This window comes from Serratia silvae, from assembly GCF_023282985.1.
Lineage (GTDB): Bacteria > Pseudomonadota > Gammaproteobacteria > Enterobacterales > Enterobacteriaceae > Chania > Chania silvae.
This window is the reverse complement of sequence record NZ_JAGQDC010000005.1, coordinates 172186-229856: the sequence shown is the minus strand read 5'-3', so window position 1 is coordinate 229856 and position 57671 is coordinate 172186. Positions and strand designations below refer to the sequence as shown.

42 protein-coding genes and 1 pseudogene (1 of these 43 running past the window's edge) are annotated in these 57671 nt (G+C 52.0%); 8 read left to right on the top strand and 35 right to left on the bottom strand.

The features are described from left to right. From tssH to KAJ71_RS08935, 26 genes are all read right to left on the bottom strand, one after another. Nucleotides 1-1483: the 5' portion of a type VI secretion system ATPase TssH gene (gene tssH / locus KAJ71_RS09060; protein ID WP_248945414.1), read on the bottom strand. The gene continues 1184 nt to the left of window position 1, outside the view; the window shows 1483 of its 2667 coding nt (coding positions 1-1483); it begins with the start codon at nucleotides 1481-1483; its stop codon lies beyond the left edge, outside the window. Between the two features lie 54 nt (nucleotides 1484-1537). Further along, the gene (gene tssG / locus KAJ71_RS09055; protein ID WP_248945413.1) at nucleotides 1538-2614 is read right to left on the bottom strand and encodes a type VI secretion system baseplate subunit TssG; all 1077 of its coding nucleotides are present in this window, start codon (nucleotides 2612-2614) and stop codon (nucleotides 1538-1540) included. Beyond that, the gene (tssF, locus tag KAJ71_RS09050; protein WP_248945412.1) at nucleotides 2611-4497 is read right to left on the bottom strand and encodes a type VI secretion system baseplate subunit TssF; all 1887 of its coding nucleotides are present in this window, start codon (nucleotides 4495-4497) and stop codon (nucleotides 2611-2613) included. The genes tssG and tssF overlap by 4 nt, the downstream gene beginning before the upstream one ends. Before the next feature lie 3 nt (nucleotides 4498-4500). Next, entirely contained in the window at nucleotides 4501-5070 is a 570-nt protein-coding gene (locus KAJ71_RS09045; protein WP_248945411.1) for a type VI secretion system baseplate subunit TssE, read from the bottom strand. After that, complete coding sequence (locus KAJ71_RS09040) at nucleotides 5070-5894, bottom strand: type VI secretion system accessory protein TagJ (protein WP_248945410.1); 825 nt, start codon at nucleotides 5892-5894, stop codon at nucleotides 5070-5072. The genes KAJ71_RS09045 and KAJ71_RS09040 overlap by 1 nt, the downstream gene beginning before the upstream one ends. 17 nt (nucleotides 5895-5911) lie before the next feature. Further along, nucleotides 5912-6847 (bottom strand): type VI secretion system-associated protein, encoded by a 936-nt coding sequence (locus tag KAJ71_RS09035; protein WP_311294785.1) that lies wholly within the window; start codon nucleotides 6845-6847, stop codon nucleotides 5912-5914. Nucleotides 6848-6904: 57 nt separating this feature from the next. Further along, nucleotides 6905-7687 carry a PP2C family protein-serine/threonine phosphatase gene (locus tag KAJ71_RS09030; protein ID WP_248945408.1) on the bottom strand — a complete coding sequence of 261 codons (783 nt, stop codon included), beginning with the start codon at nucleotides 7685-7687 and terminating at the stop codon, nucleotides 6905-6907. Next, nucleotides 7684-9474 (bottom strand): type VI secretion system-associated FHA domain protein TagH, encoded by a 1791-nt coding sequence (gene tagH / locus KAJ71_RS09025; protein WP_248945407.1) that lies wholly within the window; start codon nucleotides 9472-9474, stop codon nucleotides 7684-7686. Before tagH ends, KAJ71_RS09030 begins: the two co-directional genes overlap by 4 nt. 151 nt (nucleotides 9475-9625) lie before the next feature. Further along, on the bottom strand, nucleotides 9626-10108 hold the full coding sequence (locus KAJ71_RS09020; protein WP_248945406.1) for an Hcp family type VI secretion system effector: 483 nt from the start codon (nucleotides 10106-10108) through the stop codon (nucleotides 9626-9628). Nucleotides 10109-10212: 104 nt separating this feature from the next. Further along, nucleotides 10213-10611 carry a hypothetical protein gene (locus KAJ71_RS09015; RefSeq protein ID WP_248945405.1) on the bottom strand — a complete coding sequence of 133 codons (399 nt, stop codon included), beginning with the start codon at nucleotides 10609-10611 and terminating at the stop codon, nucleotides 10213-10215. After that, a complete protein-coding gene (locus KAJ71_RS09010) occupies nucleotides 10608-11087 on the bottom strand; it encodes a hypothetical protein (protein ID WP_248945404.1) in 480 nt (159 codons plus the stop codon). Before KAJ71_RS09010 ends, KAJ71_RS09015 begins: the two co-directional genes overlap by 4 nt. 202 nt (nucleotides 11088-11289) lie before the next feature. Beyond that, complete coding sequence (tssC, locus tag KAJ71_RS09005) at nucleotides 11290-12792, bottom strand: type VI secretion system contractile sheath large subunit (protein ID WP_248945403.1); 1503 nt, start codon at nucleotides 12790-12792, stop codon at nucleotides 11290-11292. A gap of 3 nt (nucleotides 12793-12795) precedes the next feature. Further along, a complete protein-coding gene (gene tssB, locus KAJ71_RS09000; protein WP_248945402.1) occupies nucleotides 12796-13332 on the bottom strand; it encodes a type VI secretion system contractile sheath small subunit in 537 nt (178 codons plus the stop codon). 116 nt (nucleotides 13333-13448) lie between these two features. Beyond that, the gene (gene tssA / locus KAJ71_RS08995) at nucleotides 13449-14471 is read right to left on the bottom strand and encodes a type VI secretion system protein TssA (RefSeq protein ID WP_248945401.1); all 1023 of its coding nucleotides are present in this window, start codon (nucleotides 14469-14471) and stop codon (nucleotides 13449-13451) included. 24 nt (nucleotides 14472-14495) lie between these two features. Next, nucleotides 14496-15227, bottom strand: a complete 732-nt coding sequence (gene tagF / locus KAJ71_RS08990; protein ID WP_375540729.1) for a type VI secretion system-associated protein TagF — start codon at nucleotides 15225-15227, stop codon at nucleotides 14496-14498. Nucleotides 15228-15238: 11 nt separating this feature from the next. Next, nucleotides 15239-18877 carry a type VI secretion system membrane subunit TssM gene (gene tssM, locus KAJ71_RS08985; RefSeq protein ID WP_248945400.1) on the bottom strand — a complete coding sequence of 1213 codons (3639 nt, stop codon included), beginning with the start codon at nucleotides 18875-18877 and terminating at the stop codon, nucleotides 15239-15241. Continuing rightward, nucleotides 18877-20088, bottom strand: a complete 1212-nt coding sequence (locus KAJ71_RS08980) for a DotU family type VI secretion system protein (protein ID WP_248945399.1) — start codon at nucleotides 20086-20088, stop codon at nucleotides 18877-18879. The genes tssM and KAJ71_RS08980 overlap by 1 nt, the downstream gene beginning before the upstream one ends. 3 nt (nucleotides 20089-20091) lie before the next feature. After that, the gene (gene tssK / locus KAJ71_RS08975) at nucleotides 20092-21438 is read right to left on the bottom strand and encodes a type VI secretion system baseplate subunit TssK (RefSeq protein WP_248945398.1); all 1347 of its coding nucleotides are present in this window, start codon (nucleotides 21436-21438) and stop codon (nucleotides 20092-20094) included. A gap of 38 nt (nucleotides 21439-21476) precedes the next feature. Then, nucleotides 21477-22010, bottom strand: coding sequence for a type VI secretion system lipoprotein TssJ (gene tssJ / locus KAJ71_RS08970; RefSeq protein WP_375540728.1), 534 nt, complete (start codon nucleotides 22008-22010; stop codon nucleotides 21477-21479). Nucleotides 22011-22036: 26 nt separating this feature from the next. Then, on the bottom strand, nucleotides 22037-22543 hold the full coding sequence (locus KAJ71_RS08965) for a hypothetical protein (RefSeq protein ID WP_248945397.1): 507 nt from the start codon (nucleotides 22541-22543) through the stop codon (nucleotides 22037-22039). Nucleotides 22544-22586: 43 nt separating this feature from the next. Next, entirely contained in the window at nucleotides 22587-22979 is a 393-nt protein-coding gene (locus KAJ71_RS08960; RefSeq protein WP_248945396.1) for a DUF4150 domain-containing protein, read from the bottom strand. Between the two features lie 4 nt (nucleotides 22980-22983). After that, the gene (locus KAJ71_RS08955) at nucleotides 22984-23592 is read right to left on the bottom strand and encodes a DUF3540 domain-containing protein (RefSeq protein ID WP_248945395.1); all 609 of its coding nucleotides are present in this window, start codon (nucleotides 23590-23592) and stop codon (nucleotides 22984-22986) included. Nucleotides 23593-23603: 11 nt separating this feature from the next. Then, entirely contained in the window at nucleotides 23604-24674 is a 1071-nt protein-coding gene (locus KAJ71_RS08950; RefSeq protein WP_248945394.1) for a pentapeptide repeat-containing protein, read from the bottom strand. Next, entirely contained in the window at nucleotides 24671-27211 is a 2541-nt protein-coding gene (locus KAJ71_RS08945; RefSeq protein WP_248945393.1) for a DUF2169 family type VI secretion system accessory protein, read from the bottom strand. Before KAJ71_RS08945 ends, KAJ71_RS08950 begins: the two co-directional genes overlap by 4 nt. Before the next feature lie 82 nt (nucleotides 27212-27293). After that, nucleotides 27294-27668, bottom strand: a complete 375-nt coding sequence (locus KAJ71_RS08940; RefSeq protein WP_248945392.1) for a hypothetical protein — start codon at nucleotides 27666-27668, stop codon at nucleotides 27294-27296. Nucleotides 27669-27677: 9 nt separating this feature from the next. Then, the gene (locus KAJ71_RS08935; protein WP_248945391.1) at nucleotides 27678-30026 is read right to left on the bottom strand and encodes a type VI secretion system Vgr family protein; all 2349 of its coding nucleotides are present in this window, start codon (nucleotides 30024-30026) and stop codon (nucleotides 27678-27680) included. Between the two features lie 1085 nt (nucleotides 30027-31111). Between KAJ71_RS08935 and KAJ71_RS08930 the strand changes: the two genes are divergently transcribed. The 3 genes from KAJ71_RS08930 (at nucleotide 31112) to KAJ71_RS08920 (ending at nucleotide 35495) form a co-directional block, all read left to right on the top strand. Then, nucleotides 31112-34324 (top strand): molybdopterin cofactor-binding domain-containing protein, encoded by a 3213-nt coding sequence (locus tag KAJ71_RS08930; RefSeq protein ID WP_248945390.1) that lies wholly within the window; start codon nucleotides 31112-31114, stop codon nucleotides 34322-34324. Between the two features lie 12 nt (nucleotides 34325-34336). Beyond that, nucleotides 34337-34795 (top strand): (2Fe-2S)-binding protein, encoded by a 459-nt coding sequence (locus KAJ71_RS08925; RefSeq protein ID WP_248945389.1) that lies wholly within the window; start codon nucleotides 34337-34339, stop codon nucleotides 34793-34795. Nucleotides 34796-34862: 67 nt separating this feature from the next. After that, nucleotides 34863-35495, top strand: a complete 633-nt coding sequence (locus KAJ71_RS08920) for a nucleotidyltransferase family protein (protein WP_248945388.1) — start codon at nucleotides 34863-34865, stop codon at nucleotides 35493-35495. A gap of 49 nt (nucleotides 35496-35544) precedes the next feature. On the opposite strand, the gene fdhF is transcribed toward KAJ71_RS08920, so the two are convergent. Beyond that, nucleotides 35545-37692, bottom strand: a complete 2148-nt coding sequence (fdhF, locus tag KAJ71_RS08915; protein WP_248945387.1) for a formate dehydrogenase subunit alpha — start codon at nucleotides 37690-37692, stop codon at nucleotides 35545-35547. 138 nt (nucleotides 37693-37830) lie between these two features. Continuing rightward, the gene (locus tag KAJ71_RS08910) at nucleotides 37831-39303 is read right to left on the bottom strand and encodes a nucleobase:cation symporter-2 family protein (protein ID WP_248945386.1); all 1473 of its coding nucleotides are present in this window, start codon (nucleotides 39301-39303) and stop codon (nucleotides 37831-37833) included. Nucleotides 39304-39813: 510 nt separating this feature from the next. Here KAJ71_RS08910 and ygfT point away from each other — a divergent pair. Next, nucleotides 39814-41754: a formate-dependent uric acid utilization protein YgfT gene (gene ygfT, locus KAJ71_RS08905; RefSeq protein ID WP_248945385.1), complete on the top strand. Its 1941-nt coding sequence runs from the start codon at nucleotides 39814-39816 to the stop codon at nucleotides 41752-41754. Further along, nucleotides 41751-42227, top strand: coding sequence for a 4Fe-4S dicluster domain-containing protein (locus KAJ71_RS08900; protein ID WP_248945384.1), 477 nt, complete (start codon nucleotides 41751-41753; stop codon nucleotides 42225-42227). The genes ygfT and KAJ71_RS08900 overlap by 4 nt, the downstream gene beginning before the upstream one ends. Nucleotides 42228-42358: 131 nt before the next feature. Here the strand turns inward: KAJ71_RS08900 and ssnA are convergent, their stop codons facing one another. Further along, complete coding sequence (gene ssnA / locus KAJ71_RS08895) at nucleotides 42359-43687, bottom strand: putative aminohydrolase SsnA (RefSeq protein ID WP_248945465.1); 1329 nt, start codon at nucleotides 43685-43687, stop codon at nucleotides 42359-42361. A gap of 2 nt (nucleotides 43688-43689) precedes the next feature. Next, entirely contained in the window at nucleotides 43690-46794 is a 3105-nt protein-coding gene (gene ygfK / locus KAJ71_RS08890) for a putative selenate reductase subunit YgfK (RefSeq protein ID WP_248945383.1), read from the bottom strand. Nucleotides 46795-47356: 562 nt separating this feature from the next. Between ygfK and KAJ71_RS08885 the strand changes: the two are divergent. Then, nucleotides 47357-48133, top strand: a pseudogene (locus KAJ71_RS08885) (XdhC family protein); the annotation flags it as partial. A gap of 150 nt (nucleotides 48134-48283) precedes the next feature. Here the strand turns inward: KAJ71_RS08885 and arcC are convergent. The 5 genes from arcC to ygeW form a co-directional block, all read right to left on the bottom strand. Next, entirely contained in the window at nucleotides 48284-49216 is a 933-nt protein-coding gene (gene arcC, locus KAJ71_RS08880) for a carbamate kinase (protein ID WP_248945382.1), read from the bottom strand. Nucleotides 49217-49228: 12 nt separating this feature from the next. Next, nucleotides 49229-50635, bottom strand: a complete 1407-nt coding sequence (gene hydA / locus KAJ71_RS08875) for a dihydropyrimidinase (RefSeq protein ID WP_248945381.1) — start codon at nucleotides 50633-50635, stop codon at nucleotides 49229-49231. 49 nt (nucleotides 50636-50684) lie between these two features. Next, nucleotides 50685-51896, bottom strand: a complete 1212-nt coding sequence (locus KAJ71_RS08870; RefSeq protein ID WP_248945380.1) for a YgeY family selenium metabolism-linked hydrolase — start codon at nucleotides 51894-51896, stop codon at nucleotides 50685-50687. Between the two features lie 57 nt (nucleotides 51897-51953). Then, nucleotides 51954-53153, bottom strand: coding sequence for a diaminopropionate ammonia-lyase (dpaL, locus tag KAJ71_RS08865; RefSeq protein WP_248945379.1), 1200 nt, complete (start codon nucleotides 53151-53153; stop codon nucleotides 51954-51956). A 63-nt stretch (nucleotides 53154-53216) separates the two neighbouring features. After that, entirely contained in the window at nucleotides 53217-54404 is a 1188-nt protein-coding gene (gene ygeW / locus KAJ71_RS08860; protein ID WP_248945378.1) for a knotted carbamoyltransferase YgeW, read from the bottom strand. 487 nt (nucleotides 54405-54891) lie between these two features. Between ygeW and KAJ71_RS08855 the strand changes: the two genes are divergently transcribed. Both KAJ71_RS08855 and KAJ71_RS08850 read left to right on the top strand, forming a co-directional pair. Further along, a complete protein-coding gene (locus KAJ71_RS08855; RefSeq protein WP_248945377.1) occupies nucleotides 54892-56658 on the top strand; it encodes a sigma 54-interacting transcriptional regulator in 1767 nt (588 codons plus the stop codon). A gap of 103 nt (nucleotides 56659-56761) precedes the next feature. Beyond that, nucleotides 56762-57118 (top strand): nuclear transport factor 2 family protein, encoded by a 357-nt coding sequence (locus tag KAJ71_RS08850; RefSeq protein WP_283106688.1) that lies wholly within the window; start codon nucleotides 56762-56764, stop codon nucleotides 57116-57118. Nucleotides 57119-57671: the final 553 nt, after the last annotated feature.

The window sequence follows — 57671 nt, the reverse complement described above, 5'->3', positions numbered from 1 at the left end:
TTTGTTGGATTAACCCCAACTCCTGCTGCCAGCGCTCGGTCAACTGGGACAACTGTTCACCAAGTTCTGCAAGCTGCGCTTCAATCTCTACCGGGCGCTGTAGATTGCCAATGCCTATTTGGGCTTCACGTGAAGCCATACCCAGCTCAGTGTGTAATGCCTCAATCCGGTGGCGACAATCCTCCACCTGAGCCGGTTCAGCGTGTTGGCTGACGGCCACCCGTGCGCAGGCGGTATCGAGTAATGCCACCGCCTTATCCGGTAGTTGGCGTGCAGGAATGTAACGGTGAGAAAGGCGCACCGCAGCATCGACAGCTTCATCCAGCAAGAGAACGTGGTGGTGTTGTTCCAGCGGGCTGACGGTACTGCGTAACATCAACAGGGCTTTTTCTTCGCTAGGCTCATGTATCTGTACGACCTGGAATCGCCGGGTCAGAGCCGGATCTTTTTCGATGTATTTTTTATATTCTGACCAGGTTGTTGCGCCGATGGTACGCAGTTGGCCACGCGCCAGCGCGGGTTTTAACAGGTTGGCTGCGTCACCGGTTCCCTGCGTACCGCCCGCACCGATCAGGGTATGGATTTCATCAATGAATAAAACGATGGGCGTTGGGCTGGATTGCACTTCGGTGATCAAGGCTTGCAAGCGTTTTTCAAACTCGCCTTTTACCCCGGCTCCGGCTTGCAGTATGCCAAGATCCAGTAGGTACAGCTGGACTTCAAGCAATTGCGGAGGAACTTCACCGGTCGCGATACGCAGAGCCAGCCCCTCAACAACTGCCGTTTTACCCACGCCAGCCTCGCCAGTTAGCAGGGGGTTATTCTGCTGACGGCGCATCAGAATATCGATAATCTGACGGATCTCTTCGTCACGCCCACTGACGGGATCGATTTCACCATTGCGTGCACGTTCCGTCATATTTTGTGCATACTGCGCCAACACACTGCCGCCGGCAGGGGGAACGGGTGATGCCGGGTAATCTGACCCGTCTTGCTCCAAGGTGTTCTCACTGGAATTGGCGACAATCGTCATAAATTGGTCGGTCAGCAACTCGACATTAATAGTATTGAATTGCGCAGAAATGCCTTTGAGTAAATGGCGCAGGTTATAGGTTTTCAAAATACCAATGATCAGATGCCCGGTACGAATCTGCTTGGCACCAAATTTCAGCGAACCATAAACCCAGGCGCGTTCAACGGCGCTGTCGATATGTTCTGACATGTCTGAGACTGAGCTTGCCCCCCGAGGTAGTCGATCCAGTGCCTCAAGGATGTTTTGGGTGAGTTGCGTTTCATTGAGGGAGAAATAGTGGATAATTTGCTGCAAATCGCCATTTGGGGATTGCATCAACTGATGCAACCAGTGAACCAACTCAACATAGGGGTTACCCCGCAGTTTGCAAAAAGCCGTTGCGCTCTCCAGTGAAGTAAATAACAGGCTGTCCATTTTGCCAAATAGTACCGAACGACTGATTTCAGACATGGTTTTCCTCGAATCCAAAAATGGCGGAACGCTATACGGTTCCAACAAAAATAATTAGTAGGGTGTTTCCTGCGGTTCTGGGCTGAATGTCAGATCATTGGCATCATGCTGGCGTTGGGGATTGTCCATCCAGCTACTGAGCCCCAGACGGTGTGCACCGCCAAGTTGAGTACCGCTCAGTTGTTCATGTGCCAGAATCAACCGAATTTCCCAGACAAACTCAATGCCCAGGTATTGGCGCACCCAATCACGTAACTGCGTGCAGTACTCTGCACCAGGCAGAAAACGGTCATAATCCTGTTGCGACATAGGGCCAAGCTCGATGCGGAATTTATGCTGAATGTCACGCACGGCGATCCCTAAAAATGCAGACTCGCCTAAACGGGGAATCCCTCGTCCTGCCTGTAACCGAGCCTGTTCACGCTTTTCTATACGTAACCAGTGCGGGATGTTTTCCACGATGCGTACCGGCACGTTGAAATAATTTTGCAGGATCTTGCTCAGCCCTTCGGGATCGCGCCCGTGACGAACCAAATGACCTGCCATAAAATGTTTGGCGTGGTCATTGAGGCTATCGCATTGCCGCTGCGCGGGCAGACCAATCCCAGTCAGGCATGACAAGTATTCATCAAATCGCCGGTTATCAGCACGATCCAGAGAGACCGTCGGCTGTGCATCCGCCCAGGCGCGGTAGAATAAGGTGATCAGCCGATGATGAAACAGGTTGCTAAAGGCCAGTAGGGTCCGATCCTGATGGTGATGCAAGCGCTCGCGCACATACTCCGTCAGATGCAATGGCAATGGGCCGTTAGGACCGAACAGGCCAAAACTGAAGATAGATACCTCATACAGAGAGGTTCCCTCACGTTGGTTAACCTGCGCGAGCGTGGAGGGAGCAAAGGATAGTGAGGGTTCCTGGCCAAGACGTAGTAAATCATGGCTTGGCAGAGGCGCTCGACCTAGTAGATAGGGTTGCCCTCCTTGAGCATCAATACGCCGTAATAACTGGAATAAATCGTATTGATAGGGCTTTGCCTCCAGTTGTTGCCAAAAATTATCCGGCAAACGGCTAGGGGAGTCGATAGACGTTGATGGTGGTATGGCGTCAGCATCAGCAATGTATTCATTCATATCAGAGCCCTTTTGCCGATGCGTGCCTGCCACCAGGCAATCTCTCCCCGCTGTTGGCTGATCAACGTCATTTCCGTGAACGAGTTGATGGAAACCATACGTGAAAACAGACGCTCCAATACACCGCCAAGCAGATAAGCGCTGCCGCCCGAAAATGCTTGTTCATCAACGGTAAGATCGATAGCGATACCTCTGGCAAAGACGACTGGCCCTGGCTCTGGCGCCCGGCGGTATATTGGCCGCAGATGACAATGACGTATCCCGGTGATCTGTTTGGCGATAGCCGGTTCGCTCAAGTCGCCATACAGGCTGAGTAACTGGCGTAGGCTAGCTGCCCCTTGTTCTGGATCGGTATCCATCAGGCTTAAGTAATTCAGTTGTAAGTGACTGATTAATTGCCAGGTGATGATACCTTCACTCAGCGCCGCTCTGGGTGACGTCGGGCCTTTCTTCAGTGATACCTGCTTGACCGGGAGTGAGTCTGGCATAACGAAATGCCCCTGATCCTGCTGCAAGAGTGCCAATGGCAGATCGCGGCTGGTGCATAACACATCTGCGGTCAGATATTTTAGATCGCTTTGCCATGGCGATTGGCGCTCATCCACCAGTGAAATAAACACTTCAGAACCAATATAGCCGGTACGTGTTCCATAGCGGCGCGCACGTTCAGAAAGGGGGCGCTGCTCGCGGCGCAGCGAAAAATAGGCACCATGGTTATTATCATCGGCGCTCTGTGTCGCATAGAAATGGCGAAACTCCTGTTCATGTTGTTTTTCGCGTGAGCTGCCAATCAAACGTTGTACTGAGAAGATTTCATAGTCGAGTGGGCGAATGTTATCCACGACTAAATGGTATTCGTGATCCTTTTCGTTGACCGAGATGCGCTCAGTGATTTTGGGGAACAGATTGATAACCGGTGTGCAGTGCAACGCCAGATGATTTATGTCTACCACCTGCTCCAGTGCAGCATCCTGCTTATCCAGTAATAGGATGATTTCAAACTGCCGGGGCGCTTTTTTGCCCTCTGGTACGTTCTGTAACAACGGTTGTAAGCCACCGACGCTAAAGAACTGAAAGCGTGCAGGGAAGGCAAAATACTCCTGTAGCAGACGGTAGCCATCAAAGTTGCGCATATCATTGGGCAACAGTGCCTGTTCTGGCTCGAACCCCTCTTGCCGTAACCTCTGGAGCGGCAATACGTTTCGTATTGGCTGCGGCGCTACTGTCTGGCAAAGCAGGCCGACAGTATGTTGCATGATCAATTCTTGTAGTTGCTGAGCATGGATATCGCTGCCTGACAGATAGAACATCAGTTGGTCGAGCTTGAGGTTATTCAATGCGACAGTATCAAAGCATTCCAGCTTGATGCGTAATGCGCTGACAGCGCCGTTATGTTGCAATTTCAGGCTGGCCAACGGGATATCGGCCGGGATCCCGCCCAGTTCAACACTTTTGAGCCGTACCGGCTGCAATGTCACATCGTGCGCAGTGGTATAGCTACAGGTGACGCCATTTTTCTTCAGTATCTGGCTATCCATTACGGTTCCCCGCGGTACCAGAAAGCCTGCGCTGATATCACCTTTATTGCTGTCTGGCTGGATCTCGGCAATCGCCATTGACGGCGTGGGTGCCAGATAATTGGGGTAGATAATCTCCAGTAACCGTTGCGAAAAACGGGGAAATTCGGCATCCATCTTCAATTGTATGCGTGCGGTCAGGAAAGCCACCGCTTCTATCAGGCGCTCGATATAGGGATCGGCAATATCGATTCCCTGCATTCCCAAGCGCCCCGCGACTTTTGGATAACTTTCCGCAAATTCCACGCCAATTTCACGCAGATAGGTAAGTTCACGGTTGTAATACTCTAAAAGTTTACGGTTCATCGCTTACCCTACATCTTTTAAATCAAAGTGGCCGTTTTCAAGATCGACATCGGTACGAAACAGAAACTCAAGGGGGTAAGGCACACACCACAGACGACCTTTGATTTCTATCGACAAAATGTTATGCAGTTCCAGTGAGTTGGTATCTGAAATACAGCGCACCTGTAGCCCCTCCGGCAAGATACGGGGTTCAAAGGTCAGGATGGACTCGGTCAACGCCCGTTGGATGTCGGACCATTCGATCTCGGACATCCGCTTGCCCGCCATTGGAGCAATACCATAGTTAATTGTTGAACGCCGTACCTGAGGATAATGCTCCAGATCGATGCTTGACTCGCTGTTGACGCAGTTGAACAGCCATTGCAGATCGCGCAATACTCGATGGCGCAATTCACCGGCTGACAGTAAATGACGAGCTGCGATTTCCTGTTTTTTCTGCGGTTCATCGTCAGTCAGCAGATCGAGCAATACGGGTTGCATTTTATCGCGTGAAGTTAGCCGTTCACTGTCCTGACGGAAGTGATGCCCCTGTAGGTACCGATGACCGTTATTGGAAAGCGTCTTGCTATTCATTAGCGGTTGTCCTGATCAAAACTCAGCTGACGCAAGTTGAGCAGGGGGAATTCAGCATCATCGCTCAACCAGGTTTTTAAACCAGAACCCGCATAGTGCTGGCTGTCCCCCAGAGGATGCCATTCGGTGCGTCTAGCGAGCAGCAAGGCATCATCAGAATCAGCAAGTAACGGGTAACGAACAGGCAACTGGCAAACCTGCTCACGGCCATCGACCAAACGTACCAGAGCGTGGCTCCAGACCAGATCGAATACACTTTGCGGCGGCAGAAACTGAATTTCGGCAATAGCGGTGAAAGGAAGCCAGTAATAATGGCCATTCAAGGCTAACTCACAGATAGGCCCCAAACGCCCGTCTCCGTCCATCAGCCAGGCAAATGTCTCGGTTTTCTGCTCCTCACCAGCGGCAATGGTGAGTTGTCCGCTGCTGGCCATGGCCGCTTCCAATGCCTGATCGCGAACAGTTTCAGCCTTGCCGGTTTCCCCCCGTGAATCATACCGTAATGCCTGGAGCATCCGTGTCATCCAGCTTTCTTCTGTGTTTAGCCACATAGGGGTAGCATGACCAGCGAAGACCGCTTGGCGTTGTAACTCAGCCTCAACAGACTGCATTAACCGCAGTGTTGTGGGTTGAGCGATAGGTTTCAGCGTTTGCCAGGCTGTTAACTGTATCTTGGCGCGTTGCCAGTTACCCATCAGACACAATAGTTGCACCAGTGCAGCACGCAGATCGGCATCGGTTGGACGGGCTTTGATAGTGGTTTCCATCTGGGTGATCGTATCGCTGATCGTATTTCCCTGTAATAGATCTGCCAATGACTTCACAATCTATTCCTTATAAATCAATAAGTAATTCCATTAACGGACAGATAGCTGCCGCTAGCAGGATCAACGCGATCAACAGCCAGCGTTTCTACGAGGCGGAATGTGAGCGGCATTCCTTGTCTGGTGAACAATGGCTGCCAGGTATGGTGAACGCGAGTCACTTTCTGGTTGATCTCAGCTTGAGTAGTTGCTTGCTGGCGTGCCATTTCAATAATCACTTCTCCCTGAAATGCCCAGGCGTGTAGCTGTGGGTTATAGGGCAACACCAGGAAACTGTCTAAAGCTGCCAAAATCAGCCGTTGGGCATTGACACTGACCACCGTCAGCGGGTGGTTGCCAGTATCAATATTGAGCAGGGGATATCCCTGATAGAAGACCACGTTGTGCGTCTGGTTGGTGCTTTCCTGCTGGATGGTTATCGCCCCTTGACCATTTAAAAAGCCGTTGCTATCGCAGTTCAGTGCATCCGTGCTGGGAATGAATAGGGCGCTGTTGCTGACGTTGTTGTTCCAATAAGTGCGGAACTGGCAGCCTTTCGGTAGTACAAAAGACGTGGCCATCTCTTTGGCGGCCAAAGGCGAAGTCACCGCAACCGCAGGAGGTATCGTGGTGGCAGGTAAGTTAGTTACCTCAGGCCGTTGGGCTACCGGCTGCCAATGTTGATTTTTTACCGCGTTGCCTGATGCGATTTTAGTTCCCTGTTTGTCGGTCAATATCCAAGGAAGTTGTGCCACCTTGGGGCACTGTTTTGCTAATAACTGGCCCACGCGCGGCAGAAAATCATTCAGAATGTTAGCGTCTTTACTCTGCGCCGAGGTGATGCGTAATGGGATACTGCTTGCACACCAGCTTTCGGGTTTGCTGCTAGTGACATCGTCAATAAAGACTTCAAGTTTCAGGGTAGGAGAGTGTACCAATCGGTAATTTTCAGCGTGTACGGCAGGTATCACCATTAGGGCAATTATCCCGGATATCCAATATTTCATAGTCGGCCTTGGGTATAATTCGAATTAATTTTGGGAGAGAAAACGCTCAGCATCGGTCAGTGAGTGCAGCAAGGTGGTTTCTTGCGGAGAACCAATCCAGACGGCAATGGCACTGTAATTATCAGCGCTGGTGCCGTTGCCGCTTTTATCCCAGGCTTGTTGCATCAAAGAGAGCCATTCACCGGGGGAGTTGACCATATGTAATGACTGCTCCAGCTCGTCTTGGGTAAAGTTGTGCCAGAAACCATCAGTACACAGTAGGAAAACATCGCCATCCTCCAGCTGCAGCACATCGCCATAGGTGGCATCGCGCTCCTCACTGACCCCTAAGGCAAAGTACAGAAGATTGTTATTGATCCCATTGGTTTGATAGCCAGCATCGGCCATTTGTTGAACCAGGCTATGGTCGCGAGTGGTGGCATACAAGTAGCCACGGCGAAACAGATACAGGCGGCTATCGCCCGCATGCGCCCAGTAAGCAAGTTGATAATCACGATCAATAAACAGGCTCACCAGTGTGGTGCCCATCTTGCTGTATTGTTCGGATTGCTGCTGCTGTTGACGGATGGCACTGGTAGCATCCGAAATATGCTGGCGAATGTTTTGAGCATCCAAGTGCTTTTCACCATCAAAAGTTTGCAAGATGGTGTCTCGCGCTAATTTGGCTGCAATCTCTCCACCAGGTAGGCCGGCAATACCATCACAGACAACAAAGCAAGCGGAGCGATTACCCACCACTTCACCAATCTGATCCTGATTGGTAGCGCGTTCCCCCTGGTTGGAGGTCGAAGCTATAGTGATATTCATTGGTCACCCGGTTTAGTCTGTGAATCTTTGTATTGGTTTATTTCCAGACCATAGGCGCGAAGGAAGGCTTCACCAAACATAGTATGGAAATCATCCTCAAGCTCAGCTGCGGTTTTCTGGTGGTTTCTAATGAAGTAATCCCACAGCGCGGCCTTACGGCGGGTGGGTAATGTCAGCCGAGGCATTACACCTTCATGGTGTGCTTTCTTTTCCAGGTACTCTGGATTAAAAGATTCCAACATGGCTGAGATAAGCGCCTGGATACCGGCGATCATCCCTAGTTGGTGAGCCTGTAGGTCAATTAGCGCATCACGAACCGATTGTTCCGGTGGCATAAAACCCGGCATTTTGCTGCCAAACATTTGCATCAGTACCGTTTTACCTGACGGTAACAGTTTGAAGGGGTTATTGGCGTCATCCAGGATCATGGTCGTGTCTTGTGTATGTAAGTTACGTTTGATGATGGAGCGGGAAGAGAGCAGGGCAACCGTGCCCTGTGAAAACAAACTCAACAACCGACCCGCTTGGTGAAGTTGTTGTTCGTCAAACTGTGGCTGCGTTTGTAAGTCATCCAGCCCAAGCCCTTGCAGCAGGGCGTTCAGCAATGGCCCTTCCAGCATTTCGCTCTTTGAGGCGGGAACGCTGTTTTGCGGTGGCACTGCTGAGTAGGCAACCGGATCGATCCCTAAACGATTCCCAGAGCGTGCCAGGGATGGTGCAGGTGTAACCTGTGCTTGAGCCTTTGGCGATTGAGGCTCAGTAATGGGAGTAGACTCTGGAATTTGCTGATGCAACGGCGGTGCCTCTGGTGCCTGGCTCGATATGATCGCCTGCTGTTTTGGTGCATTCGCCAATATAGGTTGTGGTGTCGAGATCGGAAGTTCCGGCGCTGAAGAAACTGAAACTTCCGTCAAGGGTTCGGCACTGCTTGTCATCAGGCCCAGCGGATCATTGTTGTTTTGGACGCTTGGCGTGACAGGAGATGACGCTGCGCCAAACAGAGCCAGAGGATCCAGTTCTTGGTCGTCAGAGTTATTTTCTGTTGAGGGAGCAGGTTCCGGCGTGTGAGTAACTACGCTGCTCTCTGCCAGCAGTGCGCTGGGTGTCGTATCGGCCAGAATATGATCGCGGCTTAAGGTGGTATCGGAATTAAATAACGTTGCCGGATCGGTTTGCCTGGGTTGTAGATGATGCAGGCCAATGCTATTGGTCAGTTGCTCCAGTGGGTTGGACGGGTTCAGCTCAACGCGCGGCTCTTCCAGTAAGGGATGATGATTATCGTTATAAGTAGCCTGCACTGGTGCAGTCTCTTGCGGGGTAAATTCTTGTATCAGGCTATCCCAGATTTCATTAGGGACAGTCTCCACGTTTTGTTGCTTGGCAGGAGGGGCAACGGTGGGTTCGGGTTCGACATCTATGGCACAGGTAACGGAGGATGCTGGGGCAGGGATGGGAGTTGGAGCTGCGGATTGTTGTAGGCTGTTGACCTGAATTTGATAATCGTCAATGCCCAAGATGTCGCCATCCTGCAACTCAACCTGTCGGCCACACTCCAGGGGAATATCATTAAGTTGTATACTGGTCACATTGCCACGATTAGTGATACGGCACTCACCCTCAGCGGAAATATGTACGATTGCCTGTAAGCGAGATATTGCTCTTTCTTCGTCCGGTAGCACCAGATTATTATCCACACTACGGCCTATTGTTCCGCCAGGCGGCAGGAAATCACAGCTATTCTGTGGTGGAACCTGACCATTTTTGTTTTTTACAATAGAAAATCGCATAAGGTATTCCTGCTGATTAAGGTGTCATGCAAAGTCGTTTTTTACTGGTTTGGAATGGATGATATTTGGTGTGTTAACGTCCGGAGTCGTGTGGTTTTAATTCATGGTTTCTAGATTAATGCCCCCCCATAAGGGGAGGCTCCCTATGATATTAAGCTTCTTTGTTTTCTTTAATACTCCATCCGGCGCTACTTTCTGCGCCTTTCCCGCCTTTATCACTCTGCTCCCAATATTGCTGTTTAACCTTAGCTGACTGGAAGGCATAATCCACCTTTAATACCTCGCTATTTCCTGCCCCATTAAACTGTACATTAGTGACCAGTACATCTTCTAAGGTGATTTTAGCATATTCAACTTGCGAACCACCGGCTTTACAAACAGAAAGCTCTACTTTAGATAAATGTTTACCACTGGCACAGTGCTTTAATATGGCTGGCGTGGCTTTATCGATACTTGTTTGAACATGTAAATCGTTGAAGCAAACTTTACCTGCGCCGCCGCCACCACCAGAACCCATATTGCCAGGCTGAGACGCTCCCCAGTTGAATGACTCAATATTAATCCATCCACTGTGGTTAGCGTCTTTACATTCACCGGTTGCACCTTCAATCTTTAAAAACATATCAATAGCCATGATTATAACCTTATTAAATTAAAATAAACGCACCTCGATATTGATAATAAAGAGGCGTATGCTACATGAAGGTTTGAGCCTTCAAGGGGACCACGGTCAACTTTTCATTGACCTATACAAATAATGCTGTCTTTGACTAACTTCCTATCTGATGTTAGGTTGAATTTTACACCGTAATTACTGAGTATCTCTTTATCAGGAACCCTATGATTAAATGAAATAGAGCAAGCCCATTGTTTGCCTGTTGTATCACATTTTTTTTCTATGATATTTCTTCCTGCCTCAGCAAAGTTAGCAATATGTCCTGCCAAATAACTTCCTAGTGAAACATCACCAGATTTACTAAAAGCCTCCGCACAATACGGTTGGTTGTTTATAGATTCGCTTGCGTTCGAGAATAGTATTTCTAACAATTGTTTTTCACTTGGTTCATCTGTGATGGCTGAGGCAGACGAACTAATTATAAATAGTGGCAGGGCTAAATAAAACATTGTTCTCGTCATGATAGTTCTCCTGTTGCAGAAGTTGGGATTGAACCATAAAATTTTTTTAGTGTTCCATACGCACTTGTCATATAACTAAAAAAAGTGTCTGGAGTTTGTTTTATTACTTTGTTATTTGAGTTTGAGTAATGGTAAATATTGCCGCGAAATAGTATTCCAATGTGTTTTTTTCCAACATTTTCAAAGTATTTCTTGTCTATGTCAACATCGGTATTTATACTTGTAACAAAAACCAATCCTGTTTTTACTTTATCAGCGTCCTCCCACTCCTTTACGCTACCGCACTTAGGAAAGATCTCTTGAACTCGCAGATTTGCAGCATTTGATTTACCGCCTAGAACCATGCCTTTACAGGTCATTCCAAATGATAAACCAAGTACGTGAGAAACAAAATGTGCACAATGATTGTCACTGCCTTTATGAAATCTATCACAGATCTGCTTTATATTTTTCCCAACATAATCTTCTAATGCCATGATTTTTCCTCTTCTAATATATTTAGTTAAAGGTGTGATATTAACATCGAGGTGATGATTGCCATTCACCTCATTTTTATATTCTGAAAAATATCAATACAACAGGTCGAGTGCATATAAATGCAATTAATTCATAATTAATCGACTGGCTATTCATCGAACCAAAAAATATATTCCATCAGTGTTTTTTTTGTGTCTCTATTTACGCTTCATTCTGTTTCAGCGAAGGCAACTTCGATACCAGACGCAGTGAAACCGTTAAGCCTTCCAACTGATAATGTGGACGTAGGAAGAACTTGGCACTGTAGTAACCCGGGTTTTCTTCTATTTCTTCCACCAGAACTTCGGCAGCGGCTAAAGGTTTACGTGATTTGGTTTCTTGTGAGGAGTTGGCCGGATCACCGTCAACGTAGTTCATGATCCAGTCATTCAACCAGCGTTCCATATCGTCACGTTCACGGAAAGAACCGATTTTGTCACGAACGATGCACTTGAGATAATGCGCGAAGCGGCAGCAGGCAAACAGATACGGCAGGCGGGCTGAGAGCTGTGCGTTGGCTGAGGCGTCCGTGTCATAATATTCCTGCGGTTTTTGCAGTGATTGAGCACCGATAAAGGCGGCAAGATCAGAGTTTTTGCGGTGTATCAATGGAATAAAACCATTTTTCGCCAGTTCTGCCTCACGACGATCGCTGATGGCAATCTCCGTCGGGCACTTCATATCGACTCCGCCATCATCGCTAGGGAACGTATGACACGGCAGGTTTTCTACGGCTCCGCCGGACTCTACACCTCGGATTGAGGTACACCAACCGTACTCTTTAAATGAATGGTTGATGTTGGCTGCCATAGCATAGGCCGCGTTGGTCCAGGTGTAATGATCGTGAGTGGTACCGTTGGTTTCCTCCTCAAAATCGAAATCATCAATCGGATTGGTGCGGATACCATAGGGCAACCGAGCCAAGAAACGCGGCATTGCAAGACCAAGATAACGCGCATCCTCAGACTCCCGCAGGCTACGCCAGGCGGCATATTCGGTATTTTGGAAAATTTTTGTCAGGTCACGCGGATTGGAAAGCTCTTGCCATGACTCCATCTGCATAACGCTGGGAGCTGTACCGGTAATGAACGGGCAATGGGAAGCTGCGCCAATCTTGGCCATTTCGCCCAATAACTCGACGTCTTGTGGGCTGTGGTCAAAAAAGTAGTCTCCAACCAGACAACCAAAGGGCTCCCCACCAAACTGGCCGTATTCTTCTTCATAAATTTTCTTGAATATCGGGCTTTGATCCCAGCCCACGCCCTTATGGCGTTTCAGGGTACGGCCCAACTCTTTTTTGGAAATGCTCATAAAGCGAATTTTCAGCATTTCATCCGTTTCGGTGTTGTTGACCAAATAGTGCAGGCCACGCCAGGCGCCTTCCAAGGCCTGGAAATCCTCATGGTGAATAATTTTGTTGATCTGCTGTGAGAGTTGCTCATCAATTTCGGCGATCAAGGCTTGGATCGTGCGGTAGGCGTCGGCAGAAACCGTGACCGTATTTTCCAATGCCTGATGAGCCAAGGTTTTTACCGCGATTTCTACGGCCTCCTTGGCCTGATCGGTTTTAGGCCGAAACTCTTTATTCAGCAGCTCACTGAATTCATCACTGGAGAAGGTTTCGGTTGTCTGCAACGCGGGTTGCTGCTGAGGCGAGTGATTCATCGATTAATCCTTATATTCGTGGTTATCGTCTTGTGCGGCAGGCTTTGGCGCGTTGCTCAGGGACTTCAGCAGGTTGGGATTTTGCAGAATTTTGGAGATCAACTCTTCTGCTCCGTTCTTGCCATCCATATAGGAAAGTAAGTTAGAAAGCTGAGTTCGAGCTTCTAGCAGGTTATTCAGGGGATCAACGTTACGAGCAATGGCGGCGGGTGAAAAATCATCCATGCTTTCAAACGTGAGTTCAACATTCATCTGGCCATCACCCGTCAGCGTGTTATCCACTTGATAGGCAAGGCGTGGCTTCAATGACTTCATGCGTTCATCAAAGTTATCAATATCAATCTCCGCGAACTTACGCTCATTGACACTGGGCAGAGACTCTAGCGGTTTACCCACGAGATCGGCCATTACACCCATCACAAAAGGTAACTGGATTTTTTGTTCGGCACCGTACATTTCGACTTCATATACAATCTGCACACGTGGTGCACGGTTGCGGCCAATAAATTTCTGTCCACTATTGGATTTCGAGTTTGACATGGGTGACTCCGTCTAATGATGATCAACAACCTTTCCAATCCACAGAGATGGAAAGGTTCAAATTCTGCCCCGTACGATGGGGAGTGCTGTGACAGGGGGGAGGTTCATTTGAACTGTTAGCTGTTCTCCTCAATGTCTGGCATCCCCAAAATGGTCTCCACCTGACTCACACCGTCGGGAGCCAGATCGCGAACGATTTGCATGAAGTCCAGCGTGATCAGCCGTTGTACCCGCTCAATCATCAAGGGGGCTGGGTGGCTGGGTTCATGCTGGCTAAAGTAGTGTTTTACTTTATCCAGCATGAGCCGAGCATCGTCGCGAGACTGGATCTGAACATGATGCCAACTGAAAGCTGGGGCGTTAGCTGGCGCTGGTGTTATCGCCGTTACTGGCACTTCCACCGGCTCTTCCGCTGTGGGTGGAGTTTCAGCAACTGGCTGACAGGCATGAGTGAGGGTGCGCAAGAGGTGTAACAGACCCTCCATTTCTGGTAGAGCACTGTCACCCAGGTGGCGGGAGACTTCTGCACGGAGATCATTCAATGTTTGATACAGTGCGACGATCACCTGGGATACCGGCTGTGCTCCTTGTGCCAGCTCAGCCTGCAAACGGCTACGCCCACCAGGGAAGCCTGGGCACTCCTGTTTACTGCCATCCAGCAGGGCACCGGCGTCACGTAGTGAGATTTCATCGGAGGCGCTTTTCAGCAGGGTGGTGGTACGAATGCAGGACGTTAATTGGGTTGTGTCACCCAACCCAGCCAGCACATTGATACGAAACAGGGGATCGATTTCGCCATCAAAATCCAGTGGTGGTAGTAACGTATCCCAATAACGTACCAGCGCCTGGTGGATTAACGTCAAGCCGTCAGCATAGCCAGCCAGACCACGGATTTGTGTCCAGGCATGGGTGAGTTTAAACATCACCCGCAGATCTTTGGTTCGCATCAGCAAGGTAGTAGCCAAACGTTCTACTTGCGTCCAGTCAGGTGCTTCGGCGGGAATAATGGTGCTGCCGAACTGTTGCTCGGATCTGCCTATTGAGGCCTTATCCATTGCCAGAAAATCGGCGTCATACTCCAGATTATCGCCACAGGGAGCATCAGGACTAATTGGAGCTAAAAGGGTATCGATATCCATACCGTTTACCTTTAAAAAACATGTTTAATCAAACAGCTGAGGATACTGCCCACCGCGACCCGGTCTTGACCAACCATGAGGGTTAAACAGTAACGAGAACAGCTGCACGGTAAAATTGCCACTGTGTATATGGGTATAGAGTGGGTAGCCATCGGTTTGATTGGTCCACCAGAAACTGCTGTATTGCGTAGGTTCAAAGCAATCGGTAGCCTGCTGCCACGCCAACTCTTTTTCCGGTGCTGGCTGAAGTGGTAAACCGATAATGGATAAAATCTCTGACTCTTCCTCGGCTAAAGGAGTGGGGAGTGCTGGAAGCGCGAGTAGCGCATGGTCGATCTGCTCGGCGGAAAAGCCGTTACGTACACCATTCAGTAAGGTATCGCCGAGCTGGTGATACCAAAGAGCGGCGATAGTCAATTGCTGTTTGTGCCAGTCATTCAGATGCCAAAGACGCATTGCACAAACGGGATAATAACGGCCAACGCGATCACGGGCGGGTAGCAAGCACCCCATTTGTACATACTGGTTGCCCATAGGGGCAGGTATGACAAAATTCCAGACGGGGGCATGGGCAAACGGATATATGCTGTTGTCGGGTAATTCCTGTTGCAGGTTAAGCAAGCCGCTATGAAACCAATTGGCCCAGCGATTAATGACTTCATTAGGCAAACGCCGCTGAAGGAAATCCCCCTCAGCAGGAATTTTGCCAAACCAACCAATAGACGTCGTGAGTTTTAGGTTGCGATCCATCGTCATATCCTTATGGGCTACGGGCAGGAAAAAGCAGGTAGCCGGAAAGGGTTTCGAATGCTGTTGGGGGTAAATTCCAACGTCACGCTATGCCCATCCAGATTAAATGTAGCCTGTCGGCTCAGACTTTTACTGTTGGCAGACGATGTTGCCCGATCCACCATACGGTTTAGCGCCCACGGCCCGCTGGAAACCATGCTGGCAGTCGTCCCGTTAGCTAGTGACAATTGCAAATGTACCTGATTGGTATTGCGGATCCCCGGCCAACTCACCACCAAAGGAACCTGCGGTCCGTGACTGTACTTGAACAACTGGCCATCAATATCCAGAGTCAGGTTAAGAATATCGTTATCCATATGTACCGGGCGTACTGTAACCCGGTAAGACGGTACTGCCGTGCCGTTGGCAAAAAATGCATCTCGAATGCGTTGGGCCTGTTGGAATGAGGGTAGAATGCCTTCTCCTCCCGGCAGGGTTTTGCCATCGACACCCGGAGTAAACCGCCAGGTAGGGCGAGTGGTATCAACTTTGCCCTGTAGGTTGTCACGAAAAAAAGTGTCCATCAGACCAGTATTAGGTGCAAACATCCGAGCCAGATCGTCTGGTGTTATCTCCTGCTGAGAACGGGGGTTAAGTGGGTAACGGCCCGCGATGGCTTGACGGCAAAAGCTGCCAACCTCTACGTTGATGCGTTTTTTGACATTCTCCATCTCTTTGCGCTGGGCATCGCTGCTGGCCCCAATGGCCAATGACAGCAACATGTGTTTGAACGGTGTTGGCAAACGCCCGGACTCAGCCTGTAAACGTGGAATGATATCACTGGGTGGAACGGCCATACCGCTGTTGGCTGCGCCCTGAACGGCAGTCAGGTAATTGTACAAGTCATCTACCTGCTTGAGGATGGCGTCAAATGGGATGGCTTTGTTACCTTCGCCCTGGCTTTGTGCCAACTCCAACAGCGGGGCAAAGTGTGCCATGACAACCTGCTCCGGCTGAGCGGACACATCCCCATCAGTATTGATTGACCGGGTGGTAAAGAGTGCCTCCAGCGTGTGACTGGCCCCCTGATTTAACTTGTCTCCGGCTCTCCCCAGCAATGAGCGCGGATCGGCATCACTGTTTTCATCACGCAGGGTGACGTATTTTCTTAGGTTAACCAGCAGGTTGCGCATAGGAGAGAGATTGCCCGACAGCAAACGGGCGCTGTTGATGCGCTGGCTCAAATCACTAATATTCGCCAGTTGGATATCCGCCAGCAGTTCATCCCAGACGGTGATAAAGTCCTGCATATAAAGCTGACGTACCGTTTTGGCAAGATCGGCGTGTTTTTGTTCTGATGCCGTTTGGATATTCAGCACCCAGATATCTTCCCGACGCAACGTTTCCGTTACCTGGCTGATATGGTTATCGAACATTTTCCAATAGCCCTGCGGCGTGAAAAGCCCAGATATGCTGTCGGTCACCGGTTTGCCACTTTGGCGTGAGAAAGCCAACTCTGTTTGTGGTCCAGCCAAATCAACCAGGCTGACCGGCTTGATGTCGGTTCGTTTCAGCAGTAAACGCTTCAGGCGACTATATACCCTTTGGGGGAGGGATGAACGCCCAAGTGCGGCTTGAGCCTGTGCCACCAGTGTTTCATCTTTGGCATAAGGCGATGACTGAATTTGATCATCAAGCAGTTGAGCTAAATGCCACTCCAACTGCTGTAACTGTTGGTGAGTGACACCTTGGCGCAGGTTGCGTTGCAGGTTGAGCATGACCCAGGCACGCAAAAATGCTCCGTCATAGGGTTTGGACAGATAGAGCATTTGATAAGCCTTTAATGCTTCGTAGCTGAAATCGGTATCACTTTGATTATCATGGCGTAATGTGTGGTCGATCTGCTGTGCTACCTGTGGCAGCAGCAGTTCTTTCAGTGCCTTTTGGTATAACGCATGGCTGGCATTGCTGACCTGATTACCCCGATATAATCCCATACGGTAAGAAAAGGGCGGATCTTGTAATGAAAAATGCTGGCTCTCAGGCAAGTTAAGCACGTTATTCAGGAACGGGAGCAAAGTCAGCATATCCCCGGTTCCCAGCTGGGTCAGTTCCTGACCTTGCCGCTCCAACTGCGGCACTTTGGCCGTTATTTCTGTCAGGTATTCTTGGTTATTACCCTGGCTGGTGAACCAGCTGGCACCCAGTATGACCAGAATGACAGCCAGTGAAATATAGCCAGCCCAGTGCAAGACCCGGTTACGGTATTCCCACCAGCGGTTGCTACCTGCCAGGCCCGCTTCCTGAAAAACCACCGTTTCCAGCATGCCTTTCAGGAAAAAACTCTGGCCTTTGGCCGCAGGTAACGGCGCTTCATGAACGATGTTGTTCCAGCTACGGCTGCCCTCGTTTGCCGGTTGATCTGGGGTCAGTTTTAAATAGCGATTCAACTCGCCCATGACACGGTCAAAAGGCAACCCTTCCTGAGTTCCGCTGGTGAAATAAACGCCGCGTGGTGTGAAGCAGGTTTCAAAATTGGAACGGGTAAAGACGATATCCAGATATTGGCTCAGGAATGAACGTAAAGCGGCAAACTCCTGTGGAAACAGGTGACACTCGGCGCGTTGCCTGACATCGTGTTCAAGTAACAGAGTCTCCGGCAGGGCAGCATCCAGCCGTTGCTGCAGTAGGGTATATTGTGATTCGAAAGCCTGATTGAGGTCAAAATCCGCCTGACGAGCCTGTTCATACGGGAAGGTGAATCCCCAGATTTGCTCGCGCTGTGTTTTATCGAACTTGCTGAAATAGGCCATGAACCCATTGAGCAAATCGGTTTTGGTGATCATCACATACACAGGAAAGCTAATGCCTAATTGCTGATGCAGTTCGATCAACCTTTTGCGTAATGCGCCAGCCTGAATGGCAAGCGATTCACTACTTTCAGCCAGCAAATCAGCCACGCTGATGGTAATAATTACCCCATTGATAGGCTGGCGTGCCCGATATTTTTTTAACAGCTCAACAAAGCTTTTCCACTCCCCGGCATCTTCTGTACGTTGGCTTTCCTGTGTGGTGTAACGCCCTGCGGTATCCAACAGGATTGCCTCATTGGTAAACCACCAGTCGCAGTTGCGTGTGCCACCCACACCGCGCAGGGCAGATTTTCCAAAGCGATCCGCCAGTGGGAAGTGTAAGCCTGAGTTGACCAGTGCGGTTGTTTTCCCTGCGCCGGGAGCACCAATCATGACATACCACGGTAATTGATAGAGATACTGCTGATTAAAGCGGTTCAGCCAAGGATGTTTGTCATTCTGACCTGGCTTGAAGCGTGCTTTTCTTAACAGTTGTACCGCTTCATCAAATCGCTGTGATAGTAGAGGGTCTTGCAGAGGCAAGGGATTGGCTTCCCCTTTGGGCACTTCATTGGCTGCCCGCAGGTTGCTCAGCAACCTGCTGTTGAACCAGATACTGTAAATACGAGGAATAATGCGGTATAGGATCCACAACAGATACAGTATACCAATAGCAATCTGGCGATTAAGTTCTGGCTCTAGGGGACGGTAATCGCCAATAGCAACCAGCGGGCCAATCACCCAGATAACAAACGCTAAAGCGGTGATACCAATCGCGCCCCATAACAGGCGGCTGGTTATAATGGAGAATAACATACTAAGCATTACTGTCCGCTTCCTTGCTGCAATCGGTTGAGTTCTGCCTGCGTGTTTCCTGGTGCAACCAACAGGGTGATTTCGACCCGGCGATTTAATGCCCGGTTCTCTTTGCTGTCATTTGCCGCGATCGGATTACTTTCACCACGGCCTTCCGTTTTGATCCGCTGAGGATCATCCAGATGCTTTTGTAGTTGTAGCGTGACGGACTCCGCACGCGCCAGCGAAAGCGCCCAGTTGGATGCGAAACGGGCACTGCGGATGGGAACATTGTCACTGTATCCCGTCACCAGAATTTTGCCGCTGACCCCATTCATTGCGCGGGCGATCCGATCAATGATCGGAATATACATCGGGCGTACGCTGGTCGCCGCTGAGTCAAACAACCCATCGCCTTTGAGGATCACCACGCTTTGCAGCGCTTCATCACGGACGCTAACTAAACCTTCGGCAATCTCCTGGCGCAGGAAGCCTTTCAGATCCAGCATGGGAGGAGGGACCGGGGCTGGATTGCTGATGGTTATTTGTGGCAGATGGGCCTGATAAATGGAGGCCAACACGGGGGATGTAGCATCATCAAGGCGCCAGTTGAGAACAATAAAAAGCAGTGATGCAAGAAACCCTGTCATCGCTGCACATGCCCAGAGCGGCACCAGAGGGCGCCACTGTTTTTGCAACACGGGAAGGTCCATTGCGTTTGGCGATAGGGCCGCGCTATAGCCGCCACGCACTGAACGTATCAGCTGCAATAGCCGCTGTTTGACGGTTTCCAACTGAGAACGGCCATTTTCAATGACCCGATAACGGCCTTCAAAACCCAGTAGCAGACAGTAATTGATCAGCTCCAAGAGCTGAATATGTTCACGTGGGTTTTGCGAAAGCTTGGCCAGCAGCTGGAAAAATTTTTCTCCGCCCCAGGTTTCATTATGGAACGTCACCAGTAGACCACTACCGGACCAAACGCTATTACTGCCCCAAGGGGTTAATGCCGCCGCTTCATCCAGCGCCGTACACAGGCAATAGCGGGCACCGATGATGGTTTCATACGTCAGGCTTTCTCTTTGTGCACAGACCTCGAAGCGGCGTATTTCATCAATCAACTGTTGGCGTAATTGCGCAGGGTCTGCATGAGTTGCCAACTGACGGATCTGTGAAATCGCATTTAGCAGAGGGTTAGCGGCGATGAGCAGCGGGTTATCCCATTGGGTAGTATGAGTCATAAATTACCGGTCTGTATGGTTGCGAATGGCCCAGAACTCCATTTCCAGCCCTGGGAAATCGCCGGCCAGATGAAGAGCGAAGGCGCTGGATTTCTCCATATCCTCCCACTGGTCGCCGCCTTTCTTGAGCTCGAAATAGGTATAGCCCGCGTGATAGGGGATTTGACGCGGAGCTGCTGGCATCGAGTGCAAGCCAATACCGGGTAAATGGAGCTTAACCAGATCGGCAATACGTGTTACCGAGGCGATTTTCATTTGGGCCGGGAAGCGGCTTAACAGGGTGTCCATTGTCACATTGGCCCGTACGGCCAGTACAAAACCAAAATCGTGCAGCATCTTGGTGTCCTGAATCGTTGCAACGTTTAACCCATGCGAACGTTTTGTCAGCGGAAGCTGAATAGCGTTGTCCTCTAGTACCAGCGAAAGCCCCTGACGTAACATCAGCATCAACGGGTTAAAGCAGAGCGCCAGATTGTCGTGGTCATATGCAGGCAGGTTCGTTTCTGGGGTACGCGTTGAAGAGAAACTGCTGAGCTCAGTGGCAAACTGTAACCACTCGGCAAATAACCGTTCCGGATGCAGGTGGGCAAGTGTTCTGCTGTGGCTAACTTGCCCCAGATAGCGGTTAATCAGTTGCAACAACATGAAATCGACGGTCTCTGAACTTCCTCCCCGCCCTGATTGCAACAGACGTTGGCTCATCTGTTGGCAGCGCTGGGTCAGTAGACCTTGCAGGTCATTGATAAAGGTTTTTATTACCTGACTACCATGACAATTTAGTATCGGTGGGATGAATGCAGGATCAAGGCGTAAGCTATTATCACTGCGCCGTTCCTGTACCAGACAAACCGTCAGCGCCGTCCATTCAGGACTTAGCTCGCTTTCCCGCATCAGACGTAACCGTAACTGACCAAACTGCACGGCGGCGCTACCGACAGCGAGGGTATTCAAATCATTGACGTCGGTCTCATAAGCCAGATAACGAGCCAGTGACTGCGGATCTTCCTGAAAAATGACATCTTCACGACCAGTACGGTAGGTGGGTAATGCCAGCACAACTCGCTCACCCACTTGATTCTCGGCGATATCCAATGCAGGCAGGATTTGTTGCCCCTCAGAGAAGGCAAATGGCGTCCCATCAGGCAGGATGCCACTGGCAGCATTGAGTGCGACCTTGCCCTGGCGTAACAGCGTTTGATCCAGTTCCAGAGTTAGAAAACCCCAGAAATAACCACAGTGTGCCTGCCCCCAGAGTTTTACGTAGTTTTCGAGATGTTTTTCGGTTTGCTGGAAATGATGCGGACGTAAAAACATTCCTTCTACCCAGACCACCTTATAAGCGCTTGTCATCATCGTCCTTAATTTTCATTGTGTTGCAGAAAAGCAGATCACCGGTTCTGGTCATTGGCAGTTTGTAGGCCGTTTACACCGGCCTTGATGTGTGCGGTCAATTCGTCAGGGGATAATTGCCATATTTTGTAGAAGTTGGTTTCGATGGGCTCAGGCAGCGGTAACGAGATACGCCATGTTTTACCGTCTAGCTCACGATACTCGGCAATAATGCCGATATAGCGGGCATCCAGCGTGCTTTTTCCAGCCAGGGCTTTGCCTTTTTGCCCTGGTGTCAGGAAGAATTGATCGCTATCGAGCAGGCTGTGGCCGAGTACGGTTTTTGCATCCACTTGCAGGGTGAAAAAGTCTGTTTCCATAAACTCGGCATCAGAACGTAATAGCAATACGCGGACTTTGATAGGCGCTGGTGATTGTCCGGCGACGCTGTTTATCTGCGGATCGGCATCAAAAACCAAGCTATAGCGCGATGGCACATTTTTCGCCGAGGACATACAACCATTGAGTATGAATGCGGTAAAAATCCACAGCAGCAAATGCCAACAACGTTGGACGTGTTGTAATTTGATCATGGTATTTCTCGTCATCATTGTCCGGTTTATTCAAGGATCCAAGTATCTGACTTGGTGTCTTTGCAGGCCTGGCTGTTATCACCTATGGCAACACAATTTCCAGCGCGCTTTGCGGCTTTGGTTCGGCGGGCGCGAGGACGATCTTTAAGTACCGTCGCCCGGTATTCACTTTCAGCAACCCCGGCATTGCTCTGGATATACCCAACAAGTTCTCCTCCCTTCACCATGGCAATGGCCAACCATTTATTTTCAACTTCACCCAGGGCAATGAAGGGCGAGGCATTCTCCAACTGACTGAGTACCTTACCGTTGTAGCTGGGCTTGCTCATGATGCTGGCGCTGTACAGACTGCGGTATTGTTCATGAATAGGCTTAAATTGCTCCGGTGGGGAAATAATGGCGCGATGGAGTAGTGTTTCCCCATTCACCTCGTGGCTGACCAAGGTGTCATCCGTGATCACAAGGTTGGAACGAGGAGCACAGGCAGAGAGCAGTAGGGTGGAAAGCACTAACAGCGAAATCCGTATTTTCACAATTGCCTCTCAGGTGTTTATTCAGGTTGACAGGGGTTGTTCGTTAGGCTGCAAGCAGCGAGAGTTTCGTCTGGCTGGCGCTTAGGCGACTGCCGGGTGAATTGGTCGAGTTCTGTAGGCTGAGGCTGGTCAGGCGTGTTGCCGGTGTGCCTTTAAACAATACGGTAAACGCTCCGGTAACATGGCGTGATGGCCCCATTACCGTTCCCGAGGCCACACCTGTCGCTATGCCAGCGTTATCACCGTTGGTAAAGGGAATTATCGTGGCCATGTTATGGACAGGCGTCCCCTCAACTAAGATGTTGTAAGCTACCGGAATTGCGGTTTGCCCTGTGGCCGCGTTTGGATAAGGGATTGGTGTTGGGGTCGGGGTTGGTGTCATGCAGGTATCGGGAACCGCCACGTCGGTACCCGCTGACTGGCTATTGGCAAACATAGTTTTACTCCATATGGATCTGTGCTGAATTGATCTTGGTTATGGCATCCGAGGTGATCAGTGTTTGCTGAGCATGCATACGCAGATAGTCCTCGGCCTGCATATCCAACTGACCGGCTCTCACCTGCTCCATTTGCGTGGTTTTGCGCAGCAGCCGGTGGCTGATTTGGGTGACGGTCTGCCAGACGGACTCACACTGTTTGCCCACGATACGCGACAGGCTAACCCAGGCGGTGATGGACTCACCGCTGTAGCTCATGGTATCAATATGGCAATCACTGGTTTTTGCCGTAATGTTCAGCGCCTCACTGGCCAGGCTGAGATTGCCTTGTGGGGCAATCTGTAAATCGCCCTCGACGCTGAGCACTGCCGGATGCTGGCTTTCTGCTCGCTCCAGAACGGCCAGTAGCCAGAACTGCCCATCAACGCTGGCGATCAGCACGCGATCGCCTAACTCTGGTGTCATCAGACAACTGGCGGCCCGCCGGCAGTGCCAGCCGCGGCCTTCGCTCTCAACCATCATCGTGCCGTTATTGAGCAGATTAACGACCTGCCCGGCGGCCTGCTGGGGTGGTGCTGTAGGGAGTGTGTAGGGGGTTATTGCACTGGTCATGGTCTTCCTTATTAAATTCGGCTCTGGCGTTGGGCGCTCCAGATCTCTGCCGCCAGCAATTCAGGATCGTTCTCCAGAATGCCAAGACGATCGGAAAATTGAGAGCCGGTTTGGTGAGTACGATGAAAACGGGTACGCATAAAATGCGCCTGACGAAAATCGGCAGCTCTGACGTCAGCGTAAGAAAAGTCAGCGTACGTCAGATCGCTACTATTAAATGAGCTGTCCGCTGCGCGAACCTGCTGTAATACCGTTTGAAAGAGTCTGCAATGAGAGAAATCAGCACGATCGAGACAGGCCGAGACAAAAATAGCCTGGTCGAACTGGCTGTGTTGGCAGAGAGCATCTGTCAGATCGGCACTGATAAACAGCGCCTGACTGGCATTGACACCCCGCAGCCGCGCACGCTGCAGTGAAGCTCCTTTGAAATTGCACTGGATAAGCTGGCAATGGGAGAAATTCGCTTCATCCAGTTGGTTGTCCGTGAACTGACACCCCTGAAAATGCTGATGCTGATAGTCCTTGCCACGCTGATCGCATTCGAAAAATATGGCCCGATCGAACTGGCTGGCAGCAAAATCGGTTTCGCGCAGATCGAGGCGGAAGAAGGTTGTCAGCAGGCTGTTTAGGTTATCCAGCTTTGCCTGCGCCAGTGAAGACTCGTAAAAAGTGACCCGATCCAAATGGGCATGGCTGAAGCTGGAGGCTAGCAATGACCCCTGCATAAACTGTGTTTTATCATGCTGACTGTGGCTGAAATCGGTGTTATCCAGCAGGCACTGGTTAAATATGCATTCGGTGATGGCAGTGTGATTAAATTGGCTGTTGGCCATCTCGCACTGATTGAAAATGGTCTGTTTCAACCTAGCTTGAACGAAGCTGGTCGCGGTCAGTTGGCATTCACTGAATGCGGTCTCATGCAGATTGGCCCCGCTGAAATCTGCGCCACTGAAATCGGCTTCGCTAATGATCCCCCCGGAGAGATCCAGCCCTACTAGCGATTGGCCCGCAAGAGAGACATTCTGCACCGGTTCAGCCTGTTTTATTTTTTGCTGTAATTCTGTGGGTGTAAGCGCCTTCATATCAGTTCCTTGTCACGCTTTGGCAGCGTTTTGGTACGCTGAGTGTAAGCGCCATCAAGCTTGGTGGTGGCATCAACGGTGGATTGCGACATATCGGTGCGGAACAGGTTGGCCCCACTTAAATCAGCACCGCTGAAATGACTTTTTTGCATGAGTGCCCCCATCAGGTTGCCATCACTCAATCTGGCCCCACGCAGGTCGGTGCGCATAAACAGGCTGCCGATGGCGTTTATTTTGCGCATATCGGCACGTTGGCAGTTGGCCTCGCTCAAGTCGCTGTTATCCAGTTTTGCGCTATGAAAAGAGGCCCCGCTTAATGGCATTAAACGCAGGTTACATTGGGTTAGCGTGGCATCACGGAAATCCGCGCCGGTGAGCACAGTCTGTGCAGCGAAAGCGCAAGTAAGCAGGCTAGCACCTTGGAAAAAAATGCCTTCTGCCAAGGTTTCAACCCAGGAACAACTTTCCAGCTCGGCCTGATCAAAGACGGCCTGTTCCAAGGTGCATTTGATAAATGCGACTTTGATCATCTGGGCATGTGAGAAGTCCATGGCTGGCGTGGTCAATTCCAGAAAAAGCGTATTTTCGAGCCGGGCATGGTGAAAGCGGCAACGGGAGAGATAGGTCTGATACAACATCAATTCCCCAAGCTTGGCGTTATCAAAGATACAGTTTTCCAGCAGCGTTTCTTGCAGCTTTACGCTTGTTAGACTGGCACCAGTAAAATCACTATCACGACATTGCGCCAGTGACAGGCAAGCATTATCCAGGATCACATCACGCAAAGAAGCCTGGGTGATATCCGCTCGCGCCAGCATGGCATCACTGAAATTGGCACCGTCCAGTTGGCAGCGACTGAGATCGGCACTTTCCAACAGCGCTTTGGAGAAATCAGCACCGCGCAGATCCATACCAGAGAGGTCAGCACCGGTGAAATCCAGCCCACTGAAATCGCCCCCACGGTTCATCGTCACTTTAGCGCGGTTACGGATAATTTGAGCAATATCGCCTTTCAGTTTAGGTGCCGGGTTTTGCGCCTGAACTGACATTAGGTACATTTGATGCAGCGAATGTTCGGTTTGCGCCAGTTTTTTATCTGACATGCCATGTTTATTACGGTGGATCAGATCCAGCATGCGGTGCATGCTTTCCGGGCCTTTAGGCGTATTGGTCAAATCTGCGGGTTTATCAGGATCGATCCCATGCTCACGCGCTTTCGACTTAGCCTTTACCAGTTCCTTTTCGGCTTGCAGCTCCATCTTTTCGACAAATTCAGCCAAGTCCTCCAATGCAGGCATGGTGACGGATTCAAAGGCCGGAATGACAGTGCTGATATCCTGCCCGCGTTGTTCCAGATGTTCACGATGTTCTTCACGCAGGCGCTGCACGCGGTTTTCCATATTGCCGCGCATTGGGCTTTCACTTACTGGGATTTCGGTATCCAACCAGGGGCCGATGGCGTTTTCTGGCAGCAGGTCTTTTTCCCGGAAGGCAAACAACCCGCCTTTCTCCTTGTCCATACGTTGACGCAGCACCTTACGGTAGTGGCTGACTGAGCGTGGCGAGCCATTGCGCTCCAGAGCTGGCATTAGCTGTAATACGTCGGCGGCATCATCCTCGTTAATACGGGCGCTGCCGTGCCAGATCAGCAGCATTTGTTCCAGGTGCGGGAAAAACCATACCGTGGTAGCACGCAGGGCGATTTCTTCAAACACCTCGTCATCCCCCCTCAGCCGGTTGATAAAACAACGAGCGCGCCAAGGGGGGAGGTGGCCTTCTTGCAAGGGTTTTTCTGGATGCATATTCCAGATGCGCCATGGCGCTTCGGGAGGAAGCGCATCAAGGTGCTCCCACCACTGATCCTGTGGCGCGGCATTAAACAGACGCCAGTCAATATCACGGGCGAAGCCGGGGAACTCATGTTGTAACCAGTGGGCATCATACTTTTTGCCGATACGTGAAAAACGGCTTGGCCACATCAGATCCAGCGCCCCCAGGCTCGCAGGTTCAGGTTTCTGATGCTGAGAGGTAAGCCGAGCGTGCAGGGATTCGATATTGGGTAGGCGATGAACCTTGGTGTTTTCAAATGTTTCTGGGCTCGCGCCGATCCCATGTGGATTATCGGGATGTTCAGGCCCACCAAATGCCCGGCTCCAGTCCAGACGCATCTGCTGAAAAGGCAGGGGTGAGGAGGGGGTATTGTTAACCCAATGGCGTTCACCAAAGGCAACCAGCGTCTTTTCACGCTGTTCCACCTCGATCCTCACCGCACAGGCCGTTTTATCCTCCTGATGGTGGGTATAGGCGTAGCCGGTGGCAAGGAATTCGGCACAGGCTTTGGGAATAGCAAGATCGATAACACCACCGCCGGTTTTCAGCTCACTTTCAGCAAGCTGCCACAGTTCTAGCTCAGGGCGCAGACGCGGAGCACTCCCCATATCGGCCAATGCCAGCACGGAAACGCCAAGATAATTTTTTTCCTGCCATCGATAGGGGCGGTTTAATATACTCAATCGTAGTGGTTTGATAACTTTCATTGTATTTCCACATCCGTGCAATAGAAATGAAATAGACCGATTGCCATCTCATGTTTTTATCATGTCTGATGGCACTGAGATGTTAATCAATCTCAACTACCGCTATTTTTTTAGGTGGCATACCCTGATATTTTATTGTGACAGCTTGGCCTTTTTTAAGTAAAGCCGCCTGAGAAATTCTCACCACACCAGCTGCATTATACATTTCTTTACTACCATCTAAATCACAGCTAACGACAAATGTATAAAAGTAATCAAAATTATGCATTGCTTTTGTCTGTTTCCAACTAACTAATGTTGCAGTTGTCGTTTTACCTTGCCACTGATTTCTGCTGCTCCAGTCCTTGATTAGCCGGAAACCTTCCCTATTTCCTTTCAATTCTTTAAATGAAACAAATAAAATCAACACAACGAATAACCAAGCAAAAACGGGCATATACTGTGATATCATTCCCACAACACCTCCTTACATAATTGAATATAAAATACTGTTCACCAAGTTTTGAAGGGTGCTTTCAAATTTAGTTAGCGACCTTGAATATTTCATAGTCTCTGTAGTTACACTAGTCAAAGCCGTCGAAACTGATAGTGGAGTCCAACTAATACTCGTTCCGTTAATAGATGCATTAGTCAGGGTGGCAGATAGTGATACATATTTCAATGATGTGTTATCTTTAATGAAATCCTCTACCTTGTCAGATATTTTTATTCTGCTCGAATCTGTTTCTTGAACGTTTGGAGAATCTAGTATGATTTTTGTTTTACTATGTATTCTTATTGTTTCTGGTGATGTTATTTCTATCGTTCCGTCCACTTTCTGCTCATAACTGCCGTGGGTGATATCTTTTACGTTACCATCAGTCTGTTCCGCACGATCTCCGCCCACATGAGTCTCCATATAACCCGTAACGTGGAGGATCTTTTTCCCGTCGATTTTTGTTGATTTATCGCCTTTTGTCAGTTGAGCTATATCTCCAGTCACCTTTTGCTGAATATTCCCAGTTGTTGTCTGCTTAACTTTTCCGTCGGTGATTTCTGTAATATCACCAGTAAACTTCCTGTCTATATCACCAGTGATATCAACCTTGTCCCCACCACTCTTGATGGTAAACTCGCGACCATTGGTGATATCAACCTGCTGTTTGTTGTTAAAGGTGTTTTTCTCAAGCCCTTCAACGGTGACATCGTGTTGCGATTTATACTGAAACTCCGCATCGCCCATCACGGTATCTAACTGCTTCCCACCGATATACGTGGTTCTGGTTCCGTCAATGGTAATATTCTGATCGCCTTCGACGGAGATATTCATCTTGTCTTCGGCGTGCATATCAAAGGACTCACGGCCAGGAGCATCTTCAAAGAACAGATAGCTGGCATTGTCTGCACAGCCACTGGTACTACGCGACATAAAGCCCATTTTGCTGGCATCGTTGGGGAGATCCCAAGGTGGCATGCTGTCTTCATTGTAAACGCGACCAGTGATCAACGGGCGGTCAGGATCGCCGTTGATGAAATCCACCACTACTTCTTCGCCTACCCGGGGGATTTGTACACCGCCGTATTTCCATCCTGCCCAGGAACTGGAAACACGTACCCAACAGGAACCGCTATCGTCACCTTTACCATGGCGATCCCAGCGGAATTTTACTTTTACCCGGCCATATTTATCCGTCCAGATAGGTTGGCCTTCTGGCCCCACAATCTCAGCGGTTTGCGGCCCATGTGTTTTTGGCCAGGGCGTCGTGCGGGAAGGGCGCCAGTTTACGCTGCTTGGCACGACAGTGAATTCAGTACGGTGCTCGCCGCTTTCCTGGTCGCCACTGGCATAGCTACTTTCTGTCAGGAAGTAGTGGGCTTCAACAGCCAGATATTCACGCTGGTCTTCAGCACGTGGAGCATTGGCAAGGGTAAAGGTGTGACCAGGGGCAATACCGAGAGTCGAACCATCACCGGTCATTTTTTCGTGCTGGGCTTCAAATTCCTGTTGGCGAACACGCACGTAGAATTGCCCATGATCGTGATCGGTAAAATGCCCTGGCCAGTCGAACACCTCTGCTTTGTCACCGGCAAAAGAAGTTGGGTTCTGGCGGCTTTCCAGCAGACTTGCGCGGGGTTTACGGAAATCATAATCATCCAGACTGTACAGGCTTGGGGTGATGGAATCGGAAACGCTCCAGCTTTGAATGCCGCTGACATTGTTGCTTTTCCCTCTCTCTGTCAGCAAATAGGGAATAAATTCGTAGCCTGCAATTTTGTCATGGGCTTGTGGTGCATCTGCCAGCACCAAAGTATGGTTACCCATCTCGTGGCGGAAATAGTAATAGATCCCTTCATGCTCCATGAGCCTGCTAATGAAGTTGAAATCACTTTCCTGATACTGCACACAGAAGCCCCATTGGCGATAGTCCCAGGTCAGTTTATTCTCCAGTTGGATTTGGTAGCCTGAAAGGATACTGGAAATAATCTCAGGAACAGTCTTTTCCTGCCAGATTCGGAAATCCCTGTTTTGTGTCAGATACCACAGACCGGGTTGGATCGTCGCGCGATAAATGTAATAGCGTTCACCATTCGGTTCTCTACCGACGAGCGTCATCCGAGTTATATAGCCATTTAAATATCGGGACGGGAGAGGGGGTGATCGTAGTTCTATGGTTAAGGATTTCCCTAATAACTCTCTAAGATTAATACTGTTAACGGCGCTAAGCAATTCAACTTCAAATGAATAGGGTTCGGAGATTTTTTCATTTCCAACCAATGATTTAACCATCAGTGTGTCACCGGCTAGCGGTGTATGTGCCAAGATGACTCTGTTCATTGAATATTCTTATTCCTTTAGACATAGCTACCGCACGGAATTTGCATTGCAAATTCAGATCATTGTCATTTATCAACAACATCCCTGCCAAACTAACCGTAAAAACTGACAGCTCGGTTGCAATTATAAAGCGGATTACCCACCAATATATCGACCATGGAGGTGAATCGCACACCCCAAGAATTTAATAGTCTAACCTGTGATGATTTCGGGGGCAATCCGAATTGTTATTACGCCACGGAGTGTGTTTAAGTTATTTCTTGGTGTTGTCTAATATATATCTTTAAATGCAGCTCAATATTTCACCAGAAATGTTATATAGATTAGCTAAACACCAAGCATCATGGGGCTTGAATAATTAAAAATGTTGACTATTATCAGAATCAAAACGCTACATTCTCGATGATATATCTGAATTTCGTGGAAAAATTAAAAATTCATCCATCGAATAGGTCATGCTTCTCACCGCACAACGTGATTCGCAGTAGCTGCCATTGGACGCGACGGCTCGGAACGACCGCAGCAACTGGAGGCAACACCACAGATGTAGAAGGGCATGAAACATTAGTTCTCAGATTTTATGACGCACGATCAAAAAGGCGGGTATTTTGAACTATCTTGCGCAGATTTTGCCTGTGAGCCAATCACTGGAGGAAGGCTGCACCAGCCTGGCCGACTATCTGTCGACGCTGATCGACACCACGCCAAGATATTGCCGGAGTACTCACGCTCGGCAATGTATATTTTTCCATATAGCGCTATTGTTTTTACTCTTTGTATTGGCAGCAAACCTTATAAATAATAAATATCATTCCCATTGGTGACATAATCAATAAATTACTTAACAACCCATTGACGGAGTAATGCTATATTACGCAACATGACTCTGGATGGCACATTATCATAGTGATACACTAAATTTCTTTTTGATAATTACGGGCGCTTTCATCACCTCTTTATTCCCCACTCCGCTATTTTTTTTGGATTTACCTCACATAATTAAATCCCAAACACCGTTTTTTGGACAGATGGCATATCCATTGCTTTATTCAGTTATCTTTCCTTGCTTGTGGAGACCGAATAACATGGATACATTGCTTGTTGGCAGTGAAGTGCCCCGCGTTGATGGCCTCGCCAAGGTGACGGGTAAAGCCGTCTACGGCGATGACATCAAAATGAACAATATGCTGTATGGAGTATGCCGCTACGTGGATATCGCCGCCGGTCGCGTCGACTCTCTCGACCTGTCGGAAGCAGAAAAAGTCCCCGGCGTCGTGCACATTGCCACCTGGAATGATATTCCTGGACAGCGCAAACTGGGGGCGATTGTTCCCGATCATCCGCCCATTATCGATAATGAAATCGCCTATCGCGGCGACGTGGTTGCCGTTGTGGCAGCGGAATCATATGAGGCTGCCTGCATCGCGGTTGATAAGATACAAATCATCTATACCTCCTGGGAGCCGATTACCTCTGCGGAAGAGGCTATGAAGCCGGGGGCACGCCTCATTCACAGCGAACTCGACAGCAACATCATCAACCGCCACCACACGTCGAAGGGCGATATTGACGCCGGTTTTGCCGCCTCCACCCACATCTTCGAGCGTGAGTATGAGGTAGGTTTCCAGGAGCATGGCTACATTGAGCCGGAGTCCATCACCGCTTATCTGGATGATAATGAGCAGATCATGACCATCGAAGGGTCGATTCAGAACGCGCACCGCACCCGCGCCGTGATCGCCAAATACCTCGATCTGCCCCAGGCTAAAGTGAACGTCAAACGCTCGATTCTTGGCGGATCCTTCGGCGGTAAAGATGACATTATCGATAACGTTTCCTGTCGTGCGGCGCTACTGGTACACCTCACAGGGCGTCCGGTGAAGATCTCCTATAACCGCGAACAGTCCATGCGCGAGAGCTACAAGCGCCATCCCTACAAAATGAAATACCGCATTGGCCTGGATGACGATGCGCGCATTCAGGCTATCAAGATTGACATCATCGCCGACGGCGGCAGCTACTGCGGCCAGACGGTCTTCGTTACCTGGCGCAGCTCCGTGCAGGCGGCCGGTCCATACAACATTCCTAATGTGCGCGTCGATCTGGTTGGTGTTTACACTAACAATAACTACACCTCCGCCTATCGCGGCTACGGCGCCCCGCAGGTTATCTTCGCCAACGAATCCCTGATGGATGAAGTCGCTGCCGAGATGGGACTGTCACCAGTTGAGCTTCGCCTGCGCAACATTCTCAAGCAGGGCGACACCAGCATGGCAGGGCAGGTGTTCAGTGAGCACACCGTCTCCGCACAGGAAGTGCTGGAGAAGTCTCTGGTCAAAGCCGAATATGAGGCCAAACGCAAGCACTATCAGCAACTCAACGCCAAAGGTGGCCCGATCCGCTACGGTATCGGCTTCGCGTTGAGCCACCGCGGCTGCTCTCTCGGTGCTGAAGGTTTGGATGCCTCCTCTGCGCTGATTCAGGTCAACGCCGACGCCAGTGTCAACATCTCCACCTCTGTATCCGAGAACGGTCAGGGGCTGCAGACCACCATGTCGCTGCTGGCTGCCGAGGCGTTCGGTATCGGACTAGATCGCGTGATGTTTAGCGAACCGGCGACCGCCATGATCGCCGACGGCGGCTCAACGGTTGCCTCCCGCGGTACCCTGATGGGCGGGCAGGCAATTCTCAGCGCGGCCAACAAAATTAAAAAACGCATGGCGGATGCCATCAAAGTCACTCTGAAAGTCGACGATATCGACGATATTGCCTGGCAAAATGGCAAGGTGTTCAATCGCCATAATCCAGAGTTGAGCCTCAGCTTCCAGCAGGTGTGCGACATGACCAAAGCCACCGGGGCAAACCTCTCCTCGTATGGCTGGCACGTAGCGCCGAATATTCACTGGGATGAAGAAAAAGGCTGTGGCAGCCCGTATTTCACCTGGGTTTACGGCTGTCAGGTGGCCGACGTGGCAGTGGATATACGCACCGGTAAAGTAACGGTTAACAACGTCGTGGCCACCCACGATGTGGGTAAAGTGATTAACCCGGTCGGCTTTACCGGTCAGGTTTACGGAGGTGTGCTGCAGGGGATGATCGGCTACGGTATGCTGGAGGATTTCAACACCGAGCACGGCGTGGTGAAATCTGAAAACTTTGACACCTATCTGCTGCCGACTATTAAAGATATGCCGCACATAGATGTGATTGCAGTCGAAAACTATGACAAAGCGGGCCCTATGGGCGCGAAAGTCATCGGCGAGCCGGTGTTAGAGCTGGGCGCTGCGGCCCTCAATAACGCAGTGAACTTCGCCATCGAGCGTCACAACCGAACCCTGCCGCTGACCTTGGAGCAAGTTCGACTGGGCTACAACCTCAAGAAGCCAGAACGTCAGAGCGAGCAGATGCTGGAGTCGGGCGATAAGAAGCAGGTTCATCGCCTCAACTCCCTCTCGCTGAGTATGCCGCAAACTCTGAAGCAGGCGTTGACCCTGATGGTAGAGCAGGGCGCTATGCCGCTCGCCGGCGGTACCGACGTGCTGGTGCAGGCCAGGATGCAGTCCGGCGATGTGCCGCTGGTCAATATCGCTGGGCTGCAGGAGCTGAAAGAAATCTTTGACGTTGACGGCGGCGTCTCCATCGGCTCGGGCGTCTGTTTCACCGATTTGGTTAAGCATCCGCTGATTCAGCAGCGCTACCCGCTGCTGGTCACAGCTTGTAAAACCGTCGGTTCCCTGCAGCTGCGCAACCGCGCCACTATTGGTGGCAACATCGTCAATGCAGCGCCGTGTGCGGATTCCATGCCGCCGCTGATTATCTATGATGCGGAAGTGGAGCTACGCAGTGTGCGCGGCACACGCCGGATGCACGTCAGCGAGTTTGTCACTGGCGGCTATCGCACTCTCCTGGAACCTGATGAGCTGGTGACGCGGTTCATTATTCCGGCCCCTATGAAGCAGCCGCTGATCAATCGCTATTTGCAGTTGGGTCGTCGCAATGCGCTGAACATCACCCGTCAGAGCTTAACGGGCCAATTCCTGGTCGATAAAGGCGTTGTTCGCCTGTGCCGGCTGGTGGATGGTGCGCTAATGGCTAAACCACAGCGCTTGACGGAGGTTGAGCTGGTGGTTACTGGCAAGACGTTAAATGCAGAGACCATTGAACACGCCGCCCAGGTGCTTCACGATCTGGTGGAAAACGCTATCGGTGGACGCTGGTCTGCACCTTACAAAGTTCCCGTATTTATCGATATGTTCCGGCAGATGCTGCAGGAAGTGCTAACAGAGCAGAAAAAATAAGGAGCCATGACCATGAACCATATTGAGCTAAAAGTGAATGGCATCCGCGTTGCCCGTGATGTTGAAGACAATTTACGCCTGATCGATTTTCTGCGTGAGGACCTGAAGTTAACGGGAACCAAAGAGGGTTGCTCCGTGGGCGAGTGCGGAGCCTGTACCGTGATCATGGACGGAAAATCCGTCTGCTCCTGCCTGCTGTTGGCAGCGCAGTGCAACGGGGCGGAGGTCAGCACCGTGGAAGCGCTGCACCACGATCCGGTTGGTAAAAAGTTGCAGAATGCTTTTGTCCGTCACGGCGGAGTTCAGTGTGGCTTCTGTACTCCCGGCGTATTGATGAGCACCAAGGCGCTGCTGGATGCCAACCCTTCCCCAAGCGACGATGAACTCAAGGAGGCACTGGAGGGGAACCTCTGCCGTTGCACGGGATATCAGCCCATCATTACCTCCATTAAAGCGGTTCTGAAAGCCTGATTGCCCATGAACGCCCCCTTCGATTACCGACGGGGGCGTTTTATTCTGGTACAGGGGGAGTATCACCATGAGCAAAAAAATGAATAAAGAATGCGTCATGCTGGCTGCCGGGCTCTCCAGCCGCATGGGCAAATGGAAAATGATGATGCCATGGGGGGAAGGGACTCTCCTTGATAGCGCCCTCGCCAGCGCTCTGACGTTCTGCGATCGGGTGGTGCTGGTAACTGGGTTTCGCGGCGATGAGCTGGCCGCCTGCTATCAGGATCATCCGGGCATTGATGTTGTCTTTAACCCGGATTATCAGACCGGAATGTTCTCTTCTATTCAGTGCGGCGTCAGCCATATCCGATCCTCGCGCTTTTTCCTTGCGCTGGGTGATATGCCGGAGGTAACGCCCGGGGTCTACCGCAAACTGTGGGCCTGCACCGATGCAGAAACTTGCTTAATTCCGGCTTACGAACGGGGAAAAGGTCATCCGGTCCTGCTTCCGCAGCGCGCCATTGCGCTTATTCGCAGCGCTGCTGAAGGCACCACCCTCCGGGATGTGATTGGCCGGATGGCGATGCGCGTTGTGTCGGTGGATGCTCAGGGTATTCACTGGGATGTTGACACGCCGCAGCAGTATCAGCAGGTTGCAGGCTGGAGCCACAAGGAGCTGGTTCGCAGGTTGTTGCAGGATAGCGTCGTCGGGAAGGTGTGAGAAGACCCAGTATTGCCCCGGGCGGTTTACACCGCCCGGGGCGAACTTTTTAACCTATCGCACTTTCGCGCAGGTGGGTTTTCAGCTTGTTGTACTCATCAATCACGTACTGCTCTGCGGCCTGCTGATCGGCAATGCGCTCAACGTTAACGGCGCAGTACTTGTACTCTGGCGTTTTAGTTATTGGGCTAAGGTTCTCTGTCACAAGCTCGTTGCAGGCGCCAATCCACCACTGATAGGTCATATACACCGCGCCGAAGTTAGGCCTGTCGCTGACCTTCGCCCTGGTGATAACCCTACCTTTGCGCGAATTAACCCAAACCAGATCCTCATCCTTAATGCCCAGACGCTGCGCGTCGGCGGTATTGATTTGGACGTAGCCCGGCTCATCTGCCAATTTAGCCAGCGCCGCACAGTTGCCGGTCATGGAGCGGCAGGAATAGTGGCCCACCTCACGCACGGTGGAGAGCACCATGGGATACTCCTCGCTGAGCTTGTCGAGCGGCGCTTGCCATTCACAGGTGAAGAACTGTGCCAGCCCGTTCGGGGTTGAGAAGCTCTGCTCGAACAAATACGAGGTGCCCTGGTCCGCGTCCGACTCGTCCCGGCAAGGCCACTGCACGTAGCCCAGCTCACCCATCTTCTCGTAGGTCGCGCCGAAGAAGTCAGGGCACAGATGGCGTAGCTCGTCCCAGATCTGCTTGGTGTTGTCGTAGTGCATCTGATAGCCCATGCGGGTAGCGATCTCACAGATGATCTGCCAGTCGGTTTTCAGATCCCACTTGGGCTCTACTGCCTTGAAAAAGCGCTGGAAACCGCGATCCGCTGCGGTATAGACCCCTTCATGTTCACCCCAGGAGGTGGAGGGCAGGATAACGTCCGCCGCCGCCGCGGTTTTGGTCATAAAGATATCCTGCACGATCACCAAATCTAGCCCCTCAAACGCCTTGCGCACTGCTGAAAGCTCGGCATCGGTCTGGAGCGGGTCTTCCCCCATGATATAGGCCGCCCGCACCTCTCCGTGCTCGACACGGTGCGGCAGCTCGCTAATACGATATCCGGCCCGCTCCGGCAGGCTCTCCACACCCCAGGCTTTGGCGAACTTCTCCCGGTTTTCTGGGAACTTTACGTACTGATAGCCAGGATAGGTGTCCGGCAACGCGCCCATATCGCAGGCACCCTGAACGTTGTTCTGGCCGCGCACCGGGTTAACACCAACGTGCGGCTTGCCCAGATTGCCGGTGAGAATCGCCAGGCTGGTGAGGGAGCGCACGGTCTCCACGCCCTGCCAAAACTGGGTTACCCCCATGCCCCACAGAATAGTGGCGTTTCCGGCGGTGGCGTACATCCGCGCGCACTCGCGGATCTGCCGGGCGCTGATGCCGGTTATCGCTTCCACGGATCCCGGGGTATAGCTTTCGACTAGGCTACGATAGGCTTCGAAGCCTTCAGAGCGGCTGGCGACGAAAGATTTATCATAGAGATCTTCTTTAATAATCACATGCCCGATAGCGTTAAGCAGCGCGATATTGGAGCCGTTTTTCAGCGCAAGGTGCATATCAGCAACGCGCGCCGTTTCGATTTTGCGCGGATCGCAGACGATAATTTTCGCCCCGTTGCGTTTGGCGTTAAGGATGTGATTCGCCACGATAGGGTGCGAATCTGCCGGGTTATAGCCGAAAATAAACACCAGATCGGTGTTATCGATCTCAGTGATTGCATTACTCATGGCGCCGTTACCGACCGACTGGTGCAGACCTGCAACCGAAGGGCCGTGTCAAACACGTGCGCAGCAGTCGACGTTATTGGTACCAATAACGGCGCGCGCAAATTTCTGCATGATATAATTGGTTTCGTTCCCGGTGGCGCGTGAAGAGCCGGTGGTCTGGATAGCATCCGGGCCGTACTTTTCTTTAATGGCACCGAGGCGGGCCGCAACGTAATCAAGAGCCTCATCCCAGGAGACGGACTCCAGCCGCCCCCCACGCTGTCGGCGGATCATCGGCGTTTTCAGGCGCGGGGTGAGGATCTGCGGATCGTCAACAAAATCCCAGCCGTAGTAACCTTTCAGGCACAGTGTGCCTTGGTTGTTTTTGCCCATTGCCGCGTCGGCGCGGGTAATTTTTCCTTCCTCCACTGTCAGCTGCATTTTGCAGCCGGAGGCACAGTAGGGGCAAACGGTCGTCACTGTCTTCATAGCAATGTTCCTAATAAAATCAAACGTAGAACAGCAGGCTGAAACTGAAGCAGCTGTAAAGACCCCGCGCCGCCCTCTGCTGCATGACGGTAGCGCCGACAGCAGAGAGCGGCTCAAACAGGAGTTGGATGATTATAATTACCCCTCCTGGGCCTCTTCTGGCTGCTGATCTTTTTGAACTTTGCGCAGCAGCAACCACATTCTGACGGTTCTGACGGCCACGTTGCGCGCCGCTGAGCTTGGCGGAGCCGGATCGGGTACCAGCGCTTCGTGGTTAATACGCAAAGGTACGCTGCCGTTAAGCGTCAGGTTAGCGACGATGGCCGTCAGGGTACCGATCGTGATCCCACTGTGCAGGAAGAGCTGAACCATCGGCGGAAGCTGCGTAAATAGGTTGGGCACCAGCACCGGCATCATGCCGAGACCGAGGGTCAATGCCACCACCATCCCGTTGTTATTATTGCGATAGTTGACCTGCCCAAGCGTACGGATGCCAGAGACAGCCACCATCCCGAACATGACGATGCCCGCTCCGCCGAGGATGGGTTTCGGGATCAGCACCACCAGAGCCGCCATCTTGGAAAACACGCCCATCAGAATCAGAATGATACCGGAGACCGAAACCACAAAACGGCTGCGTACCCCGGTCAGACCGATCAGGCCGACGTTCTGAGCAAAAGCGGCGTAGGGGAACAGGTTAAATAACCCACAGATAGCCGTCGCTACCCCGCAGGTGTTGAGGCCATTGCGCAGCATTTTTGCGTCCACTTTCTTACCGACGATATCGCCGGTGGCCATCATTGAGGACATGGTTTCTACCATAACCACCACCATCACCATCGACAGCAGGGCAACGGGGATAATGTGAAACTCAGGTTTGGCAAACGGCATCAGGGTAGGTAGGTGGAACCAGCTCGTGGCGTTGACCAGATGGAAATCCAGGGGTTTGAAGAAGTTCCAGAGTATGGAGCCAATGATAAGACCAATAAGCACCGAGGTGTTCTTAACCACGCCGGAGGCAAAGGTGTAAATGTTGAGGATGATAACGAGAGTAATAAAGGCCATGAGCAGTGAAAAAGGCGCGCCAAAGCCCGTCATCTCGCTATTGCCGCCGCCGACCCAACCGCCTGCGACCGGCATAATCGACATGCCGATAAGGGTCACGATGCTCCCCATCACCACTTTGGGAAAGAAGCGAATCAGCTTGCTTATCCATGGGGCGCAACAGAGGATGAAAATACCGGAAACGATCACGGCGCCGGAGATACCACCGATCCCATATTCCTTACCGATCAGCACCATCGGGATAAGCGCCGCGAAGGTACAGCCCTGAATCAGCGGTAGTCGACAACCCAGCCACTTACCGGCACCCAGCGACTGCACCACAGTAGCAGCTCCGCAGATAAACAGGTCCGCGCTAATCAGTAAAATAATGTGTTCCGGTGGGAGTCCCACCGCGTTGCCAACAACGAGGGGAACTGCGACGGCGCCAGCGTACATCACCAGCACATGCTGCAGTCCATAAAGAATCATTTGTGTAACAGGTAAAATCTCATCAACCGGTGCGGTCGATCTCCCATGTTGTGAGGCGGAATTGGCAATATCTTTCATGAAGTTGTTGTCTCCTGTACGACTTCGCTCCGTAAAAGCGTGAACAGAGCCGAAGTTACGATTCGAAGGCCGCAGCCTCCCTGAGCTGATGCGATCACCAGCATTTTGCGCGCACAGTGAGTGATATGCGTAAGATGTGCCAAAAAACAAACACACTAGCTATTGAAGGGTAATATTGTGAAATAAATCACGTGATAAAGAATATAATGTCCACGAGTCATGGACTCGCAGAAAAAACCCGGCCGATAATAAATGAGAGATATCATATTGAGATGGAGTGAATCTCATTTTGGTATAACTCGGTGTGCATTTGATCCTCAACAGAGTGATACCTTGAATGAAAATCAATTAGCATTAAATGGATTTCATTTATATTAAATCAGATCTGACACAATGGCGTTTTTTTTGAGATGACTCGCAAAAATCACTACAGAATCAATAAAACAATAAAAATCGCATGATTATTGCATCGCAGTCCTGGGTGATTTTTAGAATAATAAAGGGAAGCACATGAATAAATTTATCATTGCCGATGCCGCGAACTGTATTGCCTGCCACGCCTGTGAAATAGCCTGTGTTACCTCACATCACCAGGACAGCTGGCCCCAGAAGCGTAGTGACTTTCTCCCGCGCATTCACGTATTCTTTCACCGTAACGTCAGCAGCGCTACCACCTGTCACCACTGCAACGATGCCCCCTGCGTCAGCTCCTGCCCGACCCAGGCGCTGCAATTTGCTAACGACAGCGTTCAGTTTAAAGAGGCGTTGTGCATCGGGTGCAAAAACTGCGTCGTCGCCTGTCCCTTTGGCGCCATTGAGATGGTTGCAAACGATGATGATGCTCCTCAGCTGGCGCAGAAATGCGACCTCTGTAGCCAGCATCCATCTGGGCAGCAGGCGTGCGTGGCCAGCTGTCCGACCCAGGCGCTGCGCCTGATGGATGAGGCCAGCATCAACCAGCTGCGCAAGGAGCGGCAGATCCGCTCTGCCATGGGACAACCGATGGACGCTGTTCGCGGTGCGCGGCGCAAAGCGATTCTCGACAAACCGCCCCGCGTCGGAGCAAAAAAAGTTCCTGCCGACGCCCGCAGGCACCATTTCGACGAAATCTACCAGTCGCTGAGCGAATGCGATGCTGAATATGAGAGCCATCGTTGCCTCAATTGCGCGCAGAAAGCGTGGTGTAACTGGACCTGCCCGCTGCATAACGCTATTCCAGATTTTATCCGCCTGGTGAACGAGGGCAAAATTATCGAGGCGGCAGAACTGTGCCACCAAAGCAGTTCCCTGCCGGAGATCTGCGGCCGCGTCTGCCCTCAGGATCGGCTCTGCGAGGGCGCCTGCACACTGAAGGGGGAGGGCGGCTCGGTGGCCATCGGCAACCTTGAGCGTTACATCACCGATACCGCGCTGGCAATGGGCTGGCGTCCTACTCTTGGCGAAGTTACCCCGCGCCAGGAGCGGGTAGCGGTGATCGGCGCCGGGCCTGCAGGTCTTGGCTGTGCCGATATTCTGGCCCGTGCAGGCGTACACGTTGACGTCTTCGACCGCCATCCGGAGATCGGTGGCCTGCTGACCTTCGGTATTCCGCCATTCAAGCTGGATAAAAACGTGCTTGAGGTTCGGCGCGAAATTTTCAGCAACATGGGCATCCATTTCCACCTCAGTCAGGAGATTGGCCGCGACGTGGCTTTTAATGACCTGGTGGAAGGCTACGACGCCGTGTTCCTCGGCGTCGGCACCTACGGCCTGATGGCAGCAGGTCTGGAGGGAGAAGATGCCCAGGGTGTGATTCAGGCCCTGCCGTTCCTGATTGCCAGCACCCGCGAGGTGATGGGGCTTGAAGAGAGCGCCGAGTATCCGCTGACCGATATCAAGGGCAAGCGCATCGTGGTGCTTGGCGGCGGTGACACGGCGATGGACTGTCTGCGCACCGCTGTTCGCCGCGGGGCTGAGAGCGTGACCTGCGCCTACCGCCGCGATGAACTGAGTATGCCGGGTTCGAAAAAAGAGGTGGTGAATGCCCGGGAAGAGGGCGTTAACTTTGAGTTCAACGTTCAGCCGCAATACATTCAGCATACCCGCAAGGGACAGGTCAGCGCAGTGGGAATGATCCGCACGAAGATGGGCGAGCCGGGCCCGGATGGCCGTCGTAGGCCGCAGCCGATAGCGAACTCCGAGTTTGAGCTGCAGGCCGACGTGTTGATTATGGCTTTTGGTTTTCAGGCCCACGAAATGCCGTGGCTGCACGGTCACGGTATTAAGCTGGACCGTTGGGGACAGATCCTCACTGGCGGCAAAGGGCGCGGAACCACCCAGACTAGCAACGACAAAATCTATGCTGGGGGTGATGCCGTCACCGGTGCCGACCTGGTGGTGACCGCCATGGTGGCGGGGCGTCAGGCGGCCAGTGAGATGTTGACCCAGTTCAGGGAGAAGGAGGGGATATGACCAGTTTTATCGTCGCCAGTCCACAGTCCTGCATCGGCTGTAGGACCTGTGAGGTGGCCTGTGCACTAGAGCATGTGACCCCGGGTGCAGAGTTTAATCCCCGCCTGAAGGTGATGCGCCTCGATAACCTCAGCGTGCCGGTCATGTGTCATCAGTGTGAAAACGCACCCTGTGTAGGCGCCTGTCCAACCGGAGCACTCAGCATGGGCGCAGAACGGATCGAGGCCGATGCTGCACGCTGCATCGGTTGCCAGAGCTGTGCAGTCGCCTGTCCGTTTGGCGCAATCGCCATTGAGGTAAATGCAGGGCAGCCACCGGTTATCATCAAGTGCGATCTCTGCGGCGACAGAGATCGTGGGCCAGCCTGCGTTGACGTTTGCCCGACGGCAGCGTTGAGTAAAATGACCGAAAAGCAGCTAAACGATCTGCAAAAGCAGCGCAATATTGCCACGGCCGCGCTGCTTACGCTTTAATCTTCCTACCCGACGGCATCACGCCTGCCCCCGTCCATTGTTGTAAATTGTGTCACACGGCAAACTGCACCTCAAACAGCAAAAAGCCCGGCCAAATCTGGCCGGGCTGGGTCACTGGCTTACGCTAGCCGTCAGGGCAGGGCATCCATTCTCTCCCACATTTTTTTCGCCACCTTCTGCGCGGCTTTGAAAATGGGCTCGCAGTCGAAACTGAACTGGCGATCCTCATAGATCATCACCCCGTTCACCATTACGCTATGAACGCAGTTTGAACTCAGGCCGAAGGCGATATGGCCGGCGATGTTTTCAGCGATCAGCGGTGTCGGCGGCAAGTAATCGCAGATGGTCAGGTCCGCTTTATATCCCGCTTCAAGCCGGCCGAAGCGGGCGTTGAAGCTACGCTTCAACAGCTCGTTGCCGTTGGTTAACGCCTTCGCAAAGCTGTCTGGCCACAGCGGGCCGCCAGCATCACGGTGTTTGAAGAAAGCAAACTTCATCTCCTCAAACATGTCGGAACCAATGCCGTCGGTACCCAGCGCCAGGTTGCGGATTTGCGGCAGTCGATGGTTGTAGCCGACATGGTTGTTCATGTTGGAGCGGGCGTTGTGCACCAGGAAGCCGTCCTGGGCGTTGAGTAGCTCGACGTCGGCATCAGAGATGTATAGGCCATGGGCTATGAGCGTTTTGCTATTGATGAGGCCGAATTCCGCCAGCCGCACCAGCAGATCTTTACCATAGTGTTGGTGGCTGTGGGAGACGTCGTAGCTGTCTTCCGCTGCGTGGATATGCAGGCCGCGGCCGGTCACTTTCAGTGCCTCGCTCAACATCATCAGACCTTCGTCAGGCACAGTGAACGGCGCGTGGGCACCAATATGGGCTTCCACCAGGTAAGGTTGATCGCCCTTCTGACGCGCGGCGTCTATCTCTTTGGCAAAGCGGATATTCTCCTCGACGCTGTCGCGCAGCTCGCGGTTGCCGAAATTACGGTCGGTGGTTTCGAAGCAGGTCATCCCACGCAGGCCAACCTTGTTAAAGGCCTTGCGCAGTTGGCTCAGAGAACCAGCGATGTAGTTGGGCGACGCATGATGATCGATAACTGCCGTACAACCGCTACGCACGGCCTCCATGGCGCAGATCAGGCCGCTGTAGTAAAGCGACTCTTCATCCAGCGCCCGGTCAAGGCGCCACCAGAGGTTTTTCAGCGTTGAGATAAAGTCCGGGCTGGGGGCGATATTCGCCTGGATGCCACGGGACAGGCCCGAATAAAAGTGGTTGTGGGAGCAGACCATGCCGGGCATCACCAGCCGACCATGCATCTCTTTGACCTGCGCCTGCGGATAGCGCTGGCTCAGCCCCGGGCCGACGTTGAGAATGCTATCATTCTCAACGGCAATATCGACATTCTCCCACACTTTCGCAGGATGGAGCTGCGCGGCGGTGGCATTCTTCAGAATCAGGATACTCATACTTCAACGCCTCCCAACAGATAACTTTGGTGCTGATGAATATGGCTGATGATGCGGCACATGGCATCCAGCTGCGGTGGAACCTCTTTGAACTGGCCGCTGTCACTAATTTCAAGCTGCCACGTTTTGTCGTCCTGGCGCACCTGGACGCGGCCGCCCTCGATAAAGAAGCCGGGGTTAGTGCTGTTGACGAAATCCTGCTCCAGGCTGAAAACGGTGATTTTGTCTTTGTACGGTCTACCCTGCCATGGGCAGAACTGGGCGCAGTTACCGCATTCGTTGCAGTAAGCGTCCAGATGCAGTGTCTGGAAGCGGTTCTGGAAGCCAGGTACGGCCACGGAAATATTGGCGCGGTTCGGACAGACATCGACGCACTTACTGCAGACGTAGTTACATTCCAGACAGCGGTTGGCCTCCTGTTCAACGAAGGCTTCACGATCGTCTTTATCAACCTGGGCGATGGCGATTGTGCCTTTACGCTTGTAAACGTCCGCCGGGTTGACGTTGTTCCAGAACTTGTCCCCGTAGCGGCTGGCGATATTTTCCCGTGCCAGAATCACGTCTGTTGCCCGACGAGCATTGCCGATAGCGGCCACGATAGAGGAAGGGCCGCGCTGAACGTCGCCAATCAGGAACACGTTCGGCCTACTGGTCTCACCTTCGGCGTTGACCACAGGCCACCCCTGGGTATCGAGCGGAATACCCATTGCCGACAGCGCCTCGCAGTCCTGCTGCTCACCGATTGCGGTAATCAAGGAGTCAACCTTTAGAATTCGGCTTTCATTAGTTTCGAGCGGGCGTCGACGGCCTTTTTCATCGGGTTCCCCCAGCTTCATCACGCGCACGACGAGAGTACCGTCAGCGTTAAACTGCTCCGGATTGCACAACCACTCGAAGTTGACACCATCGTGCAGAGCCTCTAAATACTCTTCGCGCCAAGCTGGCATCTCTTGCTGAGAGCGACGATAGACGATAGTGGCGCTTTGCACGCCCGGCACCCGCAGCGCAGCACGAGCGCAGTCCATGGCGGTGTTTCCTGCGCCGACCACGGCCACGTGTTTACCCATATCCAACCTATCGCCACAGTTAAACTCGCGCAGGAACTGCAGGGATTTATGCACGTTCTGGTTATCGCCCCGCAGCTCCACGCCACTGTTCTTATCGGTACCGGTGCCGACCAGCACGTAGCGGAAACCTTCCGCCTGTAATTTTTCCACGGTCAGATGCGGATCGCAGCCATATTCAATCTTCACGCCGTGATCGACTACAAAGTCGATATCATGCTGGATGAGCTCACCGGGAATGCGGAACTGCGGAATAATGTTCTGAACCACGCCGCCCGCGTTGGCTTCACGCTCAAACACCGTTACCGGATGCCCGGCACGAGCGAGGAAGTAGCCTGCGGCAAGGCCGGCAGGGCCTGCGCCAATCACCGCCACCGGGTGCATGGAGCCGGAACCCGCCGGTTTATGCCACCGCTTGTGGTACTCTTCCCAACCTTTTTCCAGCGCAACTTTTTTCAGTTCGCGAATGTTGAGGGCACTGTCGTAATCCAGGCGGGTACAGTTGAACTGGCACTGGTGATCGCAGATATGGCCGGTAATGGCTGGCAGGGCGTTGCGTTGATAGATAAGTTCTAGCGCGTCTGCGTAGCGATGTTCGCCCAGCAGACGAATATACTCTGGAATATCCTGCTTGATGGCGCAGGCGGTCACGCAGGGGGCCACATAGCAGTCGAGCAGCGGCAGAGGCTCACCGGTATCAATTCGGTCTTCCGACTTCCAGTGCTTCTGGGTGTAGTCCATGCTCACCGCTTTTTTCGCCAGCGCGTTCAGACGCTCGACGTCGACCTGAGTCATATTCCAGCCGTCGGCTTTCTCCAGCTCGCGCATACACTCGGTCAGGCGCAGATAGCCCCCCGGTTTCAGCAGGTCAGTAGCCATGGTGATCGGGCGAATGCCTGTTTCGAAAATGTCGCGAATGTTGAGCTGGCTAGCGCCGCCTGAGTAGGATATAGGCAGCTTGCCGTCAAACGCCCGCGAGAGCAAGGCGGCAACGTTGATTGACAGCGGGAACAGCGCTCGTCCGGACATATACATCTCATCCCCGGGCAGCGCGCCCTTATTGTTAATGGTGCCCAGAGTGTTGGTTAGCTTGACGCCAAAGCCCAATTTGCGCTTTTTCGCCAGCGCCATCAGGCGGGTCAGCATCTCCAGAGCCTGATCGATCTTGAGGTCATGTTCAAAAGACTCTTCACTGAGGCCGATATAATCGAAGCCGCAGGTATCGAGAATTTCCCGCACGCGCGGATAACCGAGCAGGGTCGGGTTCAGCTTCACGAAAGTGTTGATATTTTTCTCTTCCAGCATGTAACGGCAGATGGCTTCTATCTCATCCGGCGGGCAACCGTGCATAGTGGAGAGGGTAACCCCTTGAACCAGCGTGGCGGGGATGCGCTGCGCCAGGGTATCCAGCCCGGCTTTGCGGGCGATCTGCGGCAGGCGCTCAATAAACGCGTTGTTATGCAGCCAGCGGTTCAGCGTGTCGCGGTACTGGGCGAATTTAGGATGAGCGGAAGCATCTATCATGTTATCGATAAATTCCTGCATCGGCAGCTGTTTTATGCCGTCAAGGTTGTAGCCGACGCTCATGTTGAAAATAAATGACTTGCCGTCTTTAACCGGCGTCAGGGGGAAAACTTGCTCCAGCAGATGTAGCGCGAACCAAGCTTTCAGGTACTCATCACAGGCTTTTTTCAGGGTGAATTCGGTAGACCACTCGGTGTTAAAGCACTCATCTTCTGCATCGATACAGGGCTTTTCGAGCTCCAGTCGGTCAAGGATTTGCACGGTTTTCAGTTCGATAAACCGCCCGCCAGTGAGCCAGGCGGTAATGATGTTCTGTGCCAGTTGAGTGTGCGGCCCGGCAGCTGGGCCGAGAGGCGTTGCACAGCCTTCGCCAAACACGTTGAGCTGGCGCTGCGCTTGCGGCGAGTAGAACTGCTGTTCAGGAATGCCAAAAATAGACCGCTGAGTCTGATATTCATCGAAAATGCGCGTCAAAAGTTCCTCAAACGGCACGGGACGCATTATATCTCCCATAACCCTCTCCTTAAATATAATTGTAAGATCGACATTGCCGGTTTGTAATCATCCCGACGGGTAACAGAGGAAGAGCAACAATCACACCAGTTATTCAGATAACGACTCTGGGGATAATGAATTTGTGAGGTATGTCGAAACTAAACGTCAGAGTGTGAATTATTTCACAGTGGGTTAATGAGAATTAAAATCACTTCATTTTCTCACTCGAGATTATTTCTCAAAAATACAGATAAAATATCACTATGATAATTTATGGTGACGCTCTGAATTTTATTACAACAGGCCGTGAACACATTTCGAATTTTGGCGCTGTTGTGCATGAAATAATAAGTGCGGCATCTCAATTCCAGCATTATTTCGGCCATCAAAATGACCAGGCTCACGTTTTTCGATGAAAAGCTGACGGTCAGCATAGATATTGCATCATCTGAATAGGTCACTGTGACGGTCTATTCACCGGGTGTTATGCAGCAGGTGCTTACCTCTCAAACTGAGAAATCTCGGGAGCGTCGCAGATAGTGAAGATAGATCAGCAACAGAAATATCCATTGAGGTTGATATGAATATTTTCGCACAAGCAGCACGACTTGAAGAACAAAACCGTCCTTTTGCCTTGGCGCAGATCGTCGACAGCCGGGGCTCGACTCCCAGGCATTCTGCCCGGATGCTGATTCGCGACGACGGCTCGATTGTGGGTACCATCGGTGGTGGTATGGTTGAGCGTAAAGTCATTGCCGAAGCGCTTGCAGCTTTGCAAGAGAAAGCGTCGAGAATATTTCATGGCCGCATGGCGCGCAGTGGCAGCGATGCGGTGGGCTCTGACTGCGGCGGGGCGATGTCTGTGTATATCAGCGTCCACGGCCTGCGGCCCCGGCTGGTGCTGATTGGCGCAGGACACGTTAACCGTTCAATCGCCCACGGCGCCTCGCTGCTGGAATTTGATATCTGCGTGGGCGATATCTATCCCGAGAGCCTCAACCCGGAGTTTTTCCCCACATCGGCCCGCCTGCTGCATGCGCCCAGCTTCTCAGCGGTGATTGATGCAATGGCAATCAGGCCTGAAGACTTCGTGCTGATAGCCACCAATAACCAGGACAGGGAAGCCCTGGACCGGCTTATTATCCGGCCTGTTGCCTGGCTTGGCCTGCTGGCCAGCCGTCGTAAAGTGCAGGCCTTTTTGCGTCAGATGCGGGAAAACGGCGTGCCGGAGCCAGACATTAACCGCCTGCGGGCGCCTATCGGGTACGATATTGGAGCCGAAACGCCAAATGAGATTGCCATCAGCGTACTGGCGGAGATCCTGCAGGTCAAAAACGGAGCGCCGGGCGGGCTAATGACTCAGATTAAAAGTGCCGCGCCGCAGACCTGCGGCGCGAAAGAGGTTGGGGCCTGAGGAGGCCCCGTAGAGAAACTCAGAAGTTGTACTATAAAATGAACTGGTTTTGCCAGAAGCGTCAGTCATTCGGTAGAGAGGCTTGCTTCTGGTTTACTGGCTAATAACGGTGCCAGTTTTCCCTTCAATACCCTCTTTGGCCTTGCTGAGCACGGTGATAAACGCCTTGCGCCCTGGACGGGAGCGGGCAAAGGAGGTGGCTGCCTCGACTTTCGGCAGCATCGAACCTTTGGCAAAATGGCCCTCTTCGATAAAGCGTTCGGCATCGCTCAGGGAGAGTTTATCCAGCCACTGTTCGTTGGGTTTGCCGAAGTTGATGGCCACTTTTTCTACAGCTGTGAGAATGATCAGCACATCGGCGTCGATCATCTCTGCCAGCTTCGCGCTAGCCCAGTCTTTATCAATCACCGCGCTGGCGCCGCGTAGGTGATTCCCTTCACGTATCACCGGAATACCACCGCCGCCCACGGTAATCACCACGTGACGGGCGTCAATCATCGCTTTCACCGTTTCTTTTTCGATAATGTCTACCGGTTTCGGCGAGGCGACTACACGGCGATAGCCACGCCCGGCATCCTCTTTCATGGTGTAGCCGTTTTTGGTCAGCTGTTCGGCTTCATCTTTAGTAAAGAATGAACCAATAGGCTTGGTCGGATTGCGGAAGGCTTCGTCGTTTGCATCCACTTCCACCTGGGTAATCAGGGTTGCCACCGGAATATCCAGTTTGCGCGACAGTAGCTCTTCGCGCAGGGCGTTCTGCAGGTCGTAGCCTATATAGCCCTGGCTCAGCGCCACGCAGACTGACATTGGCAGCATCGGGGTATGGGCTGCGGTTTTCGCGGCCGCCTCAAAGGCGAGGTTGATCATTCCCACCTGCGGGCCGTTTCCGTGGGTAACCACAACCTGATGGCCCTGAGCAATGAGATCAACGATTGCCTGAGACGTCTGCTTAACGGCCTGCATCTGTCCGGCGAGATCCTCGCCCAGAGCATTCCCACCGAGGGCGAGAACAATTTTTTTACTCATAGATTCCTCTCATTAAGTCTTTGGTTCGCAAACAGCAAGATGATCGGCGGAAAATCGGTTACGGTGTAAGAAGCGGCCTTGCCCGGCACTACCGGTAAAGATACCGTTGTCAAAAATGACCCGGCCTCGGGAGATCGTCTGGCGAATAGCGCCTTGGCAAATAAAGCCTTCATAAGGCGAATAGTCGGCGTTGTCGTGCAGCATCTCGTGACGGATAGTGGTCGTGCGTTGAGGATCGATAATCACCACGTCACCATCGGCGCCGGGAGCCAGCAGACCTTTCTTCGGCCACAGGCCAAAAAGCTTGGCCGGATTGGCACTGGTCAGAGCCACAAAGTGTTCTGGCGAAATACGCCTGGTCATCACCCCGTGGGAGAACAACAGAAGCAACCGGTTTTCGACCCCCGGAAGACCGTTCGGGCAGCGGCTGAAGTCGCCCCCAGAGATCTGATGCCGCTGAACCGACGAGAAGGTACAGTGGTCTGTTGCCACCGTATCTATCGAACCGTCGTTAATACCGCACCACAGAGCGTCGTTATTGCTGGCGTTGCGCAGCGGCGGGCTGAGGAGATAGTTCAGGGCGTCTTCGCGTTCATAGCAGCGATCGTCGAGCAGCAGATACTGTGGGCAAGTTTCTACCCATACCGGTTGGTTGCGTGCTCTGGCGAGGCGCAGGTAGTCCAGTCCGAGGCCGTTGGAGAGATGCACGATATAGAGCGGTGCGTTTCCAGCCAACTGGGCGAGGTTTATCATTCTGGCGATGGCCTCAGCCTCGCACTCCAGCGGACGGCTCAGGGCATGATAGCGCGGCGCAGTCTTGCCGGCGTTGATAAACGCTGTCCGGCGCTGGGCGATAGCGGCATCGTTTTCCGGATGGACGGTAGTCAGAGCCCCGGCGCGATGCAGGTGGCGCATCGCCTGCAGCACTTCATCATCGTTAAGCCTGTACTGGTAGGTCAGATAGAGCTTGAAGCTGCTGATGCCGGCTTCCACCATCATCGGAATTTCATCCAGCATGCCGGGGGTTACGTGCTGGATGACGCCGTGAAAGCTGTAGTCGATCACTGCTTTGTAGGCCGCGTAGCCGCGATAAACGTCAAACTGATGGCGCAGATGACATCCCGCTGGCCCGAATCCCATATGGTCGACGATGGTGGTGGTGCCGCCACAGGCAGCCGCCCGGGTGCCTGTAAAGAAGTCATCGCAGCTACGGGCGAGACCCACATCAATATTGAAGTGGGTGTGAACATCGACGCCGCCTGGCATTACGTAGCAGCCTTCAGCGTCAATGATTTCGCAGGGGTGTTGTGCCTCAATCGAGTCGGCAAGGCGCTTGACGAGACCATCTTCGATCAACAGATCCTGCTTCACCTGTCCGTCGGCGTTGACGACAAGGCCATTTTTGATCAGTAGGCGCATAGAAACCTCAAAATCCCGCCGCAGGTGCGACGGGAAACAGGGCAAGCAGTTACTCCGTTGCCAGCCAGCTAAGCGGGATGGCGGCATACATCGCGGCGCAGGTTACCAGATGTGATTTCCAGGTTTTCTCGTTCGGCGCGTGGGCTTCAGGTTCTTTACCTGGGCCAAACCCGATAACCGGAATACCGTGACGGCCCATAATGGAAACGCCGTTGGTAGAGAAAGTCCACTTATCAACTACCGGTGCTTTACCGAACAGGCCTTCATAGGCATTGCTCAGAGCACGAACGGTGAAGTGATTCTCTTCCACTTTCCAGGTAGGGAAGAAGCACTCCGTCGGATAAACCAAGCCAGTCCAGGACGGACGCTCATAGTTGTACATGGAGACCACGGCTTTGGCTTTCATCACCGCAGGTAGGGCGCGGATCTCTTCCAGCGCACCTTCCCAGGTTTCGCCCCAGGTCAGACGGCGGTCAATAGAGACGGCGCAGCTATCCGCGACCGCACAGCGGCTCGGGGAAGTGAAGAAAATTTCAGATACGGTGAGGGTACCTTTGCCGAGGAACTCGTCGTTGCCCAGCGTATGGGACAATTGCTCCAGCTCGGTTAGCACCGGTGCCATTTTGAAAATGGCGTTGTCGCCACGCTCCGGTGCGGAGCCGTGGCAGCTCACGCCTTGTACCTCAACGCGGATCTCCATACGGCCGCGTTGACCGCGATAGATCTGGCAGTCGGTCGGTTCGGTACTGACTACAAACTCTGGACGGATGCCGGACTGTTCGATGATGTATTGCCAGCACAGACCGTCGCAATCCTCTTCTTGTACGGTACCCGTTACCAGCAAGGTGTATTCATCTTCCAGACCCAGGTCCTTGATGATTTTGCCTGCATATACCATGGACGCCATACCGCCTTCCTGGTCAGACGCGCCGCGCCCGCCGATCAGCTCATCGGTTTCCATACCTTCGTATGGGTCGAAACTCCAGTTTTTCATGTTGCCCACGCCGACGGTGTCGATATGCGCATCCATTGCTATCAAGCGCGGGCCGTGGCCGATATAGCCCAGCACGTTACCCATCGGGTCGATTTCAACTTTATCGAAGCCGACTTTTTCCATTTCTTCCTTGATACGGTGCACCACGCGCTTCTCGTCGCAACTTTCGCTAGGAATGGCGATCATATCGCGCAGGAAGCGGGTCATCTCTTTTTCATACTGGTTTGCTTTTTTAACAATCTCTTTGAACGGAATTTGCTTAGCCATGAATCTGTTCTCCTGTTCTTAACATACCCGCCTGACGGGAGGAATTTAGTAAGCCGGTCATTGCACTGCCGGATGTTTGCCTTCCCAGACCACTTCGCGATAGTGCTTAACGTCGGTGTCACCTTCGGTACTGATCACCAGTACCACGGAGTTGCTGTCCAGTTTCAGCTGGTGCATCAGCACCTCGCGCTGCGGATTAAAGTGGACGGCGGCAAGCAGTCCGACGCCGACGGCACCGGACTCGCCGGAAATAATGCGCGAGTCGCAACCGAACGGATTACCCAGCACCCGCATTCCCAAGGCAGCGACGGCGTCTTGGCAAGAAACAAACTGGGTGGCGCAGTTGCGTAGTACTTCCCAACCCAGGGGATTCGGCTCGCCGCAGGCAAGACCCGCCATAATAGTGGCCATGTCGCCGCCGACATTAACAATCTGTCCTTTTACGCCCGAGCGATAGAGGCAGTCCGCCAGTGCCGGCTCGACGATAATGGAATGCAGGTTTTTCGCGCCGTAAACGTCAGTCAAGTAGCCCAGCACGCCGCCCGCCATCGCACCCACGCCCCCCTGCAGCAGCACGTGCGTCGGCCTTGAGATACCCATGGAAGCGATCTGTTCCACGGCCTCATCGGCGAGTGTGGCGTAGCCCTGCATAATCCAGGTTGGGATTTTGGTGTAGCCTTCCCAGGCCGTGTCCTGAACAACTTCCCAACCGTTTTTCAGCGCGGTCTGCATGGTGAAACGCACGGTGTCGTCGTAGTTCATGTCGGTGACGATGCACTCGGCCCCGAGGCGGAGAATGGCGTCAACGCGCTCCTGAGCCGACCCTTTCGGCATATAGATAACGGCGTTCTGTCCCAGTTGCTGCGCCGCCCAGGCCACGCCACGGCCATGGTTGCCATCGGTGGTGGTGGCGAAGGTCATCTTCTCCTTGATGCTTGATTTCAACTTTTCAAAGGAGAGTTCGTTGATATCTGAATGGTATTTTTCACAGAGCAGTCGGGCGATGGCGTAAGAGCCGCCCAGCATTTTGAAGGCGTTAAGGCCAAAGCGCTGGGATTCGTCTTTAACCAGAATTTTCTTCACGCCAAACAGGGCAGCGAGTTCGTTCAAGGGAACCAGCGGCGTGGGCTTGTAGCCGGTCATTTTTTGATGAAAGCGGCGTGCCTGCTGCGCCTGCTGGCGGGAAAACAGCGTTGAAGTCTCCCCGTTAAAAAAACGGTTTTCAGCAATATCCATTTTCAGTGAGAAAGCAGACATACTCGATCCTTATCCTTCAATGGCAAAAATAGTGGAGCTGGCCCGCAGGCCAGCCGGAGGAGGTTATTTAATGCGTTTCTGCGCTTCCTTAAGCAGCTGATCCAGCACCTGGCCCGGATTGGCATATTTGCGGCACATGATCATCGCGGCGATGATATACGGCTTCCAGCTCGCTTCTTTGTAGGTTGGGATACGGTATTTCTCGAAAACGCCTTCGGTCACTTCACCTTCTTTACAGGAGACGCCGGTGATGTCCGCAGGTAGGCAGTGCATGTACAGCGCTTCGCCGTCGTGGGTATGCTTCATCATCTCTTCGGTGCAGTGCCAGTCTTTATGTTTGGCGTTCTGTTCCAGACAGGCTTTCTCCAACGCCTTCAGGCCGTCGTGATCGTTCGCACGCAACAGCTCGGTGCGTTTTTCCATCACTTTGTACGGGGCCCAGGACTTGGGATAGACGATATCGGCGTCTTCGAACGCCTCTTTCATGTCTGTCACCTGACGGAAACTGCCGCCGGAGGCCTTAGCGTTATTTTTCGCCACTTTGATAACGTCCGGGATCAGGTCGTAGCCTTCCGGATGGGCAAGGGTGACGTCCATACCGAAGCGGGTCATCAGACCGATAATGCCCTGCGGTACGGAAAGCGGCTTGCCGTAGCTTGGCGAGTAGGCCCAGGTCATGGCGATCTTCTTGCCCTTCAGATTTTCCAGCGAACCAAAGTGCTCGCGCAGCCAGGCCAGGTCAGCCATTGACTGGGTGGGGTGGTCGATATCACACTGCAGGTTAATCAGCGCCGGACGCTGCGGCAGTACGCCCTGTTTGTGGCCGTCGTCCAGTGCCTCGCCCACTTCGCGCATGTAGGCGTTGCCCGCCCCCAGGAACATGTCATCGCGGATGCCGATAGCATCGGCGCAGAAGGAGATCATATTGGCGGTTTCTCGTACGGTTTCGCCGTGAGCAATCTGCGATTTACCCTCATCCAGATCCTGCTGCGCCAGGCCTAACAAGTTCAGCGCGGAGGCATAAGAGAAGCGGGTGCGGGTAGAGTTATCGCGGAACACGGAGATCCCCAGCCCGCTGTTAAACACTTTGGTGGCAATATTTTCTGAGCGCAGCGTCTTAAGCGCGGCAGCGACATCCAGCACCTGCTTCAGTTCATCCGGCGACTGTTCCCAGGTCAGCAGAAAGTCTTTCTCGCTGAGGTGAGAGTTGAGTTTGTTGATATCCTTAATCAGTTCGTTAACAGTTTTCATGTTTCAATCCTGGTCGTGAATGACGGCTTAATGATTGCTGTGCGGTCGGATATGCAAAATTGCCGAATTAGCGACTGCCAGCGCTGTATTATCACTAACAATAAGCGTGCCAAATCCCGCTGCGGAACCCGCGGGGGGATTGAATTAGGGCAATTATGCGAAGTCTGTCACGAAGTTAATCAGGTTGGTGGGAGTTTCTTCAATAGACATCTTTGTCAAAGGATAAACTTGGGTAAGTCGTTAACTTTTGCCACAGGAAATAGTCGTACTATCGCGATCATTGCTCGCCATTATGATAAATGGTGCATTGAATTTATCATAATGATATAAAATTGTGATAGCCATTGCATATTTTAGATAAGAAAGGGTAAGGAATACTATCTACATCAACGAGAATAGGGGAAGGGAGTAGTATCATTCTACAAACATAAAATATAATCATCTCGCACGGTTATGTTTCAGGTGACCAAGATTAAAAGGGCGATATATGAGACCGTCAACCCCCTCCATTTTGATGCAAATTCAGCCTACGATTCAAAAGTTTGCCAGGATGCTTTCCAGCGTGCTGCAACTGGAAGTTGAGATAGTCGATAACGCATTATATCGGGTTGCCGGAACCGGGGTATTCGGCAAAAAAATTGGTCATAGATTGAATGAAAATTCGCAACTTCTTCGCCACATTATTGAGACCAAGGCCGAGAAGGTCGTTACCCATTCCCGATTTGATCCCCTGTGTAAAGATTGTAGCAATAAAGATAAATGCGAGGAGAAAGCCTTCCTGGGCACTCCGGTGATATATCATGACCAGTGCGTCGGCGTTATTAGTCTGGTAGCGCTGACCCGCGAGCAGCAGGAGCGCATTAATGCGAATATCCAGGAGTTTTCTGATTATGTTCGCCATGTCTCAACCATATTTGTTTCTCGTTTTTTGCAGGATCAAGCCGCTGGTGAAAATATCCAGAAGATTTTTTTGACCATGATTGAAAATATGGACCAGGGCGTTCTGGTAGTGGGCAACGATCAGAAAGTAAAATTCGCGAACAGGATGGCGCTGAAAATAATGGGCGCCAATCCAGAAAGCCTGATTGGTAAAATGCTCTATTTTCAGCCCCTGACCTTTAAGAGTAATCTCAAGCACGGTCATATGCAGCACATTATCTCCTTTGACGATCGTAAGGAATTAATTATTGGTCAGCTGCACGCGGTACAGGATCAGTGGCTGTTCCTGATGGCCTTCCACCAGTCCCACTCTTCAGCCAACTTCAGCAGCGTGCAGGAGGGACCTCAGATCGAAGCCATGATCGGGGAGTGCCGTCCAATGCGTCAGCTGAAAAAGCTGATTAGCCGCGTTGCGCCGAGCCCTTCCAGTGTAATGCTTTTCGGTGAGAGTGGAACCGGGAAAGAGGTAGTTGCCCGGGCGATCCACAAGCTCAGTGAACGCCAGGCAAAACCCTTTATCGCCATCAACTGTGCCGCCATTCCGGATCAGCTGCTGGAGAGCGAACTGTTCGGTTACGTAAAAGGCGCATTTACCGGCGCATCGGCTAACGGAAAAACGGGACTGATTCAGGCGGCCAATAACGGGACGCTATTTCTTGACGAAATTGGTGATATGCCGCTCACTCTGCAAGCCAAGTTGTTGCGGGCCATTGAGTCGCGTGAAATCCAACCAGTAGGAGCTAGTCATCCGGTGCCGGTGAATATTCGTATTATCTCCGCCACCAATCAGAACCTGGAGCAGTGTATTGCCGAGGGTAAATTCCGCGAAGACCTTTTCTATCGCCTCAACGTTATCCCGCTGCGTCTGCCGCCGTTGCGCGAGCGACAAGAGGATATCGAGATGCTGATTCACTACTTCCTGCATCTGCATACCCGTCGGCTCGATCTGGTCTATCCCGGCGTCGCCATAGAGGTGATTGATTTTCTGAGACGCTACCGCTGGCCCGGCAACATTCGTGAGTTAAGCAACCTAATGGAGTACCTGGTCAACGTGGTACCGTCAGGTGAAATCATCGATATGTCGCTGTTGCCACCCAATCTGGTCAGCAGCAATGAGGTGATCGGGCTTTCCCCGTCCCGGACGACTGCCACAGCGGAATATCAGGAAGAGAGCGTCACTGCGCTGGAGGAGATGGAGAGGCAGATGATCCACGGTGCACTTTCGCGCTACAGCAATAAAAAACAGGCGGCAGATGAGTTGGGGATAGGCATTGCGACGCTATACCGGAAGATAAAAAAATACGAGCTGGCATGAGTGTAATACCGTCAGCATATTGCTACCGCTGGTGAAATCTGTTGGGTAATGACAGCCATTAGTTCTCAGATTTCACGTAGCGCGATCAAAAAAGGAGGGCGTTTTGAACGATATTGCACAGCTTTTGCCAGTGATCCAATCACACTGGAGATTCAACTCCGGAGAATTACTGCATGACGATTTTGAAGAGATCGACTGTTCCGGGCAGCACTATGACAGACAGCAAACCATTGCGGCGCTAAAGTTGGAAAGCGGCCAGTCACAGATTTTTGCCGAAGAGTTCAAACTGGTGACGATTACCGATGGTGCCGTATTGTTGAGATATAAAATTTTTCAACGTGATGCCGATGGCAGCATTGTTCGCCATGCCGATCGTTCTTCGATCTGGTTGCAATCGTCACAAGAGAACGGAGGCCATTGGCAGATGCGTTTTCATCAAGGAACACAGATCGAGGATTGAAACCGACTGAATATCAACTCGAACAATTGCCACTCATGAACCAACGTCTAGAAAACCAAGCTGACAAAGCGTGAAGGTGAGGTGAGGTAAACCTAGAGCGGAATAACCCGGTACGTAACCGCTGATGCAATTTAACATAATATACATTATGCGCACCAAGATGACGATACGAGGAATCTGACTCTCTGGTACTGTCCTTATCCATGGTCAAAAAGTCACTTGGCCAGCCAACCTCATGCTCTTACCTGACTTTTCAGTACCAAATCTCATCCAAGGGAATCCGCTGATACAACCGACAAAGCTTGTTCTTCATTTGTAGTAACTGTCAGCATCCCATCAATAGAGCTTCAAGATCTTCCCGTAAGATTTCTTCCAGCCCTTGATCGCGTGCCATGAGATTTACTTGCATCCGACCTACTTCCAACAAGCATCCAAACACAGGAACATAATAAAAATTCACGGAAGATGGGCAGACAGTTAGTGGTTCGTACAATGGCGTTATGCTAAAAAGGCCGCTACGGGGAATATATTGACGTCTAGATGATGCGTATAA

What these genes read in the sequence shown, in the direction of transcription:
- tssG (WP_248945413.1), bottom strand. Translation starts at nt 2,614, where the DNA reads ATGAATGAATACATTGCTGATGCTGACGCCATACCACCATCAACGTCT.
- tssF (WP_248945412.1), bottom strand. Translation starts at nt 4,497, where the DNA reads ATGAACCGTAAACTTTTAGAGTATTACAACCGTGAACTTACCTATCTG.
- KAJ71_RS09045 (WP_248945411.1), bottom strand. Translation starts at nt 5,070, where the DNA reads ATGAATAGCAAGACGCTTTCCAATAACGGTCATCGGTACCTACAGGGG.
- KAJ71_RS09035 (WP_311294785.1), bottom strand. Translation starts at nt 6,847, where the DNA reads ATGGTGATACCTGCCGTACACGCTGAAAATTACCGATTGGTACACTCT.
- KAJ71_RS09030 (WP_248945408.1), bottom strand. Translation starts at nt 7,687, where the DNA reads ATGAATATCACTATAGCTTCGACCTCCAACCAGGGGGAACGCGCTACC.
- tagH (WP_248945407.1), bottom strand. Translation starts at nt 9,474, where the DNA reads ATGCGATTTTCTATTGTAAAAAACAAAAATGGTCAGGTTCCACCACAG.
- KAJ71_RS09020 (WP_248945406.1), bottom strand. Translation starts at nt 10,108, where the DNA reads ATGGCTATTGATATGTTTTTAAAGATTGAAGGTGCAACCGGTGAATGT.
- KAJ71_RS09015 (WP_248945405.1), bottom strand. Translation starts at nt 10,611, where the DNA reads ATGACGAGAACAATGTTTTATTTAGCCCTGCCACTATTTATAATTAGT.
- KAJ71_RS09010 (WP_248945404.1), bottom strand. Translation starts at nt 11,087, where the DNA reads ATGGCATTAGAAGATTATGTTGGGAAAAATATAAAGCAGATCTGTGAT.
- tssC (WP_248945403.1), bottom strand. Translation starts at nt 12,792, where the DNA reads ATGAATCACTCGCCTCAGCAGCAACCCGCGTTGCAGACAACCGAAACC.
- tssB (WP_248945402.1), bottom strand. Translation starts at nt 13,332, where the DNA reads ATGTCAAACTCGAAATCCAATAGTGGACAGAAATTTATTGGCCGCAAC.
- tssA (WP_248945401.1), bottom strand. Translation starts at nt 14,471, where the DNA reads ATGGATATCGATACCCTTTTAGCTCCAATTAGTCCTGATGCTCCCTGT.
- tagF (WP_375540729.1), bottom strand. Translation starts at nt 15,227, where the DNA reads ATGACGATGGATCGCAACCTAAAACTCACGACGTCTATTGGTTGGTTT.
- tssM (WP_248945400.1), bottom strand. Translation starts at nt 18,877, where the DNA reads ATGCTTAGTATGTTATTCTCCATTATAACCAGCCGCCTGTTATGGGGC.
- KAJ71_RS08980 (WP_248945399.1), bottom strand. Translation starts at nt 20,088, where the DNA reads ATGACTCATACTACCCAATGGGATAACCCGCTGCTCATCGCCGCTAAC.
- tssK (WP_248945398.1), bottom strand. Translation starts at nt 21,438, where the DNA reads ATGACAAGCGCTTATAAGGTGGTCTGGGTAGAAGGAATGTTTTTACGT.
- tssJ (WP_375540728.1), bottom strand. Translation starts at nt 22,010, where the DNA reads ATGATCAAATTACAACACGTCCAACGTTGTTGGCATTTGCTGCTGTGG.
- KAJ71_RS08960 (WP_248945396.1), bottom strand. Translation starts at nt 22,979, where the DNA reads ATGTTTGCCAATAGCCAGTCAGCGGGTACCGACGTGGCGGTTCCCGAT.
- KAJ71_RS08955 (WP_248945395.1), bottom strand. Translation starts at nt 23,592, where the DNA reads ATGACCAGTGCAATAACCCCCTACACACTCCCTACAGCACCACCCCAG.
- KAJ71_RS08950 (WP_248945394.1), bottom strand. Translation starts at nt 24,674, where the DNA reads ATGAAGGCGCTTACACCCACAGAATTACAGCAAAAAATAAAACAGGCT.
- KAJ71_RS08945 (WP_248945393.1), bottom strand. Translation starts at nt 27,211, where the DNA reads ATGAAAGTTATCAAACCACTACGATTGAGTATATTAAACCGCCCCTAT.
- KAJ71_RS08935 (WP_248945391.1), bottom strand. Translation starts at nt 30,026, where the DNA reads ATGAACAGAGTCATCTTGGCACATACACCGCTAGCCGGTGACACACTG.
- KAJ71_RS08930 (WP_248945390.1), top strand. Translation starts at nt 31,112, where the DNA reads ATGGATACATTGCTTGTTGGCAGTGAAGTGCCCCGCGTTGATGGCCTC.
- KAJ71_RS08925 (WP_248945389.1), top strand. Translation starts at nt 34,337, where the DNA reads ATGAACCATATTGAGCTAAAAGTGAATGGCATCCGCGTTGCCCGTGAT.
- KAJ71_RS08920 (WP_248945388.1), top strand. Translation starts at nt 34,863, where the DNA reads ATGAGCAAAAAAATGAATAAAGAATGCGTCATGCTGGCTGCCGGGCTC.
- KAJ71_RS08910 (WP_248945386.1), bottom strand. Translation starts at nt 39,303, where the DNA reads ATGAAAGATATTGCCAATTCCGCCTCACAACATGGGAGATCGACCGCA.
- ygfT (WP_248945385.1), top strand. Translation starts at nt 39,814, where the DNA reads ATGAATAAATTTATCATTGCCGATGCCGCGAACTGTATTGCCTGCCAC.
- KAJ71_RS08900 (WP_248945384.1), top strand. Translation starts at nt 41,751, where the DNA reads ATGACCAGTTTTATCGTCGCCAGTCCACAGTCCTGCATCGGCTGTAGG.
- ygfK (WP_248945383.1), bottom strand. Translation starts at nt 46,794, where the DNA reads ATGGGAGATATAATGCGTCCCGTGCCGTTTGAGGAACTTTTGACGCGC.
- arcC (WP_248945382.1), bottom strand. Translation starts at nt 49,216, where the DNA reads ATGAGTAAAAAAATTGTTCTCGCCCTCGGTGGGAATGCTCTGGGCGAG.
- hydA (WP_248945381.1), bottom strand. Translation starts at nt 50,635, where the DNA reads ATGCGCCTACTGATCAAAAATGGCCTTGTCGTCAACGCCGACGGACAG.
- KAJ71_RS08870 (WP_248945380.1), bottom strand. Translation starts at nt 51,896, where the DNA reads ATGGCTAAGCAAATTCCGTTCAAAGAGATTGTTAAAAAAGCAAACCAG.
- dpaL (WP_248945379.1), bottom strand. Translation starts at nt 53,153, where the DNA reads ATGTCTGCTTTCTCACTGAAAATGGATATTGCTGAAAACCGTTTTTTT.
- ygeW (WP_248945378.1), bottom strand. Translation starts at nt 54,404, where the DNA reads ATGAAAACTGTTAACGAACTGATTAAGGATATCAACAAACTCAACTCT.
- KAJ71_RS08855 (WP_248945377.1), top strand. Translation starts at nt 54,892, where the DNA reads ATGAGACCGTCAACCCCCTCCATTTTGATGCAAATTCAGCCTACGATT.